The following is a 55472-nucleotide window of genomic DNA, read 5'->3' on the forward strand; positions in this document are numbered from 1 at the left end:
TGCTTTCCACGATGCGAACAAACTTAAACGGCGCGTTTAACCTGTTCATCCAGCAGTTGTGGAAAGGTATCGGCAGAATCTGCAGAAAGTTTACGTCTTTTTACGGCACGTGATGGCGGCTGGCACAGGCTGCAAACAAAGCTGCCCGGCGGCTGATGCGCGTGGTTGATGAAGCTTCCGCCACAGCATTTACAGTCAGACAATTCCAGCATGCCACTTTCAACAAATCGCACCAGGGTCCAGGCGCGGGTCAGCGCCAACAGCGGGCCCTCGTCCGATTGCGGACACTGCTCAAGATACAGGCGATACGCTTTGATAACCGCCTCTACGCCACTGCTCAGCCGGGTTTTCAGCAGAAACTGCCAGGCGTTGCAGAACATCGACGCATGAATATTTTGTTCCCAGGTCATGAACCAGTCGGTAGAGAATGGCAGCATGCCTTTCGGTGGGGGTGCACCACGCAGCTCTTTGTACAGTTTAATCAGGCGACCGCGGCTCAGCTGGGTTTCACTTTCCAGCATCTGCAGTCGTGCGCCCAATGTAATCAGCTCCATTGCCAGCTGAATATCACGCGCTTCCTGAACAATACTTTTTTCGGTCATTATACCGCCCTCTTTTTAGCAGAGGCATCATCTTTCGATGCGCTGCGCAATAAACGGCTGGATAATAAAATACCGGTGTGGATTTGCTGCAAATCATCCACACGTGATTCCTGCGTTAAACGGTTAATAAGATTGTGATCGGTAAAGCGGAACTGGCAAACCAGTTGATTGGTTTCCGCTAATTTTACCATCTCAGGTAAAGTCAATTGCTGCAATGCATCCGCCATTGGCTCATCGATACCTAAACGAAACATTGCTGAAGCTTTTTCCTGGTTTATCAAACGCTGTGCAAGCAATAAATATGACAGATTGATGTCATATATGTGTTTTAGTAATTCTGATGTACCCATTTTTTTCCATCCTGATAGACGCGACATATATACGGCCACAGAATTAAGTGTTCTATGGTTCGGGTTGCTGGTTGGTAAATCTAAAGATGGCAAAAAATAATCAGGCATAAGCCAACGCGTACTGAACTGTTTCACTTCCCACCGGGATATTGATCAGTAGTAGTCAAAACTCCAGGCCAATCTTTTCTTGAGTTGTAACCATCTTCCGTGACGTCTGCTTACAGTTTTTTAAGACTAATCCGAAAACAAGGCAAATCTATATCGTCTGATTTCGACATACAACGTGATTGGTATGAAATTTTAGATAAAGTGTGATCTGTGTCACACTTTTAAGGCAAATTTTTCAAGTGAAGCTTCAGTAATGCTTTTCTGTTGTTCTTTTTTTGAGCGATTTTGAAACGTTTCGCTAATATTTCACAGGAAAAGTCTGAATTTTGAAGTGTGTCGCAGATCGCCGCCATGGGACGATCTTTTATCTGCTACGTTGGCTTTAGGCAAAGACAAGGCCCCAAAATAAACCAAAAAGGCAGCATAAAACACCAAAAATAGCTGTAATTATTCGCTTTTAAATTAATAACTTACAGGGAATATTGCCACGCAGGACTAATGGCGCAGTGCTAGCGAAGCGTGAAGAGTGGATGCAGCCCGCTTGTGGTGTGTAAAGAGTTTGTAGGGAGGGTTTAGCGAGTCACAAGGGATGTAACAGCACGTTACATTAGCGATATGAATGAATTGACTAACTAACACACTGATGTATTAGAACTATCGGCCTGGCCAGCCAAATCTTTAGGGTCGGAAGGAAAAATTCAGCGTTTCGGTGCGTAACTGGCTTAATTTTAACCAATTCGTGCGTTTTTTGGTGCCGGGTCAGCGGGTTAGCGCTTAACAAAATGAAATCGATTTCATTCGGTGAGGATATCGCGTGAAAACGCTACGCAGCACGGTCCTGCCTGCGTCGTCTGACGGATACCTCTCCCGCGTACGGGAGAGGCATTGCCTGAGGGGAAAATCGCGCCTTGCGGGGCTAATTACGCCAGCTTCTGAAACGTCGCGACCTTGTTATCGCTACCGTGGCTGGCGCTGCGCGCCGGCAGCGTGCTCAGATCGTTCAGGAAGCTTTCGCGCCAGTGCGAAATGTCCTGCTTACGCAGTACGGCCATCATGTCGTTATAGCGCGAAATACGCTCGGTGCGCGGCATGGTCAGTGCGCGGTCCAGCGCCGCCGCCACATCATCACGATCGTACGGGTTGACGATCAGCGCAGAAGTCAGCTCGTTAGCCGCTCCGGCAAAGCGCGACAGCACCAGCACGCCCGGATCGTCCGGATCCTGCGCCGCGACATACTCTTTCGCCACCAGGTTCATGCCGTCACGCAGCGGCGTAATCAGCCCCACGTCGGTCAGGCGGAAAATCTTCATCAGCAGACGGCGGTCAAAATGCTGGTTGAGATAATAGAGCGGCGTCCAGCCCAACGTGCCGTATTTACCGTTAATGCGCCCCGCTTCCGTCTCCAGCTGGTGACGAATATCCTGATAGGCCTGCACGTCGCCGCGCGAGGTCGGCGCAATTTGTGAGTAGCGGATTTTGCCGCGGTGCTGCGGGAAGTTTTCCAGCAGCGCTTCATAGGCAAGGAAACGCTCCGGCAAGCCTTTGGAATAGTCGAGACGCTCACAGGCGATAATATTCTGCAAATCGCCCAGCTCACGCTTCATCGCGGCCATCTTCGGTGGCAGCGGCCCTTCCGCCATCTCTTTAATGCTGTCCGGCTCGATACCGATAGGGTAAACCTCGGTCATAAAGGTATTGCCAAAGGCGCGATGCTTCTTCTCGCCTTTATTCTGCAGCTGCGTCAGCTGGCTCAGGCTGTCGAGAAACGCCACGCGATCGGATTCTGTCTGGAAACCCAGCAGATCGTATTCACACAGCATTTCCAGCAGTTCCTGATGCGGCGGCAGCGCATTGAAAATTTCCGGCGTCGGGAACGGGATATGCAGAAAGAATCCGATTCGGTTATTGATGCCCTGTTTACGCAGTTCAGCGGCAAACGGCAGCAGGTGGTAATCGTGGATCCACAGGATATCGTCCGGCTTGATCAGCGGTTTCAGCCGCTGCGCCAGCAGGGTATTCACGCGGCAGTAGCCTTCCCAGGCTTCACGCTGGTACTGCACCAGATCGAGGCGATAGTGGAACGCGGGCCAGATCACCGTATTAGAAAACTGGCAGTAGTACTGATCGTAATCGTTTTGATTGAGGGGGAATGAGGCATAGGTAATGCCGTCTTGTTCGATCTGGGTAAGTTCCTCATCTTCTTCACCGGAAAACTCACTGATCTCTCCGTTCCAGCCAAACCACAATCCTCCGGTGGTCTGCAGCGCATCCAGAATGCCGACGGCGAGACCGCCTGCGTTGGTTTTGCTTCCATCAGGAATAGCGATACGGTTAGATACGACGACTAAACGACTCATAACCTAAACTCCTTACCGACGTTGTCATGTTCTAGTTGTAATAATAGTTGTTCCAGCCAGTGCCAGACCGCTGCCACATCGGGCAGACGATAGCGCGCCTGGCTTGGACCTTCACCGACCTTGACCGAGATGCCGTGCATGGCATTGACTGCAAGAAAGCCTTTCTCATCGGTCAGATCGTCGCCCACAAATACCGGAATGCGACCGGTAAATGGCGCTTCCTGCATAAATTCGCGTACCGCAGCACCTTTATCGATGCCCTGCGGTTTCAGTTCCACCACACATTTACCTGGCTGCAGCGCCAGCGCCGGAAAGCGGGTTACCGCCTCTTCGGCCAGCTGCATGATGGCGTTTTCATACTCTGGCGCGTTGCGGTAGTGCAGCGCAAAGGCCATGCCTTTTACTTCCAGCAGCGTACCGGGCCACTGGTCAAGGGTCTGCTGCAGTTCAACCTGCAGCGTTTGCGCCACCTCATCGGGCAGCGACTGACGGTGCAGATGTCCGCTGGCATCGCGGCGCTCAGCGCCGTGCACGCCCGCTGCCGGGGCTTCCAGCGGCGCGACCAGCTCATCCAGCTGGCTGATCGGACGGCCGGAAACCAGCGCCAGCGCGCCGTGACTTAAATTAGAAATTTGTTGCAGATGCTGGCGCACCGATGCGGGGATGGAAACCGACTCGGGCTGCGACTGAAGCGCGGCCAGCGTGCCGTCAACATCAAAAAAGAAGGCGTAAAGTCCGCCACTTAGCGACGGCAGGGTGCTGTTCTCATTAACCGCAGGGGTCACGTCTCCTCCTGTATCTGAACGTAAACGGGCAGTCTGTTCGCAGGCAGGCAGGAAGTGAGGAGGTTTTTCCGTAAACACGGGAATCGAAAGGGTAACGCTCCAGAACTAAACGAAATTTTCATCAACACTGCAACCGCACTACGAACATCGGCAACATTAAGTGTAGACAACAATTGAAGTTTCGCCAGACGGGCGCACAGAGTGCTTAGCGAAGAGTGCACTTTTCAGCGGTTTGCGCGGCAAAAAACTGAATTCTGCTGTTTTTCATACGCTTCGCTTTTTTTACCGCGGGCAGACTTGATCATAGCAAAAATCGCCTGATACTGTATATAAAAACAGTATCTATGGAATGTTCGCTATGACGCGTTTCTTTTTGCCACAGCTTTCACCGCCTTCGCGCTCCCGTCCGCTATTCCTTGACGCGGTGCACGGCGGTTTCCCCTCGCCCGCTCAGGACTACATCGAACGCCAGATTGATCTCAATGAGCTGCTGGTGACCCGCCCGAGCGCCACCTATTTTGTGCGCGTCGAAGGCGACTCGATGCGCGATGCCAATATCCGCGAAGGCGATCTGCTGGTGGTCGACAGCTCACTCAATGCCCGGCACGACGACATCGTGATCGCCGCCATCAACGGCGAGTTCACCGTCAAGCGGCTGCAGACGCATCCCTGCGTACAGCTGATGCCGATGAATCCGCGCTATCAGCCCATCCGGCTGCGTGAAGAGGAGGAGTTAGAAATTTTTGGCGTAGTGACGTTTATTATTTACGCCGCACGCGTCCAGCGTTAGCGCATTGTTTCGGCGCGGATCATCTCAATCAGCCGGCGTAAACCTGGGTGCAGCTGGCGACGGTCGGGGTAATACATCACCAGCGGTTCGTCTTCGCTGCACCAGTCCGTCAGCACGCGCACCAGCTGCCCGCTCGCCAGCTGCGCCTGTACGTAGCGCTCCGGGCAGTAGCCGAGACCGTAACCGCCGGCGACCGCATCAATAATCATGTCGCTCTCATTGAGCGTCAGCGTGCCCGGCACATCGACCTCATACGTCACCTTGCCCTGCGCCAGCGGCCACTTATACAGCGTGCCATTGCCAAGGCGCATGCGAATACAGCGATGGTTGCGCAGATCGTCCGGATGCTGCAGCGGCGGCGCGTCGCGCAGGTAATCGGGTGACGCCACCACGATCCAGCGCAGTTTGGGCGTCAGCGGCATGGCGATCATATCTTTCGGTACGCTGGCGCCGTAGCGGATCCCGGCGTCATAGCCGCTGCCGATGATATCCACCAGATTGTTATCCACCGTAATTTCCAGACTGAGCTCCGGATAGGTCGCCATAAAGCGCGCCAGGATCGGCCGAAACAGCAGCTGCCCGGCATCACGCGGGATGTTCAGCCGCAGGCGGCCGCTGGGTGATTCGCGGTACAGGTGCAGATCGTTCAGCGCCAGCTCAATCTGCGCAAAGCCGGTTTCCAGATGGCGCAAAAAAGCGGCACCGGCGTCCGTCGGCACCACCGCCCGGCTGGTGCGGTTGAGCAGGCGCACGCCAAGACGCGCTTCAAGACTGCGCAACGTGTGGCTGATGGCCGACGTGGTGACCCCCAGTTCCAGCGCGGCGAGGCGGAAACTCTTGCGCCGGCAAATCAGCAGAAAAACATTCAGATCGGCCAGTTCATTACGTTGCAGGGCGGGCATTTTCGTATCTCCTGACTCATTGCCTCGTTGAATCTGATTCAACTTCAGATGAGCTATGATAGCGAAGCTGCCGTACCGGACGCTATGCGCGCGTGGCATGGCAGGCAAAACGTCACTTTTAACCCTGAGCTCATGATGCTGCCCGAAGACCGAAAAGACGCTATTTATCGCTACCTGTTTGCGAAACGATCGGCCACCATTCACGAACTGGCCACGCTGATGGCGGTGTCGGCGATGACCATCCGCCGCGATATTAAATTCCTGCAGGATGCCGGTTTGGTGGTCGGCATACACGGCGGCGCCAGGCTGCCTGCCGTGGTTCATCAGGCATTGCCGTATGTGGATAAGGCACAGCTGAACGTGCACGCCAAACAAAGCCTTGGCCGTTATGCCGCATCGCTGGTACAGGATGGCCAGGTGGTCTACCTCGATGCCGGTACCACCAGCTATGAAATTGCGCGTGCGTTAGGCGATCAGGCAAGTCTCACCGTGCTGACTAACGACTTTACGATTGCCGCCTGGCTGATGCGTCACAGCCACATCACGCTATTTCATACGGGTGGCAAAGTCGATAAACGGCATATTGCCAGCGTGGGTGCCATGGCGGCGACCGCCCTTGCCGCGTTCAATATTGATCTGGCCTTCCTCAGCGCCAGCGCGTGGGATGTCACGCACGGCCTCTCGACACCCGACGAAGACACCTTGCTGGTGAATCAGGCGGTGCTGGCCGCCTCAGCGCAGCGTTATCTGGTGGCTGACAGCAGCAAATATGGTCGTTACAGCGTGTATTCCGTGTGTAAGCTGCAGCAGCTGGACGGCGTGATCACCGATGACGATTGCCTCTGTGCTGCCGTTGAGGAGATGAAACAGCGTGGTATTCGTCTGCACCGGGTAAATCGCCGCGGCTGAGCGGCTCTCTGCGCATCCCGGTAAAGGCCATTAATTAAAAAGGAGGCGCGAACGCCTCCGGTGGCTACAGGGAAATCACATCGACTATCTCTCGCAGGGCACGGTTTACGGCGTAGGGGCGACTTTAGGATTGGAGCTGAACCAGCCGCGGCGATCCTGCCAGTTGCCATATTCATCCACAATCGCCCCTTTACTGTTGGCCATCAGGAAATGATAGCTCTCCAGTTTTTTCAGCGACAGCGTTTCGCCCTGATGCTGAATGACGACATTGTGGCTTTGCACCGGACCAAAACTTTTCGGCGTCGGCGGAATATCCGCTGATGCGGCGCCAATTTCTGAGAAGTTATATACCCAGCCATCGAGAACGCGCCATGATTCATGTTTTGCCGGACGTGCCGGCGGCGCGCTAATCGGCATGTGTCGATGCTCCGGAATCATCTGGTTCGGCAGCAGATACATGGTCATAGCGTAATAACCGTAATCCAGATTATTGACCCAGGTGATGCTGGCCAGGCCAACATGCTGATAATCGCCCAGCCCGAAATCATTGACCCACAGCTGCTGGCGCATGGCCGGCGTCAGCGTATGACCATATGAGGCGAGCAGTTGCGCTATTGCATCTTTCGCCACCTCTTTCTGGAAGACGCCATTTTTATAGAAATCTTTATTGGTATAAACGTGATGCGGCTGAGCCGCAACGGATGCGGTGGCATTGAGCGCCAGTAAGGCCGCAGCGAACGCCAGAGCAGGTTTTGTCATAATTCACCTCCTGTTTATGACAGCCATGTTGATGCAAATAAAAATTTCACCGGCCGGTAAAACGCAAGGGTGGCCAGCGCGGAGAACAGAGTTGCAGATGGCGATGCGGAGGGGAAATTCATTTAGAGAATCGGATCTATCTAATTATCAGATACGGCTGTGCTTTTTTGTGATTATTAACAAATAATCACAGGCTATTCTGCCCGGTAAAGCATCCAGCTGCTGACGGGCGCAATTTATCAGCTGCTAAAGAAATTCTTAAAATGTTGGTTGCGCTCGCAATTGTGACAGGCGCGCGGCCAATTGTGTTTGACCTGCTTTTCACATCAATGCACACTGGCGGGCGTGAAAAACGGCAGATGAAGAGCCAAGAGATGTTGCAGAATTATAGTCAGCGCGTCCATTTCTATTACTGCATTCTGGTTGCGTTAAAACTCTATGTGAACAGCAAAAAGTCCGGCGGCGTACGCGGGAAAAATAACTTTTTGCTGAAGTGGTTACGCAACGCGCAAAACAACACCATCTTTCATCCTGATATCACCAGTGAAATTGAATGGCTGCGCGGCAAAATTATCAGCGCCGGACCGGATGCCGATTTAGAACCGATGCTGCAATACGTTTACGAGACAGCAAAACGCGCCGAAACGCTGCGTCTCGGGCCGTAATCACACGGGCTGCGCATTGCATTACCCCTGTCTGCAGGCAAAAAAAAGGGGGCAACGCGCCCCCAACCACTACAAAAATTTCATCCCTGACGCCCTGGTGCGGACTCCCTTCCGGCTGACGCTAATTCTCTTCGCACTGGCTACGCGTTACAGGGTTAGCACCAGCACGCTGATCAATAACCAGCAGCCCGCGCAAAATGCGCCCGCCGCCACCCAGGTTAACGCCCGGGTATTTAAATTGCAGACATCGCGTTGCCAACGTTTAACCGGCTGCATAACCACTCCTGAAAATACATTCTCATCATGCCTGGCAGAAGATTGCCGTGAACTGCGGATAAGCTTGTCACGTATTAATATCTCTGACCATCGGATGTGCTTACCGGTTATGTAGGCGCAGGACTACAATCCATTAATTACCGCTTATATCACCGTCGAGACGAAAAATGCCGCAGGTGTGCAGATCGCAATAGCGTCGTTTTCACGCCGTTTGTCATCCGGAAATACGGTTTCATATCGTTTAGTTTTCCTAAAAAACAGGCGCAGATTAAATCGTTTTTATTTACCCCCGCTCAGGGTTATTAATAAGCCCACCGGACGCGATAATTTGCAGATGATAAAGGGATGTGGCATGACCAGTCTCTTGATGCACAGCCTGACCGCGTTCAGTGCCCTTTCTCATGTTGTAAATTACGTTAGCATTTAACTTTGGATTCAATCATCAACGAAAACCCGTCTGGCCGTTATGGCCTCTGTTGCTGCGATATTATTTTCACAGCAGGCATTCGCCAAAAACCTGTGCACCCTGATTGTTGACGCTGAATCAGGCAAAGTCCTGCTGGAGAGTGGCAACGACTGCAGTAGAGAAGTCACACCCGCATCCACCTTTAAAATAGCCATTAGCCTGATGGGATTTGATGCCGGCGTGCTGAAAAATGAAAAGGAACCCGCCTGGGATTACCAACAAGGATACCCGGACTGGGGCGGTAAAAACTGGATGAATAAAATCGATCCTACGGCGTGGCTAAAATATTCGGTCTTCTGGTATTCGCAGCAGGTTGTTAAAAAGATTGGGCAACATCGCTTTGAAGGCTATGTAAAGGCGTTTGCTTATGGAAACGAAGATGTTTCCGCCGTTGACGTCAGCGCCCCCGGTCAGAATGGGGTGTGGGTTATGTCATCCCTGCAGATTTCACCGGTTCAGCAGATTGGCTTTTTAAGGAAAGTCGTTAACCGTGAGCTGCACGTAAACAAGCATGCCTATGACATGACAGATAATATTACCCGCTACGACGTCAGCGTTAAGGGCTGGACGGTGCACGGCAAAACAGGAACCGGCTCGCCGGGGAAAAATAATCAATACGATCCGCACCATGCCTATGGCTGGTATGTCGGCTGGGTGACCAAAGGCAGGAAAAAAATTGTTTTTGCCAAACTGATTCAGGATGAACAGGTGTTAACGCCGAATGCTGGCCTGAGATCACGTGACGAAGTGTTGAAGCAGATGTCGGCGGTCATTGCGCCCTGATGGCATAACACATGGATACCACGGATTTTTATTAACCTCCCGGTTTTCATGCGGCTGACAGATTGCGGCGAGGCCCTTCATTATGAAACTGACGGTTAGCCAGCAAATAAAATGACCTCCAGAGCGCCGCTTATCTTTCTTTACGCAGCGTCGTCAGCAGTGACTGCGCGGCAACAGAAGACTGACCGGATGGCGAACACACCAGTCCAAACTGACGGTGAATCGCTGGCCTGCGCTACTGGCGTATATGGCACGGATCAATGCGCGCCCAGCTGTGCAGGCGGCGTTGCTGGCAGAGGCGTCTGAGTGAGACTGGCAGACAGAGTTTTGTGCCGGCGATCAGGCTCTGTCTGTAAGGTTAGATGTCAGTGTTATTGTGACAACGGCGCGCAGAAAGTTATGCTGTGCGCGCCAGGCTACGAAGCCCGCTATTGGGCCCGCGTGGCAACATCAACATCGAACCTGTGCTGTTTTGAGGACACTGACATGACCCCTTTTTATCAGTTTTCGGCCACCAGCCTGACCGGTCAACCTATCTCTATGGCCGATTACGAAGGCAAGGTGGTTCTGGTGGTGAATACCGCCAGTCATTGCGGCTTCACGCCCCAGTACGCCGGCCTTGAAGCGCTCTATCAGAAATATGCCGCGCAGGGTCTGGTGGTGCTTGGCTATCCCTGCAATCAATTCGGTAAGCAGGAACCGGGAAACGCTGATGACATCTCACAAACCTGTCATGTTAATTACGGGGTGAGCTTCCCGATGTTCGGCAAAGTCGAGGTTAACGGCAGCGCAGCGCACCCGATATTTCGCTATCTGAAAGCGGAACTACCCGGCGTGCCGGGCGGACGGATTAAGTGGAATTTCACCAAGTTTCTCATCGGACGCGACGGCCAGCCGCTGAAACGCTTTGCACCGATCACGCCCCCGGAGAAAATAGAAGCCGCGATAATCGCTGCACTTTAAGGTGGAGCGTTACCGGATTCGCAGCATTAATTTTAGAGCACGGCGGAAATTGATGGCATCCGGCGGGAGGCTGGTTAAGTCGGGCGCCTTTCCGCCCATTTCAGCATGGCATCAAGAGCAGGACAAAGTGCCTGTCCCCATTCAGTGAGTCGATATTCCACTTTCGGTGGCACCTGAGGATACACCATCCGCGACACTATACCGTCGGCTTCCAGCTGTCTCAGTTGTTGCGCCAGCATCTTCTGCGAAATACCGGGAATTAATTTTTCAAAATCTGAATAGCGCTGTACTTTGCCGTCGAACAGATGAAAAAGGATGATTAATTTCCAGCGTCCTTCCAGCAGTTGAATAACCTGCTCCACTCCGCTTGCGGCTGATTCCGGACTGTATAACTTACTCATCATTCAGTAACTCACTTTTTTGTGCGTACTTGTCAATTTAACAATCTATGTGGAATATGACCGTACTGTAAACAAAGGGAGTACAGGTCTATGCCATTCACATTACCGCTCGCTATTTATGATGACTTCGCGCTCAGCAAGGGTGGCGATATTGCCAGCATTACTGATTATTGTACTGCCACATCAACAGACCGGAGATTCTTCAATGCCATGTGATCTCGATTTCCACGGTAAACGCATATTGGTCACTGCGGGTACCAAAGGTGTGGGTAAAGCGGTAGTTGGGCTATTCAAACAGCTGGGTGCAACAGTATTAACAACCGCACGCCACGCATCCGCAGAATGTAGGGCAGACGCCTTCGTAACGGCAGACCTGACCACGGTTACAGGGTGTACCTCAGTCGCGGAAGCCGTTCAGACACATCTGGGAGGCGTCGACATCATTGTTCATGTGGCCGGCGGTTCTACCGCACCCGGTGGTGGCTTTGCAGCATTGGGTGAAGAGGAGTGGCAACAGGAGCTCAATCTTAATCTGTTGCCCGCGGTACGTTTAGATCGTGCGTTGTTGCCTGGCATGCTGCAGCAGGGGGGCGGAGTGATCATCCATGTCACTTCTATCCAGCGAGAACTGCCCTTACCAGAATCAACCACGGGTTATGCAGCAGCGAAAGCGGCGCTGTCAGCCTACAGTAAAAGCCTGTCGAAAGAGGTTGCGTCGCAGGGGGTTCGGGTGGTTCGCGTGGCACCCGGCTGGATCGAAACCGAAGCTTCAGTGGCCATGGCGGAACGGCTGGCGCAGCAGGCAGGAACAGATTACGAAGGTGGTAAGCAGATCATCATGAAGGCACTTGGCGGTATTCCGCTGGGACGCCCTTCTCAACCCATTGAGGTAGCTAATCTCATTGTCTTCCTCGCATCTTCTTATGCTGCCGCGATCACCGGTACTGAATTTGTCATCGATGGCGGCACTATTCCAACGGTGTAGTCAGATATCCTCATCGACCCATTCGGGTAGCGATCCGGATATTTTATATACCTTAATAAGGCGCCAGCGGCTATTAGATCAAGCCATGTGCGATATGACCTGGCCGCTGAGTGATATTCCCCGGCTCTTTGTCGCTAATATCCGCTTCTCGCTCATGGCGAATACGCAGTCCGCGTGGTGGCAGAAACGGACATGAATAGCGAAAACCAAGGATGATTATTTGCGCAAAAATCAGGGCTTCTTTGGCCGTCCATTGAAAAACGTTTATGACGCTTTTTCATTTACCGTCATGATAAAGTTCAGCGTGTTTTCTCCCTGGTTTGCGTAGAAGTGTGGAACATCAGTTTTGGCTGTAACGGAGAATCCCGCCGTTACCTGAAATACGCTCTCTTTCACGCCAAGCGTGAGGGTTCCGGATTTTACGTGCAGTAGCTCCAGCGTGCCTGAGGTATGCCCGGGTGATTCAAACTTTTCGCCTGGCCGCATTTCCCACAGCCACAGCTCAAGCATATCGGGTCCACCTGAGCCGGCCAGCAGCCTGGCGCTTCCCCCTTTGTCTCCTGTCCAGAGTTCGGGGATGTCCGTATCAGCGATGATGTGCACATCAGGCCTGGCGCTGACATCAACAAAATCCGCCACGGACACGCCCATGGCAGCAGCAAGCCGACATAGCAGCGCAATGCTGGGGTTAGCCTTACACCCTTCTATTTCTACCAGCATCCCCTTACTGACACTGGCTTTACGGGATAACTCATCGAGAGAAATTTTTCTTTGTTTACGAAACTGCTTAATCCGCAGGGATACGGCTTCATTAACCGTGTTGACATCTGCGCCGGCAAAGGTCACTAAATTGACTTTTTTGGTCATTGGTCGCTATTATGAAATAAAATGGTCATTACAGGATTATCGCGTGTTAATCGTTTCCCCGTCAATTTCCCCTGAAATCTACCAAATTGCCCCCGGTTTTCGGGCGCTCAGCATCAGTGTACAGGCAGCGCCTGTCGTGAAGCCGCACGTCGGGGTAACGGCACTGAAGGCGGCCTGTGAGGCGGTGCTGTCAGATTCCCCCAACTGGGCTGAATCCCATCTGGCCGCATGGGCCGATGTGTTTCAGAAATTTGGTGCCAAACCCAAACGCACGCCCTGTTCTGCTGAGGCGCTACGCAAACGCGTGCTTCGCGATGGCACCCTGCCCGCACTCGATCCGGTCGTTGATCTTTATAACGCTGTCAGTCTGCGTTATGCCGTGCCCGTAGGGGGAGAAAATATTGCCGCGTACAAGGGCGCACCTCGCCTAACGGTGGCAACAGGCACGGAACCCTTTGATACCATGAAAGAAGGGGTTATGGCGGTGGAATATCCTGCGCCTGGCGAAGTCGTCTGGTGTGATGATGCCGGCGTAACCTGCCGTCGCTGGAACTGGCGGCAGGGAATCAGGACCCGCTTAAGCGTTGAAGCGCAACACATGTGGTTTATTCTGGAAAGTTTGCCGCAGATGCCGCCCGATCAGCTGCATGAAGCTGGAAAGATGCTGACCGACGGCCTTGAAGAAATGATGCCCGGACGGCAGTGTAACGTCACCCTCATCGGCGAGTAACGCCTATAACTCAGTTCTGGAGACTCTGCATGTTCACCGGCTTGTCTGCTTTCCCGTTAACGCCTGTCACCGCGCGTGGTGTCGATGAACAGGGATTCACGAAGATCCTGGCTCGCCTGACGGCAGCCCGTGTCGATTCTTTGGGTGTTCTGGGTTCAACCGGCAGCTATGCTTACCTGAGCAGGGAACAGCGCAAACGCAGCGCAACGCTGGCGTGTCAGGTTGCCGGGGAGATTCCCGTGATGGTTTGCGTGGGTGCTATCAGTACCGATGCCGTACTGCATCTGGCTGAAGATGCGCAGTCCGCAGGCGCTGCTGCGCTGCTGCTGCCGGCGATGAGTTACCAGCCGCTGCGTGATGAAGAAGTGTATGCCCTCTTTGAGACGATTACCCGCCATGCTTCAGTACCGGTTTGTGTTTATGACAACCCCGGCACCACGCATTTCCGCTTTACCGACGAACTGCTCGGGCAGCTGTCGTCACTGAAAGGGATTCGCTCAATTAAAATTCCGGGAGTACCGGATACCCCCATCGCTGCGGTTGAACGCGTCGCAGCATTACGAAAACATCTTCGTCCTGGCGTGACCCTGGGTATTAGTGGTGACGCCAGTGCCGGGCTGGGGCTGAATGCCGGTTGCGAAGTCTGGTATTCCGTTTGTGGCGGTATCTTCCCGGAAACCGCTAAACAAATTACGCAGGCCGCAGCCATTAACGACGCTGAACGCGTTACTGCCCTAACTCACCGCCTGCAACCTTTATGGGATCTGTTCCGTAAGCATGGCGGAAGTCTCCGCGTGATCGCAGCGGCAGCAGGCATACTGGGGCTGACCGATGCCGACTGTCTGCCTCGTCCCCTGTTACCCTTATCGGCCGCAGAGGTGGCAGAAGTAGCAGCAGTGATGGCCGCTCTGGACCTTAAGTAACGCGCCGGCGGAATCGGTCCTGTGCCGAGCAGTTGATAGAAAGTAGGGTTTGAAGGGTGCACAAAAGGTCATGGTGCCTGCATGTATCAGCTTCTGATAAAGAATGCCCGGAGATAAACATCACCGGGCATAAAGCGGTGTTTAAGCTGATTTGTAGCGCGCTTCGAGCTTATCCATGAAGCCAAAAAGTACCTGATTCATTTCGCTGTAGTCGTGCGCACGAAGTTCTTCTGGCGTATGAACAAAGCGATACTCTGCGGCTCGGCTCAGGTCTTGCTGCGAATGAGCGATGAGCCGTTCTACAACATCCAGCGTCAGTTCCATGTGGCACTGAAAACCAAAGACGCGATCTGAATAGGAAACGATCTGGCGGGGACAGCCTTCGCTGTAGGCGATGATTTTTGCATCCGCGGTCAGGCCCGGCATGTCGTTATGCCAGTGACCGACCTCAAGCGACTTCGCAAAGTGAGAAAACAACGCATCCTCGCGAGCCTCTTCAGTTAGCGTGATCGGGAACTTACCAATCTCTTTTTCAGGGCTGTGAGCAAACGGCGCGCCCAGCGCCTCACCGATCAGCTGTGAGCCAAGGCAGATACCGATAACGGCTTTACCGGTTTTAACAGCAGCAGCAATCAGCGCCTGCTCGCCTTTCGCATCGAAGTGCGGACACTCTCTCTGGGTCGTGGACGGGTCCTGCGGACCGCCCATCACGATCAGGAAATCAATACCTTCGGCGTCCACGGGTAGCTCATCGCCTGCATATACACACGAGTAAGTCACATTATGACCTTGATTTCTGGCCCATGTTTCATAAGCCCCTGGCGCTTCAAAACTTTCATGTACGATAAAGTGTACCCGCATGAGGATAGGCTCCTGTTATACCTGTGATAATCTGACTGATAAACGACACACTCATCCAGTGAGTTGGTACACCGGATGGTTTCGAGGCAGCATCATAGTTGCAGGACCCTAATCTGAAATGCCAGGTAGTATAGATAAAGCGCCAAGACATGAAGCATCCACTGGCTGGTCCGGCACAGCGATTAGCTATCAGCGAGGAGAAACCGATCCTCCTCATCATCACCTTGAAGGGCAACTCCTCTATGCAACCAGAGGCGTGATGCTGGTCGAAACGGAAAACAACCGCTGGGTTATCCCCCCTCAGCGTGCATTGTGGCTACCGCCTCTGCAGATACATAGTTACAATCTGCTGTCTCACACAGATCTCAGGGCCGTCTATTTCAGTGGCAGCCTTATCGCGGAATGTACAAATTTTGCGAAGAGTGACCAGGTGCATGTCATTACGGCTACGCCACTGGTGAAAGAACTGATAACCGGTCTGTTCAGTGATAACTACAACAGACCGAGCCAGCGGAAAATGGCTCTGTTGCTTCTGGAAATACTCAGCGAAGCGCCTTCTCTGACTGCGGAACTTCCAATGCCACGTGATGAGCGATTATTCTCTGCGGCCAGAGAACTTGTGGTAAATCATCGCTGGGAAATACCACTGAGCGATCTGGCTTTTATCGCGTCAATGTCTGAACGTACCTTTTCGCGATTGTTTATTAAGGATACGGGTTTTAGTTTCAGAACCTGGAAGCAAAGAGCAAGAATTTATGCTTCGTTAGATCTCCTTGCTAATAACATCCCTATCAAACAGGTCGCTTATAAGCTCGGTTTTTCATGTCCTGCTGCCTATACCGCTGCTTTTCGCTCCATCCTGAATGCAACGCCGCGCGATTATTTGCCTTAATCTATGAATCAATGCCTGCTTCTCACTCCAGGCAAAAATTTTTCCTGAGAGTCAGTCTGCCTTATCCCAGGAACTGACGCTGCCGTTTCAGGCCATTTAATGGCTGTGCGCTGTGTCAGGGTAAATTTATCAGGCGATGTCTCTTAATCACCTGAGCAATAGCCACCCTGAGTTTCCACATCCTGTTAAACACGAGGCCGCGATGACCTCCCCGATGACACAACGGGGAGTCATTCAGCCTTAAGCGTTTTCGTGCTGGCACCGGTGTTCAGCGCCAGCACGGCAGCCTCTAGGGTTTCAGCGGTTCCGCCAGCGTTATGATAAACAACTCACTGTCCGAGCTGGCTTTATCCAGCGGCTTCACGCTGATGGTGGTGGCAACCGGCTTATCATCTACCGTCAGCCCGCCCTGGTCGTTGACCCGATAATCCTTGCGCTTCTTACCTTCCACCGGATTTTGTAGCACCATTTTCACGCCGAAGTCATTGTCATTGATGACCGCCAGCGTGTTGCTGTCGATCAGCGCCAGCCCTTCGGCCTTCTCCTGCTGCCAGCCGAGTTGACGCAGATCCACCACCCGCGTTTTCGTTGCCAGCACGATGCCGCGCTGCGCCAGCGTTTTTGCGTCGTCAAACTCCGGGTAGTCACCGGCCTTATCGAATGCGGCCAGATCGCTAGCCTGACTGAGATCCACCTTATAGATAAGGTTACGCATCGCGTCGTCTTTGTCGCTGCCCTGCTCAATCAGCAGAATGTGCTGATTATCGATCGCCACGATATCGCCAATTTTCGCGTCGCTGTTTTTACTGTACGCCTCGCTGTCGATAGGGTAACCATACATCGCGGTTTTCCCGGTGGCCGGATCGAAGCTAACCAGGCGGGTAAAGCGTGCCTGCTTTTTACTTTTCCCGTTGATATCGAGCGTGCTCTGCACCGCGGCGATGATGCGTCCATCCGGCATGCGCGTGATCCCTTCAAAGCCACGATTTGGCTGGCGCCATTTAAGAACGTTCGGCAGACCACCCGCGATCGATTTTTCCCCTTCCATGGCCTGCGGCCCGTGAATCGCCAGAATCCTGCCCTGCTTATCAACGTTAATCAGGAACGGACCATACTCATCGCACAGCCAGTATCCGCCCTTCCCGTCCAGCGTAATGCCTTCCGTATCCAGACCCCGGTTATCGCCCTGCAGTACTTTCAACTTATCGCTTAGCGCGATCTCATTGGTTGACCCGATGACGCCATTCTGCAGCGGCAAGCCGTTAATATTGCCCTTTGCGTCGTGCAGCGGTCGGGCGTCCGTCGCCTGCGCTTTGCCGTTCTTCACCTGGATATTCATCAGCAGTGGCGCGAAGTCCGGCGTGACGAAAATTTTCGACTCCTGTTTACCCATGTCAGGCGAGTCGGCGTTCGGTCCGCGGTCGGTGACGGTCACAAAGTTGAGCGTGTCTCCCTGCCTGCCGGTAAACAGCAAACCGGAACCGATGCCCACCGGCAAACCCTCCGGAAACGCGCTGGCGAACGCACCGCTGTAGCTGACGCGCGTCCCCTGAGGAAAAGTGACGCTATAGCGTTCGGTTTGCGGCTGCGCCGCTAGCGTGGATAACGAGAGGGTACAACCGAGAACCAGGGGAAGCGTTTTTCTTTTCATATTATTCATGTCCATACAGAGGAGCTGACACCCTAAAGACTAAAAATGACAGGAAAATGAAATTGCAGAGCAACAGTGGCAGCTGACATCCTCCCGGGCGATCTCCCCGGTTCGCCACCGTACCGGTTTTGCTTCATTCATCAAAAACCGGCTTTCCTGTTGTCCCCGTGCCGCTCAGCACTGCCAGACATTTCTCAGCCTTTTCCTACAACCTGACGCAGGCCGTCTGATATCGGCTCCGCGCGGTTTCCGTTCAAATGGGTTAACCGCGAGCACAGGAGGAAACAATGCTGAACATCTTCACTATGGATAGCGACCGCTGGATTACGGAAGGTCTGCGCCTCTACTTTTCCGGGCAGATGATAAGCTGCCTGACGCTCACCTCGCCGGATGACCCGATCCCTACCGGACGCGGGCGTAACGTGGTGATCAGCGAACTGCATTTTGCCAGTAAAAACCTGGAAGAGACGCTGCGCAGCCTGCTGCTGATGCAGCTCAAAACACCGGGCGTCGAGCTGGTGATTCTCACCGACATCAGCGATGAAGCCGTGCTGAATTACGTCGCCCGCGACCTGAAGAAAGCGCTGATCCTGAGTAAAAAATGCCCGCTGGCGACGCTGGTCAGTGCGGTGCTGACGCCGGAAAACGTTGCCGCCGTCGCCGTACCGCACGGCAACGCCGATGTGCTGACCGAGCGCGAGTTCACGCTGCTGCGCTGGCTGGCGGGTCCGCGCCGCATGACGGAGATCGGGCATGCGCTGCACCTCAGCAATAAGACCATCAGCCACTACAAGAACACCATCTCACGCAAGCTGGGCTGTAAAAACCACATGGATTTTTACCATCGCCTCACCAGCTACGGCTTTTGATTCGCGCCTCCCGCCTCAATTCAGGATGTTCAGCTCGCTGGACATCCTGCGCCTGCCTCCTTTCCTGTTAAAAAATCAAGACATTCAGCCATCATCCTTACCGTAAAAGGGATGACACCCGGTTTGATTCGCGCATAATGACGGGTCACCTGTACGGGCAGGATGCCCGCTGACACCCCCCACTCTGCCGTAACGCAGGATAAAACATAAAAACTGAAGGAAGACTGGCATGGAATTCACCATACGCAACGCGCAGCCTGATGATGCCGAACTGCTGCATCAGCTGGGGCGCATGACCTACAGCGCCCACTTCAAACATATGTGGGTCTCCGAAGCCGAGCTGGATGAATTCATCGACAAAGAGTACGGCCTGGCCGAACTGCGCAGCAGCCTGGTAGCCCCCAACGAAAGCTGGCTGATTGCCGAAACCAACAAACCCATCGGCTTTGCCAAAGTGACCTGGAATACGCCGGTACCGGACTCCGGCATGAGCGGTGCCCAGCTGAATAAGCTCTATCTCAATCCGCAGGAAACCGGTAAAAACTATGGCCGGCGCATGTTCGAAAGCATTATCCACGCCGCGCGCGATAAGCAGGAAGGCTATCTGTGGCTGGAAGTGATGGGCGAGAACGTGCGCGCACGCAAATTTTATGAAGCCTTTGGCATGCAGCACATCAAAGACATTCCTTTTATTACTGCTTCGCAGCAGAGCATCCTGCAGATTTTAGGCATGGTTATTTAGCGTGGCTCACGGCGCCGGGTCAGCTGTCTGGCCCGGCCGGTTGGGTGCACTGGAGTGTTTCATTTTATTACTTCACCGCCGCAAAAGTTTTAAATAAGCGCAGCGACAGCGCAGAACTATTGTTATTTCAACAAACTAAGATAAAAAATAAAAACGCCCTTTTTTATGCGCCGTCACGCTTGCAGAAATAGCACCAGCGATTAGTATTAAATACGCAACACGCACATGACAGCGCAACAACGTCATGTTATTTATTACTCATGAAGAGGATATATTATGACTCAGCATCGAGGCGGTTCAGGTAATTTCGCAGAAGATAAACAGAAAGCATCAGAAGCCGGTAAAAAAGGCGGACAGCACAGCGGCGGCAACTTTAAAAACGACCGCGAAAAAGCGTCCGAAGCCGGTAAAAAAGGCGGTCAGAGCAGCAATCGCGGCTCGTGATTAGCCGGCCAGCACAGGATGAGGCGGCCATGGCGCAGGGAGCGCGCCGTTACCCCCGGATTATTATCTTACCCTGCGCTGACTTTCCTCACGTTTAACAGATAACTCTGAAACCGCCTGAATCTGGCAGAAAACGTTATATGATCAATTAACTATTTATTGCCTTACAGGAACAGCCTGACGTGATATTGCGCTATTTTACCTCTCTTTTTTCCAGTCCGGAATCATTACTGCAGGTGATGAGCCGCCAGGATATTCGTGAATCCATTCAGGAAGGTGACCGGATTATTATTGACGAAGACGGTAACGCTTCGGTTAATCCCCTCAGCCCGCAGGTACAGCAGGACTTCGCCGATCATATTAAGCGCTTAAAGGATATCTGATGGGAACCGCGATATTTATGGTGCTGATGGTCTGCGGCTACTGGTACACCAGTCGCGATATGTCCAGCCGCCTGAAAATAAAACGCTCCTTTGGCTGGGACGTCTATTTTCTCATTGCGCTGTACGGCTGCATTTTTGTCGTTCAGGGCGTGGTCGCCACCGGCCTGGTCTGGCTGCTACTGCTGGCGGCATCGGCCATCAATAACAGCCTGGCGCTGTCTGCCGATCTCCATGCGCGCTGGCACGTCGATTTCATGACCTGGAGTTTTCTCGGCATTCAGGCACCGGTGGTGATCATGCTGGCGTTTGCCGTGCTGTTTTGTGTGTATCGTTCCAATTCCGGCAGCGCGCGGCTGACCGCCGGCAGTCGCAAAGAGCTATATCAGCGCCTGTCCCGCTCTAACGGTATTGAACAACTGCTGCTGCACTGCATGGAAGAAGGCGAACTGGCATGGGTCACGCTGAAATCGCGCCGTATCTACATCGGCATGATTCACGCTGCCACCTTTGAATATCCCAGCACCGCCAATATCGTGCTGATTCCGATGCTCAGCGGCTACCGCGATTCGCGCACGCTGAATCTGGCGATTGAGCATAACTACAGTCGCTGGTATCACCAGCACGAGATTAGCTTTGTCTCCAAACCCAAAAGCGCGCTGGAGTTCCGTAAGGTGCTGATGGTCGACCAGATTGAAAGCCTGTCGCTGTTCGATCCGGCCAGCGCCAGCGCACTGGCTATGGGGAAACATCAGCACACAGAGAAGCGGCAGAATGTTCCGGGCTGAGCCGCGCAGCCGCCCTTTACATCCGCGCAGCTGGCAACGGTGGCGCGGGTTCACATGGTAACCGTTAAGGAGTATACAATGACCGATCGTCCCGTTCACGGCGACCAGCCGGATTACGATCCGCGTAAAAACAGCCCCGACCAGAAGCCGAAAGATGACGAAACCAGCGCGCCTGAATCCGGGGATAAACAGGCCGAATAAACCATAAACCGCCTTTTCAGGCGGTTTTTTTTCGCGCCCGGGTCGGGTTAGCCCGGCCACAGCCAGTTACGTACTTCCGGCACGTCTTCACCGTATTCGCGCACATAGCGATGGTGCTCCGCGATGCGCTGCTGCAGGTCGTCGAGCAATTCAGGATGGCGATCGGCCAGGCCCGGCACATGCAAAATCGCCGCCTGCGCCAGATGATAGCGGTCCAGCTCGTTGAGCACCGTCATATCAAACGGCGTGGTGGTGGTGCCCTCTTCGTTGAAGCCGTGCACGTGGAAATTGGCGTGATTGCTGCGCTGATAGGTCAGACGATGAATCAGGCTGGGATAGCCATGAAAGGCGAAAATTACCGGTTTGTCGCGGGTAAACAGCGCATCGAAATCCTCTTCCGACTTGCCGTGCGGGTGCTGCTGCTGCGTCTGCAGCGCCAGCAGATCCACCACGTTGACTACGCGAATGCGCAGCGTGGGCAGATAGTTTCGCAGCAGATCCACCGCCGCCAGCGTCTCCATGGTGGGCACATCGCCGGCGCAGGCCATCACCACGTCCGGCTCGCCGTCATCGCTCGCCCAGCGCCATTCGCCCATACCCGCCTCACAGTGGGCAATGGCGCTGTCGATGTCCAGCCACTGCGGTGACGGCTGCTTGCCGGCGACAATCACGTTGATGCGATCCCAGGTGCGCAGACAGTGATCGCCCACCCACAGCAGGGTGTTCGCGTCCGGTGGCAGATAGATGCGCACGATATCCGCCTTTTTGTTCGCCACGTGATCGATAAAACCGGGATCCTGATGGCTGTAACCGTTGTGATCCTGGCGCCAGACATGTGAAGACAACAGATAGTTGAGCGAGGAGATCGGCTGGCGCCAGCCCAGTTTGCGCGTCACCTTCAGCCATTTGGCGTGCTGGTTAAACATCGAGTCGACAATATGGATAAAGGCTTCATAACAGTTAAACAGCCCGTGTCGTCCGGTGAGCAGATAGCCCTCCAGCCAGCCCTGACACTGATGCTCGCTGAGAATTTCCATCACCCGACCGTCACGCGCCAGCTGCTCATCATACGGTTCGATGTCTGCCATCCAGCTGCGGCTGGTGACGTCAAAAACCGGCGTCAGGCGATTCGAGGCGGTCTCATCTGGCCCGAACAGACGGAAGTTATCGGCGTTGCGCTGAAAAATCGCGCTAAGATAGTGGCCGAACTGCTTAGTGGCTTCGCCGCGCTGGCTGCCCGGCGCGCCGGTGTCGAGCGCAAACTCGCGGATGTCCGGCGTGTTGAGCGTGCGGCGCAGCCGTCCGCCGTTGGCATAGGGTGAGGCGCTCATGCGTTTATCCCCCTGCGGCGCCAGCGCACGCAGTTCCGGCCTGAGTTTACCCGCCTCGTCAAACAGATCTTCCGGCTGATAGCTGCGCAGCCACTGCTCTAACACCTGCCGATGCGACGCGTCTTCGCGACATGCCGCCACCGGCACCTGATGCGCACGCCAGAAATCTTCCACCTTTTTACCGTCCACCTCTTTCGGGCCGGTCCAGCCCTTCGGACTGCGCAGCACAATCATCGGCCAGCGCGGGATCGCCTGCTCTGTCTGGCCGCTGCGCGCCTGCTGCTGATAAGCGGCAATTTTATCAAACGCGTTATCCAGCGCTGCCGCCATCTGCTGATGCATGTCGGCCGGCTCGTGCCCGCAGACAAACAGCGGCTCATAACCGTAACCGCTGAACAGCTGCTGCAGATCGTCATCACTGCTGCGCCCCAGCAGCGTCGGGTTGGCAATTTTGTAGCCGTTCAGATGCAGAATGGGTAGCACTGCACCATCGCGCTGCGGATTGAGGAATTTGATGCCGTGCCAGCTGGCGGCAAGCGGCCCGGTTTCGGCTTCGCCGTCACCAATCACGCAGGGTACGATCAGCTGCGGATGATCGAAAACCGCGCCAAACGCATGCGACAGCGAATAGCCCAGCTCGCCGCCTTCATTAATCGAGCCCGGCGTTTCTGGTGCCGCATGGCTGGGAATGCCGCCGGGAAACGAAAACTGCTTAAACAGGCGCTGCATGCCTGCAGCATCTTCACTGACGTGCGGATAGATTTCGCTGTAGCTGCCTTCAAGCCAGCTGTTCGCCACCATCCCCGGACCGCCGTGCCCCGGACCACAGACGTACAGCAGATCCACCTCGCGCTGGCGGATGATGCGGTTGAGGTGCGCATAGATAAAGTTAAGGCCGGGCGTCGTGCCCCAGTGGCCAAGCAGTCGCGGCTTGATATGCCCGGGCTGCAATGGTTCGCGTAACAGCGGGTTGGCCATCAGGTAGATTTGCCCGACGGACAGATAATTGGCGGCGCGCCAGTAGCGATCGATCAGCGCCAGTTCATCGGCGGCACTCGGATTGGTCATGCCCTCTTCTCCTTTGGTTAGCCATCAGTTAACCCTAATAGAGGATAGGCGATGCTGCGAGCCAGACGGTATTTCTGCACTGTTGCTATTAGCCGCTGCGCTTATTCAATCTTTCACGAAAATATAAGCGCAGCGGTAAAAGCTGTACACGTTAATATTTTTTTCATTTTGTGCACTATTTAATGGGTCGTGACCCGCAAAACTGGCGCTTTTTCACTTTTGGTCTATTGTGCCTTTTACAGGTAATACCAGTAGAAAATAGAAAAATAAAAGGATCCTAAAATGGACTATAAAATGTTCGCTAACCGACTGCAGCAGTGGCCGCAGTTACATTTTACGGCGATTGAACTGCAGCAACGCGAGATGGCCTGCGAGATCTACGCCACGGCGGCTGAGCACCAGACCATGAGCCAGCTGTTTATTTGTCGCGCCAGTGACGAAAAAAATGCACAGGAATTAATCAGACAGTACCGCAGCTGGCTGCATAAATTTAACCTCGGTCGCAGCAGGCGCGATAATTCCCGCTCGCCGCGCAGCGTGTCGGTGAATGTACCGGGCGCAATAAGCGCAGCGCTAAAATAGAGTTATCGGCACGCTCAACCATTTTTTAGTTGCATGAATCTGCTTCAGCAGCGTATTACTATTCGCGCAGCGTGATAACACCTGGCAATCTGTCTGACGAATAACCTGTGCCATTTTCACTGACAGCAGAAAAAGGTGTTGAGTTGTTATGACCTGTGCAACACTGTACGGATATACAAGTCCCGGAGGTGACGTGAAACAAGTTAACCGTCCTGCACCGGATCTGTATGCGCTGATAGGCATCGCGGTGACGGAATTTATCAGGGAAGGTAGCGTATTCAGGATACATGACGTGACGCAGGTGCTGCATACGATGAAAGCAGACGCGCGTGATGAGGATTTCCGGCATCGCTGCGATGCCGCAATAAGGCTACTGGCAGATCTTATGCACTGAACCGATCCCCGCCTGCGCGGGGACCACTACCTCAGGCGTCGTCTGGCGTATAACCCACCACAATTTCCAGCGTTCTGCGCAGCACACTTGCCTGCGCTTCGTCCTGTGTCGCTTCCAGCGCCATAATCAGACATAGAATGATGGATTTGTTACTGACGCGGCCTTCGCTGGCCAGCACGCTACGAATGACATCATTCAGTACCGCGGCCTCTTCACTCAATGCCACTCCGGCATCGCGAAAATGCGCCGCCAGTTCCGTGTCCGGCAGCGCAGAATAGAGAGAGTGATTCTCCGACATCGTTCTTTTCCCGTACTGTGAGCAATACAGTCAGATTATAATTTAACTGTCAGTCAGTGCTTGCGGCTGCCGCCACCCTGACCGTTGTGGCCAAACAGCGGATGCACATTATCGCGATCCGATTGTTCGCCACGCCGCTTTTGTCCAGCCGTCATGCTCGACCGGACTTCATCGATTGCAGTGCGAATCGCAGCCGCCTGAGCATCATCGCTGGCCTGCTGCTGCATAATGTGGAGCTCATCAAGCAACGCCTGGGTGGTGACCGGCCCGGAGCGCTGCAGCAGCGTTAACGCCGCTTCGCCGATGATCTCATCAATAAGAGTCTGGTGTTCGCTTCTGTTCATATCATAATAAATCTCTGCATGCTGCCTGCCCCGACCGGGAACGCGACAGAAAAACAGCGCCGCTATCCTGCGGCGCGATACAGCCCGTCACAAGTCATACATGCAGTGATACGTTATCAGAATGGCGTTTTCGTGTGTACAACCTGGACGCTTTCGCTTCGCTCTCAGCTCTCGCGTTCAAATAGCAGGCCAATCAGCTGGTGATAATGGTGCTCTTCTTCCGTGGTAGAAGCGAGCTCCAGACGACGCAGCAGCTTAGTACACAGCGATTTACGGTTCAGATTACGGCCTTCACGCAGGATTTCGACCACGACCTGGCCCAGCGTCTCCTGCTGCGAAGGCAGCGTGGCTTTGCTAAAATAGTTGGCAATCGCCTCGACTGAGTTCGGAGTGTATCCGTTCTGGCGCATAAGTGACTCCCGTTAACATTAAATTGTCAGAAAAATGTTCTGGCTAAGTTGTACAAGTTTTTCAAAATCTGTACAAGAGGATAAACAAGAGAATGGGGTTTTTTTGTTGCAAAAAGTGCTACCGAAAAGTTATTAACCCATGCATAAATTGAAATTTTTTAACATCGTCAACGCCCGATCAGGTCCACATTAATAATGAGTCGACAACGTATCGCTTCGTTATCAGTGCCACCTAATCTGCCTGTTACTTATTTCCTCTCGCGCTAACAATCGTTATTGGTGGTTGCAGCCGCTGCGCTTATCAGATATTACCGCGCGTCATTTTTTCGTTCCCTGCAGCACGGCAGCTGGTGATATAAAATGCGTGCGGCGCAATGGACCACTCCCTGAATTGCGCCGCTGCGTTACCGATTAAGCCGCCTCAGGGTAGCTTAACTGATTACGCTGACTGCATTTATATTAAAGAAGGCGGTTTAAGCTTCCGCCGCTGCGGTTTTGCCGCGACGACTTACTTTTCCACCGCGTCTGCCCGCTTCTACTGCCCTTTCAGGACAGTTTTTAAAATTCCCGCTGCTGACGCTGCCGCCTTTTTTACCCGCTTCGCGAGCACGCTCGGTATTTTCTGCAAAATTACCTGCACCACCACGTCGTTGTGTCATATGTCACCCCATTGATAAAAATAATTAAGTAGTTAAACGACAGAATATCTCCACACAGGAACAATATGGATGGGATTGGAGATAAAACAACATTTAATATGCATATTTGCGCTGACAAAAAGCCATGCGCAAATGGTTATTTTCACCGCTGCGCTTATAGCGGGTTGCTTGTAAAGATTTTTTTCTCAAACTTGTACAAAATAATTTTAGTGGTATAAAATCAATTAATTAACAAAAGTGTGATCTACATCACAAACAAGTATTGAGAGATTGTTGCTATTTTTCAGTTTTATCTGAATTTTCCGGGATGATGGAAATATGACCGCTCACTTCCAGCACCGCGTATTTAATTTGATCGATGCGTTCCAGTCCCTGACCTGAACGCGCGGCCTCGAGGATATCTTCCCGACTGATGCCCGACATTTTTAGCCGCTGCGTTAATATCCGGCCATGCTCCACCAGAATCAGCGGTCCTCCCTCCGCCATTTGTTCGAATAGCGGAAAGCGCGCTTTGAGTTTGCCCAGCACAATATCAATAGTGATTAAGGTAATGATGGTGAGGCTGGCACCGGTAACGGAAAAGTCATCACCCAGCAATGCCTGCTGTGTGGCTTCGCTAATAATCAGCAGCAGAATCAAATCGAATGAGGTCATTTGCAGCAGTGTGCGTCGACCGGCAATTTTAAATACCACCATTAACAACAGATAAATGGCGGCTGCGCGTAATACCGTTTCCATAACGCTCTCCTTTTATGGGTAAATCCACTGCGATACCTTTACCGGTACCTGATGATTGACGTGCACGCTCAGCGCAACCCGTCCCGCCGCCTGCGGCTGAATCCCCAGCCAGATCACATGACCTTCTGCCGCCTCGCTGGCGTAAGTAAGCTGCAGCGTGTTATCCCGCGTGATGGCCTGCTGTGGCTGTGGCTGTAGCGTCTGGATCTGCAAATCGTCTAACGCGCCGCTGCCTAGCGTGACGGTGAAATGCTCTCCGCTCTGCGGTGCCACGCGAATCCGCAGGTTCATATTGCTGTCGATGCGACCAAAACGTTCATAGCGAATGCTGACGGAACCATCAGCCGACTGCGCCTGCCCGTCGCTTAATATGCCTTTGGAAAACAACCCGCAGGCACCCAGGATCACAATCACCATTAGCACGTATTCACCGATACGCTGTATAACGCTCTCCCTGCGTTGCCAGCGCATATCCTCCTGCACCGGATAATCACGGCTGGCTAACTCATCTTTCTTCATGGTGTTATTCCTCTTGCAGTTAATTAGCTGACATCATGTCGCTCCGGTTATTCCCTCTTCGTTCTGAATTTTAAGCTTAGCGGTAAACGCCGGGAGCTTCGGTAACAGTTTAATTCGGCTGAGCAGCGGTGCAGAAATTACTCCTATAATTCGGATGCACGCCGCTGGCAATGCATATGAGCAGCGGCAGAGACGGCGTTTATTAATTTCACTCTGACAAGGGATACAGAATATGGATGAAGAACTGGTTAATTTAGCGACCGAAGTGGGTAATAAATTACTGGCCGCCGGCCTGAGCGTCACCACCGCCGAATCCTGCACCTCTGGCTGGGTCGGTTCCGCGCTGGCGGCCGCCAGCGACAGTAGCCGCTTTTACAGCAGCGGCTTTATTACTTACACCAATCAGGCGAAGCAGCGCGTGCTGGGCGTCAGCGCAGAGACGCTGGCGCGTGATACCGCCGTCAGTGAAGCCGCGGTACGGGAGATGGCCTGCGGCGCGAAAAAGCTCTCCGGGGATACGCTGGCTATTGCCGTCAGTGGCTATGCCGGCCCGGACGGCGGTGAGGACGGCACGCCAGCCGGCACCGTGTGGTTTGCATGGTGTCTGGCAGATGGCAGCGTGCACACCAGCCGGCAGTGGTTTTCAGGTGAAGGTGAAGAAGTGGTGCGCAAAGCAACCCTTTTTAGTCTGGCGGAATTGAACCGTCTGCTCGACGCTATTTAGCGCCGCTTCGCCGTTCAATGATTAAACGTCAATAAAATAAGCCAGGCGGATGAAATTTCCACCTAAGGAAAATGTGTAGAGAATAAATAATCATCAGGCAGATTAAAAGCGAGACCGTAATATGGACCGGCTCGCTAAAAATTGCGTGGTTATTTTACACCACAATCTCCAGCCTTCTCATTAATATAGCGTTAGCGAGGCGTGAAAAATATAACCGTCGCGCTTGTCAGTGAAGCAGCCTGCATTAGTATTAAGTGTGCAAAACATGCATGGCGGCAGATGCGTCATGTTATTTATTACTCATCACGAGGTAATAGTATGACAGAGCATAGAGGCGGTTCAGGTAATTTCGCAGAAGACAAAGTGAAAGCATCTGAAGCGGGTAAAAAAGGCGGACAAAACAGCGGCGGTAATTTCAAAAACGACCGTGAGAAAGCGTCCGAAGCCGGCAAAAAAGGCGGACAGAATAGCCATCGCGATTCCTGATGCGCTGTAACGCAGAGTAAGGAATGTCTCGGAGCAGGGAATGCTCCGTCATCAACAGGATGACAGGGATTTATTGCTTCGTTTCATTCCCTCTCTTTAATCGCGTTATCACTTAATGGCTTCAGCCTCCCGTTAATCACCGATTCGGAGAATATTTCATGAAAGTTAAATCGCTACTCGATCTTTTTATTCACGATCTTTCGGACGTTTACAGCGCGGAGAAACAGATCACCCGTGCGTTACCCAAACTGGTCCGGGCAGCCTCCGATGAAAGTTTAAAAAACGCTTTTCAGCAACATCTGGAAGAGACCCAGGGACAAATTGAGCGCCTCGATCAGGTCGTAGAGAGCCACGATGAGCTGCGCATCATGCGTATGAAGTGCCACGCGCTGGAAGGCCTGGTCGAAGAAGCGCAGGAGCTGATTGAATCCACCGAAGCCGGCCCGGTGCGCGATGCTGGCCTGATCGGCGCAGCGCAGAAGGTTGAGCACTACGAAATTGCCACTTACGGCACGCTGGTGGCCATGGCGAAAAAGCTGGAGCTGAACCAGGCCGCAGAGTTGCTGGCTGCCACGCTGGCAGAAGAAAAATCCACCGATGAAAAACTCACGGATATCGCGGAAAAACAGTAACGCGACTGCCGTACAACGGAGGTAGATATGACGACCACATCCGCACTCTCGCATTATCACGACTGGCTGCGCGACGCTCACGCCATGGAAAAACAGGCCGAAACCATGCTCGAGCAGATGGCAAAACGCCTGGAAAACTACCCGCAACTGCGGGCCCGCATTGAGCAGCATATCGAAGAAACCCGTCAGCAGCAGTCTCTGCTGGAATCCATTCTCGACCGCCACGGTATTTCCCACTCCAGCGTGAAAGACGTGATGGGGAAAATGGCCGCCATGGGCCAGGCGTTTGGCGGTAACTTCGCGGAAGACGAAGTGGTGAAAGGCGCTATCAGCGGCTACGTGTTCGAGAATGCCGAGATTGGCAGTTACACCAGCCTGATCAGCGCCGCCACGCGTGCCGGGGATGAGGAGAGCGTGGCCATTCTCAAACAGATCTGTGAGCAGGAGATCGCGATGGCGGACTGGATGTTAACGCACATGCCTGAACTGACCGATCAGTTCCTGCTGCGCAGCGAAGACCCGGACGCGAAAGCGAAACGCTGATTTTCTCTTTTCGTAAGAGACTTTTTGAGGTGAGCTATGTTTCGACACGTTAAGAAATTGCAGTACACGGTGCGCGTCAGTGCGCCGAACCCGGGCCTGGCCAATCTGCTGTTAGAGCAGTTTGGCGGTCCGCAGGGCGAACTGGCTGCGGCCATGCGCTATTTTACCCAGGGCCTCGGCGATGAGGATTTAGGACGCCGCGACCTGCTGATGGATATCGCTACCGAGGAGCTCAGCCATCTTGAGATTATCGGCTCGCTGGTTGGCATGCTCAATAAAGGCGCCAAAGGCAAGCTGGCCGAAGGCACTGAAGAGGAAGGCGAACTGTATCGCTCAATCACGGGTGCCGGTAACGATAGCCATCTGACTTCGATTCTTTATGGCGGTGGTCCGCCGCTGACCAACTCCGGCGGCGTGCCATGGACCGCGGCTTACGTGGATACTATCGGGGAAGTGACGGCCGATCTGCGTTCAAATATCGCCGCCGAAGCGCGCGCCAAAATCATCTATGAACGCCTGATCAACGTCACTGACGATGTCGGCGTTAAGGATGCGTTAGGCTTCCTGATGACGCGTGAAGCCGCGCACCAGCTTTCGTTTGAGAAAGCGCTGTACTCCATTCGCGACAACTTCCCACCGGGCAAGCTGCCGCCAATTGAGCAGTATGCGCACAACTACTACAACATGTCAGAAGGTGATGACGTGCGTGGTAGCTGGAACTCCGATGACAACTTCGATTATGTGGCCGATCCGCAACCGGCGGTGGATGGCGGCGATGGTCTGCCTTCTGTGACGCTGTCGCCGGATGAGCAGCGCGACATTGACGCGCTGGCCGCACGCACCGCGTCCGATCCGCTGATCGATCCGATCACCGGGGCGGAAGCAGGCAGCAAGAAGGCGCCCTGACGTTCAGTCAGACCAGGCAGTGACACGTTTTTTTCTCGCGCAGTAACTGGCCCCTGGCCCACGGCGTTTCCCTGACGGGAACGCCGTTTTTTTCGTCCTGCTGCCATAAATTCTTCCGAACAGCTTTCCACCGGGATGCGTTTATACCTGTGTCCGGCCTGCTAAAAACTCAGGCATGTAAAGCAAAAAAGCTCCCGGGACAGGAGCTTTGATTCTGCTAACGATGCGATTGCATATTGTTAACTGGCGATTCGAGCCTTCGCTGACGGCTTCTCCGGACCAATAACGTCCGCGTCTTTTTCGGCAAAACCTACTCCGGCAAGCTTCGCACCATCAATGGAAGACCAGAAAGCGACTGAACGTTTGGCAGCAGTCATCGCCCTGGATGAATCAATTTTTTTACTTTGCTTAATCATGATGCCTCCTGAAGTTCCTGCTGTGATCATAATTTACCCTACCCTTGTTTATTTATCAAACAGGATGCTGAATCCCTGCATTCATTCACTCTTCCTCAAAAAAACCGCCTCACTTTCTCGCGTATTTTATCTTGTATTTCTTCTACCGATGAGGACATTTTATCAGGAGCATCAAATACGAAAGCAAACCCATACGATCGGTATCGGGTCTGAGCCTCGGGAACAGGGTCGCAGATATGCACGTCATCCAAACCCACCATTGCGCAAAAAGTCGTGGCATATACCAGCGCTATAATAAAGACTTTACCTGATAATGATGTCTCTTTATCAGCAATAAAATTTTCCAGCATACAAATAGCAAACTCGTCACGCAGCATGTCATATTTACAAATAATAACAGCATGCAGTGCTTCGGGGTCTGCATAGTCAACGACCTTGAGGCTTATATCTAATATCCCTTTGTCATTTGCTGTCCCCTGATAGCGCTTCATTCCCCACGCCCAGTTGAGCTTACTCCCCGTAATGCCTGCGGCAAGGGATTGCTTATCCGCTTCGCTCAATACGCCAGTGGTGATATTTTCCCAGTTAAAGCTTTTAATAATACGTTGCGTTAAGTTGAGACAGTAATCGTGAACTTCCTGTATTGATAAATCGCTCACACCTATAGCCTTGCAACCGAATAAATATAGAACTATTTTAAGATAAACACATCCCGATTTAGATGATCAGAATCAAATGAGAACTTGAAATTAAATTCAGTGAGAGGTAAGCAAAAACCTTATTTATTTATATTACTTATACTGCCAAAAACGTTGAGCAAAATAGCGTTACTTTACTTTTTAATCTCACGGTTAAGCGGGTTTATGGTTTACTACTGATTATCCTTCAGACTGTTAATTTTTTCACAGGAATGCATGCGACCAGGCAGGCTTGCTGGCGTTTCGACGCATTAGACTGGGATACGGAAATGTCATAAAAATTTTGTCTCTCAGAGACCGTTCAGTTAGTAACTTGCTCCAGCTCGCACATTCGGCAATGCACAATCCTGCCGCTTGATCTTTACTACACTTCCGGCACATACTGTTTTTATATACAGTATTTTCAGGGTACCGATGATGTATGCATTGGTCGACGTAAACTCTTTCTACGCCAGCTGCGAAACCGTGTTTCGCCCGGATCTGCGCGGCAGGCCGATCGTGGTGCTGTCAAACAATGATGGCTGCATTATCTCGCTGAGCCGCGAAGCGAAGGCGCTCGGCATCAAAATGGGTGCGCCCTGGTTTAAACATCGCGACGAGCTGATGCGTCATCAGGTGGTGGTGTTTTCATCTAACTATGCGCTGTACGGCAACATGTCGGCGCGCGTGATGGAGACGCTCGACCGGCTGGCGCCGCGCGTAGACGTCTATTCGATTGATGAGGCCTTTCTTGATGTCAGCGGAATTGAAGGCTACACCTCGCTGACGCGCTTTGGACAGCAGGTACGTGACTGCCTGTGGAAAGAGACGCACCTGAAAGTGGGCGTCGGCATCGCGCCAACGAAAACCCTCGCCAAGCTGGCTAACTGGGCGGCCAAACGCTGGACCAAAGCCGAAAACGTCATGGACCTCTCTGATCCGGCGCGCCAGCGCGGCCTGATGCAGCGGGTGGGCGTAGAGGAAGTGTGGGGCGTCGGCCGCCGTTTATCGAACAAGCTGAACCTGATGGGCATTCAAACCGCTCTGCAGCTGGCGGAGACCCCCACAGCGCTGATCCGCAAGCATTTCGGCGTGGTGCTGGAGCGCACCGTGCGCGAGCTGCGCGGCGAACCCTGCCTGGCGTTTGAAGAGGTGATTCCGCACCGGCAAAATATCCTCTGCTCGCGCTCGTTTGGCGATCGCATTACCGACTATCAGGATATGCGCGAAGCCATCGCCAGCTATGCGGCACGCGCAGCGGAGAAACTGCGCAGCGAGCGCCAGTATTGCCGCTACATCGGCACCTTTATCCGCACCAGCCCGCACGATCCGCATCAGCCCTACTATGCCAATGCCGCCAGCCAGACGCTGATTACCCCTACCGCCGACAGCCGCGACATCATTCAGGCCACGCTCAACTGCCTGGATCGCATCTGGATCCCCGGCAAGCGCTACCTGAAAGGCGGCGTAATGCTGGGCGACTTTTTCAGCGACGGGGTGGCGCAGCTTGATCTGTTTGCTGACTATCAGCCGCGCCGTAACAGCGATCAGCTGATGGCGCTGATGGATAAGATCAACGCCCACCAGCGCGGTGCCTTGTGGTTTGCCGGTCAGGGCATTCAGAAACCCTGGGCGATGAAACGCGACATGCTGTCTCCGGCTTACACCACGCGTATTAGTGACGTGCCGCGCGTGAAGGCAAAGTGATGCTGCACGCCACCAGCCCAGGCCGTTTACGCGTGATGAGCGAGCAGCGGCGGGCTAAGCCGCGCCGGGTTGCGCCAGAAATGTTAACAGAAAGCGGCTTGAATTCAGCGTGCTGAACCCCCACTCTAACGCTTTCGCCCTGACAGGAGTAAAACAATGGCAACCGAATATGCGATTATCGCGGGTGGCTGTTTCTGGTGCACCGAAGCAGTATTTAAAGATGTGATTGGCGTCGAGTCAGTCGAAAGTGGTTACACCGGCGGTGAACGTCCTAATCCCACCTACGAGCAGGTGTGCAGCGGCGCGACCGGCCACGCCGAAGCGATTCGCGTAGGCTTCGATCCGGAGAAAGTGAGCTACGGCGATCTGCTGGACATCAGCTTTGCCACCCACGATCCCACTCAGCTGAACCGTCAGGGTAATGATGTCGGCACCCAGTACCGTTCGGCGATTTTCCCGGCTAACGCGGAACAGGAAGCCGAAGCGATTGCGGCAATTGCCCGCGCGCAGGAAGATCACAGCGTGCCGGTGGTGACCACCATCGAGCCGCTGAAAGCCTGGTACCCGGCAGAAGATTATCATCAGGATTACTGGGATGGTGCCGGCCAGCGCAACGGTTACTGCCTGGCGGTGATCCCGCCGAAGCTGCAGAAACTGCGTAAAAGCTTCGCTAACCGGGTGAAACAGGGTTAACCCGCCCGCTCTCCCCCACGGAAGGTCGTCATCGCTGACGGCCTTCCTGCATTTAGCGCGACCCGCTGCGGATTATCCGTCATAATAGCCCCCCGTTTTCCGCAGAGCACGATCATGACCTCTCCACAGCAAGCCACGCCGGCGCGCAGGCGACCGATGAAGCTCAACACCCTGGTGACGCTAATGCTCAGCGCGGTGATTGTGCTGGTGCTGCTGAGCGTACACATGTTTTATTTCTTCCAGATTGGGGCCGCGACGCGCAGCCAGCTGGAGGATAAAGCCATGGCGGTAGCGCGCACGCTGGCGAAATCCCCCGAAATTCAGCAGGCGCTGCGCCTGCCGCCCGATCGGGCCGCTATCCAGCCCATCGCCAAAGCGGTGGAAGAGAGCAACCATCTGCTGTTTATCAGCATCACCAACATGGATGGCATCCGCTACTCGCACCGTAATCCGGAGCTGGTGGGCAAACACTTTATCGGCCCGGACATCGAACCGGCGCTGCGCGGCAACGAGAATGTCTCCGTGAATCAGGGCTCGCTGGCCAAATCGCTGCGCGTGTTTACCCCGGTGTATGACGCCCAGCAGCGGCAGATTGGCGTGGTGGCTATCGGCATCTCGCTGGAGGCGGTCACCGACCAGATCAACCAGAGTCGCTGGAGCATTCTGTGGACCATTCTGATCGGCACTTTTGCCGGCGCGGTTGGCACCTTCATTCTGGTGCGCGTGCTGAAGCGTATCCTGTTCGGCCTCGAGCCATACGAAATTTCCACCCTGTTTGAGCAGCGCCAGGCGATCCTTAACTCCGTCAAGGAAGGCGTGGTGGCGATGGACGATCAGGGCGAGGTGACGCTGGTCAATCAGGCGGCGCGCCAGTTGCTGAGCGATAAAATGGGCAGCAGCGTAGTGAGTACCGCGCGCATTTATGATGCCTCGGTGATCGACCAGCATCTGCAGGAAGTGCTGCACAGCGGTCGCGCACGGCGCGATGAGGAGCTCAACGTCAATGGCCGTCTGCTGCTGAGCAACACCGTGCCGGTGCGCAGTCAGGGACGCATTATCGGCGCGGTCTGCACCTTCAGGGACAAGACCGAAATCAGCCAGCTGATGCAGCGTCTGACCGGCATGGTAAACTATGTTGATGCCCTGCGTGAGCGCTCGCACGAGTTCATGAATAAGCTGCATGTGATCCTCGGCCTGCTGCACATGAAAAATTATGCGCAGGTAGAAGCCTATATTCTGAAGACCGCTAATAACTATCAGACGGAAATCGGCTTCCTGCTGGAGAAGATCAAATCACCGGTGATTGCCGGTTTTCTGCTCAGCAAAATTAACCGCGCCTCTGATTGCGGCCATCGTCTGACCATCAGCGATGCCAGTTACCTGCCGGACAGCGGCAACGAGCAGCAGATGGCGGCGCTGATCACCGTGGTCGGCAACCTGGTGGAGAATGCGCTGGATGCGATGAGTGAGCAGACCGAGGGCGAAATCCACGTCATGCTGCACTATCAGAACGGCTGGCTGACCTGTGAAGTGAGCGATGACGGACCGGGTATTGCGCCGCAGCATCTGGCAACCGTGTTTGACAAGGGCTTCTCTACCAAAGGCGAGGATCGCGGGGTCGGCCTGTTCCTGCTGAAACAGCAGACGGAGCACCTCGGCGGCAGCGTCAGCGTGGAGTCCGAGCCCGGCGTGTTCACCCAATTTTTAGTCCAACTTCCGTGGGATGGAGGAACCAAACCGCATGATTAACGTGTTAGTGGTCGACGATGACGCCATGGTGGCCGAGCTGAACCGCAGCTTTATCGGCCAGGTACCGGGCTTTCACTGCGTGGGTACCGCCGCGACGCTGCAGCAGGCGCGCGAGTTCCTGTTTAATAGCGAAACGCCGATCGACCTGGTGCTGCTGGATATCTATATGCAGCAGGAGAACGGGCTCGATCTGCTGCCGGAGCTGCGCCAGGCGCAGAGTTCAGTAGAAGTGATCATCATTTCGTCAGCGGCCGACGCGGAGAACATCAAAACCTCGCTGCACTACGGCGTAGTCGACTACCTGATCAAACCGTTCCAGTTCCCGCGTTTTGAAGAGGCGCTGACCGGCTGGCGGCAGAAAAAATCGCTGATGGACAATCAGCACTACTATCAGCAGTCGGACCTCGATCTGCTGATGCACGGCAGCCCGGCCACCCAGCACGACAACAAACGGCTGCCGAAAGGCTTAACGCCGCAGACGCTGCGCACGCTGTGTCAGTGGATTGACGCCCATCCCGGCCATGAGTTTTCCACCGACGAGCTGGCGGCAGAGGTGAACATTTCGCGCGTTTCGTGTCGCAAATACCTGATCTGGCTGGCGCAGATTAATATCCTGTTCACCAGCATTCACTACGGTGCCACCGGCCGCCCGGTGTATCGCTATCGCCTGCAGCCGGAGTACCATTCGCTGCTGCAGCAGTACTGTCAGTGACGCAGCTGCCAGCTGAAATCCAGCTGGCTGAAGCGGAAATGGCGCGCCGGTGAGCAGATAATCTGCCGATCGCGGGTGACAAACACCGCGTCGATGTCAGGCTGGCCGGCGAGATACGCCAGCCCCTGCTCTACGCCCATGCCGTACAGCAGCGTGGTATAGATATCGCCATCCAGCGAGCGATCGGCAATCACCGTCACGCTCAATAACTCATTGTCCAGCGGATAGCCGGTGCGCGGATCAAAGATGTGATGCCAGCAGCGGCCGTCGCGTTCAAAGTAGCGCTCATAAATCCCGGACGTCACCACCGATTTGCCCTGCACCTGCAGCGTACCCAGCAGTTCATCGTCCCGGCCAAACGGTTTTTTGAGCCCGATACCCCAGCCCTGCGGCTGATGCGGCGGGCTGCCCAGCGTCTGCACATTGCCACCGAGATTAATCAGCGCCTGCGCAACACCCTGCTGACGCAGAAATGCCTGCACCACATCGGCGATGTAGCCTTTCGCAATGGCGCCCAGATCGATCTCCATGCCCGGCAGCGGCAGAAACACCGAGTGCTGTTCGGCATCCAGTACCACCTGATGCGGATCGGTCAGGCGCAGCAGCGTCTCAATCTCCGCTGCGGGCGGCACTTCACGCCCCTGAAAACCAATCTTCCAGCGTTTCACCACCGGACCGATGGTGAAGTTAAACGCGCTGTCCGGCAGGATGCTCACCGCGTGCGCCACGCTAATCAGCGCAAAAACCGGCGCGCTCACCACCACCGGATGGCGTCCGGCTGCCTGATTAATGGCCATCACTTCAGATTCGGCGCGGTTGACGGTAAACAGGTTTTCCTGCTGTTTGATCAGGCGAAAGACCTGGCTGGCCAGCGTGGGATTGTCTTCGAACAGTTTAAGCAGAATGGGCGAACCCATGAGGACGGCAGAATAGGAATGGACGCCAGCGTCGCTTGTCATTGTGGCCCCGCAAGAGAACGATGCCCGCAGGGCGCGGGCATCGTGATAGCTTAGTTACCTAACGCCAGTTTAGCGGCATTACGGCCCGCTTTGATACCAAAGATAATGATATCGGCGACGGCGTTACCGCCGATGCGGTTCGCACCGTGGATGCCGCCGACCACTTCACCCGCCGCCCAGGCACCAGGAATCACCTGTTTCTGTGCGTCAAGCACCGCGGTCTCAGTGTTGATGGTCACGCCGCCCATGGTGTGGTGCACGCCCGGTGCGATACGAATCGCGAAGAACGGCCCCTGATTGAGCGGATGACGCAGCGCGGTGGCACGGCCAAAGTCTTCGTCTTTCTGGTTAATCACAAACTCATTGTAACGGCCCAGCGTGCTTTGCAGCGTTTCCTGATCCATGTTGAGTTTCACCGCCAGCTCGTGGGGCGTCGGCGCGCTAATCACAAAGCCTTTGGCGATGTATTCGTCCGCCGCTTTGTTGTTGGCACGTACCTGCTCATCGAACACGATCCACGCGCTTTTTTCCGGCAGCGCGATAATCTCGGCAGAAACTTTGTCACGGGTTTCCATTTCATTGTAGAAACGCTTACCGGCCTGGCTGACCAGAATCGCCCCGCCGCCGCGCATCGCTTCGGAAATCAGGTACGAGGTGGTCTGCTCAACGGTTGGGTGGATTTGGATTTCGCCCATGTCGACAGTCTCGGCGCCAATTTTCTGCAGCATGGCGATACCGCTGCCGGTGGCGCCTTTGTGGTTGGTGGTGACGAAACCATCCAGCTCCGGACGGTATTTCACCACCATCTCGCGGTTAGCACTGAAGCCACCGGTGGCCACAATCACGCTTTTCGCATTCAGGATGCGGCTGTCGTTGTACTCATCGACCACTTTCACGCCGGTCACCGCACCGTTTTCAAACAGGATCTCGGCCACTGAGGTTTCCAGCAGCACTTCGATGTTGCGCTGGTTAACGTTTTTCACCAGGCCGCTAATCAGGAAGCCGCCCACCGCCGAGCGATCTTCCGGACGGTGCGTACGGTCAATGCTCATGCCGCCGGTGATGGTGATATCACTCAGCTCAATGTCTTTCGCCGCCAGCCACTCAATGGCTTCTGGCGCACGCTCAACGAACTCACGCAGCAGCACCGGATTGTTTTTGAATTTGCCGCCTTTCAGCGTTTCCTCGTAGAACAGCTCTTTGCTGTCTTCGATGCCTTTCAGTTTCTGATAACGGGTTTCCGCGGCATTCATCCCCACCGACGCTTTGATGGTGTTACCGCCAATGGTGGGCATCTTCTCAATGATCACCACGCGCGCGCCGTCATCGTGTGCCTGAATCGCCGCCGCCAGACCGGCACCGCCGGTACCGACCACCACCACATCGTAGTTGACCGGCGCATTCGGGTTACCGCCCTCTTCAATCACATACTCTTTGCTGGAGGTGGTCAGCGCGCGCGATACCGCTTTCTTCAGCGCCTCACTCTGCGTGGTAGCGCCGGTGATGGCATCGACGTGCGGGCTGTTCGCCACCAGAATACGTTCACGCAGGCTTTCAAAGGTGCTGGTGAAATCGACGTCGAGGTTAGGATCCGGCACCAGCGAGATGTCGGTGATACGGTCGGTGTCAAGCGTTACGTTGATTTTCAGCTTCAGCGCTTCGGCTTCCACTTTCGCCTGGTAAACGCCGGCTTTGTACTTACGATGGCCATCGCTGACGTCACGGATCATCGCATCCACCAGCGAGAAGCGCCACAGCGGTTCCGGAATGGTCAGCGCTTCGCGTTTGGTGCTATCGATGTACAGATCCATGTGCTCGTTTTTGATGATGCGATCGGCCCAGTCCGGATAGGCAATACAGGCTTTACCAATCGCCACCAGATCGAAGCCCGAGGCCAGCGCCAGTTCGGCATCCTCTTTGTTCACCACGCCGCCAACGCCAATCACCGGCACTTTCGCCAGCGTCGCCGAGCGCTGTTCAATGTATTTGCTGATTAACGGCGTCGGATCCTGGGTGTCGACAATCGACGGACGCAGCAGCTGGCCGACGGAGAAGTGCACGTAATCCAGCCCGCGCGCCGCCAGTTTTTCCAGCAGGTACAGCGTGTCGTCCCAGCGGATACCGGGCACTTCCAGCTCTTCCGGTGAGAAGCGATAGCCGATGATGAAATCCGCTGCGGCGAAGCGCTCCGCCATTTTGTGGGTGATTTCCAGCACTTCCAGCGGGAAGCGCGCGCGGTTATCGCGGCTGCCGCCCCATTTGTCGTCACGCTGGTTAGAGTTAGGCGAGTAGAACTGCTGAATCAGGTAGGTGTTAGCGCCGTGGATCTCCACGCCGTCGAAGCCGGCTTTGATGGCGCGGTTCACCGCATCACCAAACTTGGTGATCATCACCTCCACTTCTTCCGCCGTCAGCGCCTGCGGGGTGCTGGCACCTTCACGTGGCGCGGCGATAGCGCTGGGCGCGACCGGGGTTTTCCCGCCGATCAGCGCGGGCTCAACCATGCGGCCGCCGTGGTAAATCTGCAGAATGGCTTTGGAACCTTGGGACTTGATGGCGTGCGCGATTCTGGCCAGACCAGGGATTTTGTTGTCGCTGTCGATGCCGATAGCGCCCGGGAACGCCGGACCGCGGTTATCGATAAAGGCGCACTCGACGATCACGGTGCCGATGCTGCCGGCACGCACGCGATAATATTCAACGAGATCGCTGGTCACGCCGCCGTCGTAATAGCCGGTACAGGTGGTCATCGGGGCCATCACCAGGCGGTTTTTCAGCACCGCCCCTTTCGGTAATGTCAGCGGATTAAGAATCGGGGTGAGCGTATTCATGATGAGCAACTCCAGAATTAAGAAATCGTGTATTCAATTCTTTGGCAGTTCGGAGGTCTTTATAATTAATTTAAGTGGTCCGACTTCATGGTATAAATATACCATTTTATTTAGTTACATAACCCAGAATGTTAGTTATATAAGTTTTACGCGTGAAAATACTTTTTATTGCTCATTGCTGAAATCCGCGCTCCGCTAAGTTTTAACCAATACTTGACAAAAATCAACTTTTTCCTTACATTTAAAACAAATGACGTAATATCAAAGAGATAAAAAGCACCTTTCGACCGATTCTGGCGGTATTTTTGCCGTTCCGTTCACTTTTAACACATATTTTACACCTGTTGGTTCATTTATTACGGCGCAAAACGTTAAAACAAAAAACCCGCTAATAATTTTATTGATCCAGATCAAAATAGATATTTTAATTAATCGCATCATAGCGTCATTCAATTGATAATTCGCGAAGCAAAATTGCAATAACGAAGATTCATGTAAAAGACACTTTAAAACGTCCCGGTTGATCTGCTACAAGCGTTTCGTAACTAAAAAAATCAACCCGACCGGGCCGTCAATCGCATTCCCATAACTTGCAGACCAAAACTATGAATACACAAACAACCCAGAGTGAACCCCTAAAGGCGCCACCTGCCGCACCGGGGAAAAAGAACCGGCTAGTCATGTTGTGCCTGCCGATCGTGGTTGCCGTGCTGTTGCTGCTGGTGCCCACCCCTGCCGGGCTGGAGCCGTACGCGTGGCACTTCTTCGCCATCTTCGTCGGGGTGATTGTCGGCCTGATCTTCGAACCGCTGCCGGGCGCGGTCATCGGCCTGACCGGTGTGGTGATCATCGCGCTGTTCAGCCAGTACGTGCTGTTCAGCCCGGCAGAACTGGCCGATCCGAAGTTCAAAACGGCCGGACAGGCGTTTAAATGGGCGGTGAGCGGCTTCGGCAACTCCACCGTGTGGCTGATTTTCGGCGCCTTCATGTTTGCCGCCGGCTACGATAAAACCCAGTTCGGTCGCCGCCTGGCGCTGATTCTGGTGAAATATCTCGGCCGTCGCAGCCTGACGCTCGGCTATGCCATCACCTTTGCCGACCTGCTGCTGGCACCGTTTACGCCGTCCAACACCGCGCGCAGCGGCGGGACTATCTACCCCATCATTGCCAACCTGCCGCCGCTGTACGGTTCTAAACCTAACGACCCAAGCGCACGCAAAATTGGTTCTTACCTGATGTGGGTTGCTATCACCGCCGCCTGTATCACCAGCTCAATGTTCCTCTCCGCGCTGGCCCCTAACCTGCTGGCGCTGGCGCTGGTAAAAAGCGTGGTTGGCTTTGATATCTCGTGGGGCATGTGGTTCCTCGCCTTCCTGCCGCTGGGTATCCTGCTGATTCTCACCATGCCGCTGCTGGCTTACTGGCTCTATCCACCAGAAGTAAAAGTGAATGACGAAGTGCCACGCTGGGCCAAAGCCGAGCTGGAGAAACTGGGTCCGCTGTCGCGCAATGAAATTCTGCTGCTGGTGTTCGTGGTCGCTGCGCTGATGATGTGGATCTTCGCCACTGCGTGGATTGAACCGGCGATGGCCGCCCTGCTGGTTATCGTGCTGATGCTGTGGACCGGCGTGCTGAACTGGAACGACATCACCAGCAACAAAGCCGCCTGGAACACCTTTGCCTGGTTTGCCACGCTGGTCGCGCTGGCTGATGGTCTGGCGCGCGTAGGCTTCATCGCCTGGCTGGGTAAAGAGGGTGCGCTGCTGCTGCACGGCTACGACCCGCAGGTGTCTGCGGTGGTACTGCTGGTGGCCTTCTACCTGCTGCACTATCTGTTCGCCAGCACCACGGCGCACACCACCGCCCTGCTGCCTGCCATGCTGACCATTGCCGCCTCGATTCCGGGCATCAACATGCCGGTGTTCTGTCTGATGATGTGTACCTCACTGGGTGTGATGGGCATTATCACCCCGTACGGCACGGGCCCAAGCCCGATTTACTACGGTAGCGGCTACCTGCCAACCAAAGACTACTGGCGTCTCGGTACCATCTTTGGTGCCCTGTTCCTGGTGGCGCTGATGGTCATTGCCTATCCGTGGATGGTGATGATGTTCTGATGATGTTGCTTTGATGTTAAAAACGCAGCCGCGTAACAACGTTAAAGTGGTATGATACTCGCCAGTCAGCTCTTGCCGCGGACTGGCGAGAGAAAATCGAATAACAGATCGCCTAATTTGTCGCCCGTCATGCTGGCGGGCAACACGAAGCTAAGTGAGCCAACATGTCGAACAAACCCTTCTACTACCAGAATCCCTTTCCTCTCGCCAAAGATGATACCGAGTACTATCTGCTGAGCCGCGACCATGTTTCGGTGGCCAACTTTGACGGCGAAGAAGTCCTGAAAGTCGACCCGAAAGCGCTGACGCTGCTGGCGCAGCAGGCGTTCCACGATGCCTCTTTTATGCTGCGCGCGTCACATCAGCAGCAGGTGGCGTCGATTCTGGCGGACGATGAAGCCAGCCAGAACGACAAATACGTGGCGCTGCAGTTCCTGCGCAACTCGGAAATCGCCGCTAAGGGCGTGCTGCCGACCTGCCAGGACACCGGTACCGCCATCATCATGGGTAAAAAAGGCCAGCGCGTCTGGACCGGTGGCGGCGATGAAGCCGCGCTGTCTCAGGGCGTTTACAACACCTTTATCGAAGATAACCTGCGCTACTCGCAGAATGCGCCGCTCGATATGTACAAAGAGGTCAACACCGGCACCAACCTGCCGGCGCAGATCGATCTCTACAGCGTTGACGGCGACGAATACAAATTCCTGTGCATCGCCAAAGGTGGCGGTTCTGCTAACAAAACCTATCTGTATCAGGAAACCAAAGCGCTGATCACACCAGCGAAGCTGAAAAACTACCTGATTGATAAAATGATGTCGCTCGGCACGGCGGCCTGTCCGCCGTACCACATTGCATTTGTCATCGGCGGCACTTCCGCTGAGAGCACGCTGAAAACCGTGAAACTGGCGTCAACCCACTATTACGATTCGCTGCCGACCGAAGGCAACGAACACGGTCAGGCGTTCCGCGACGTGCAGCTGGAACAGGAACTGCTGGAAGCCTCGCAGAAACTCGGCCTCGGCGCGCAGTTTGGCGGTAAGTATTTTGCTCACGATATCCGCGTGGTGCGTCTGCCGCGTCACGGCGCATCCTGCCCGGTGGGCATGGGCGTTTCCTGCTCGGCTGACCGCAACATCAAAGCCAAAATTAACCGCGAAGGCATCTGGATCGAGAAGCTGGAAGACAACCCAGGCCGCTATATCCCGGAAGCGCTGCGTCAGCAGGGCGAAGGCGAAGTGGTCAGCGTCGATCTCAATCGCCCAATGAGCGAGATCCTCGCCCAGCTCTCCGCTTACCCGGTGGCAACGCGTCTGTCGCTGAACGGCACCATCATCGTGGCGCGTGATATTGCGCACGCCAAACTGAAAGAGCGCATCGACAACGGCGAAGGTCTGCCGCAGTACATCAAAGATCATCCGGTGTACTATGCGGGCCCGGCGAAAACGCCGGAAGGTTACGCGTCCGGTTCACTCGGTCCGACCACTGCTGGCCGCATGGACTCCTACGTCGATCTGCTGCAGGCTAACGGCGGCAGCATGGTGATGCTGGCCAAAGGTAACCGCAGCCAGCAGGTCACGGATGCCTGCCATAAACACGGCGGCTTCTATCTGGGCAGTATTGGCGGCCCGGCGGCGGTGCTGGCGCAGCAGAGCATTAAGAGTCTGGAGTGCGTGGAGTATGCCGAACTGGGCATGGAAGCGATCTGGAAAATTGAAGTGGAGAACTTCCCGGCGTTCATCCTGGTGGATGACAAAGGCAACGACTTCTTCCAGCAGATCCACAACCAGTGTGCTGCCTGCGTGAAATAAGCCGGCCTGCAATAAAAAAATCCGCGGCGTAAAAGCTGCGGATTTTTTTTGTCTGCCAGCCCCTGCGGCGCTCACACACCGCGCAGCTGCACGTCCAGCAACAGATCGGCATCGTCGTCGTTCTGGCCAATCACGTAGATTGCCTGGCGGCCCGGCAGATTTACGGTAATGATATTCTCTTCGACCGCATCCAGCACTTCGTCGTGCTGCTCCTGAAAGTGGTACAGGGTGTTCATCTTCTCTCCTTAAAAACGGTGCGTTACTGTATAAACTCACGTCTCTTAATATCGACAAGACGCGTCTTAATAACAGGGGGAATAATCTGTTTTTTCTGTCAGCACTGTGACAGGGCTGTGTGACGTTGCCATGAAGGCGGCAGCGGCGCGCACCGCTGCCGGTTAAATCAGAAAAAGCCGAGAGGCTGCGTACTGTAGCTGACCAGCAGATTTTTAGTCTGCTGGTAGTGATCGAGCATCATTTTGTGGGTTTCACGGCCAATCCCGGATTTTTTATAGCCGCCAAACGCGGCGTGCGCCGGATAGAGGTGATAGCAGTTGGTCCAGACGCGACCGGCTTTGATCGCGCGACCTACGCGGTAAGCACGGTTAATATCGCGCGTCCACACGCCCGCACCGAGGCCGTAAATCGAATCGTTGGCGATGGCAATCGCTTCCGCTTCGTCTTTAAAGGTCAGCACGCCGACCACCGGTCCGAAAATCTCCTCCTGGAAGACGCGCATGCTGTTATCACCTTTCAGCAGCGTCGGCTGAATGTAGTAACCGCTGGCAAACGCCTCACCGATTTTCTCCACCCCGCCGCCGTGCAGCACCTGCGCGCCCTCCTGCTGAGCAATCTCCAGGTAAGAGAGAATTTTGTCGAACTGCTGCTGCGACGCCTGCGCGCCGATCATGGTCTCAGTGTCGAGCGGATCGCCACGTTTAATGGTCTGGATGCGCTTCATCACCGCCGCCATAAACGGCTCAAAAATCGACTCCTGCACCAGCGCGCGTGACGGACAGGTACAGACTTCGCCCTGATTGAGGAAGCCCAGCACCACCCCTTCGGCCGCTTTTTCGATGAAGCTCTCCTCCGCCCGCATGATGTCTTCGAAGAAAATGTTGGGCGACTTGCCGCCCAACTCGACGGTGGACGGGATCAGGCTTTTTGCCGCCAGCTCAAGAATGTGGCCGCCGGTGGCGGTCGATCCGGTAAAAGCGATTTTGGCGATACCCGGATGCGAAGCCAGCGCCTCGCCGGCCTCTTTGCCGTAGCCGTGCACCACGTTAATCACGCCCGGCGGCACCAGGTCTTTAATCAGCTCCATCAACAGGGTAATGGAGAGCGGCGTCTGTTCGGCGGGCTTCAGCACCACGCAGTTACCGGCACCCAGCGCCGGCGCCAGTTTCCACGCCGCCATCAGCAGCGGGAAGTTCCACGGAATAATTTGTCCGACGACCCCAAGCGGCTCATGAAAGTGGTAGGCGGCGGTGAATTCGTCGATCTCTGCCGCGGTGCCTTCCTGGGCGCGCACGCAGCCGGCAAAGTAGCGGAAGTGGTCAACCGCCAGCGGCAAATCAGCCGCCAGGGTTTCACGCACCGGCTTACCGTTATCCCAGGTTTCATTGACCGCGATGGCTTCCAGATTGGCTTCCAGCCGGTCGGCAATTTTCAGCAGCAGCAGCGAACGCGACTGCGGCGAGGTTTTGCCCCATGCGTCCGCAGCGGCCTGCGCGGCGGCCACGGCGTTGTCGATATCCTGTTTATCCGAGCGCGGGAATTCGCCGATAGTCGAGCCGTTGATCGGCGTGGTGTTAACAAAATAGTTACCGTTTACCGGCGGAACAAATTCGCCGTTGATGAAGTTGCCATAACGCGATTGCAGATGGATGAGAGAACCGGTTTCTCCCGGAGCAGCGTAACGCATGGTGTTTCTCCTTGCGGGACAGAGTGGCGATTAACAACATTTAAACTTGTTATTAACATTGAGCGAACAATGCCAGCCTGTCAGATCGCTCAGCGGGAAACTGTGACCGCATCGAAGGAAAAGAGGGCATTAAGAAACGGCCCTGCCGTCACGTCATAACCTGCGCCTGTCACAGACAGATAATTCCGAGTTTGGCCATAAGCGTGAGGAAAAGCGGAACATGTGCGATTTGTGCGGTCAATATGAAGCAGACCCGTGAACAGGAGAACAAGATGCTGGCTTCAGCCCTGATGGTAATGCGCGCCAAAGCGAACTTCGTTCAGCAATTTATCCGCAATCCGCGCAAAATGGGCAGCATCACGCCCTCTTCAGCTGCCCTGTGTCGCGCCATGTGTGAAACGGTCAACTGGGAGCACAGCCTGCGCATTGCCGAGCTGGGCGCCGGCGACGGCGTGCTGACCCGTCATCTGCTGGCACATATGGCACCGCAGGCGCAGCTGGATGTGTTTGAAATCAGTCCCGAACTGGTAAAAGGGTTACGCCGCTGGAACGATGCGCGCATGCAGGTGCGCGCCTGCTCCGCAGAGTATCTGTCCGGGGAGTACGACGTGATTTTTTCCGGCCTGCCGCTGCTGTCGCTGCCGCCCGCAACACGCGACGCCATTCTCAGCGCGGTACATGAAGGACTGGGACCGCGCGGCGTGTTTGTCCAGTTTCAGTACACCTCGCTGACCCAGCCCAGCCTGTCACGCTACTTCACCTGGCAGCGCCAGCGGGTGCTGAAAAATATGCCACCCGCCTGGGTTTATCGCTGCACGCGGCATTACGCGCCCTGAGCCTGCGCCTGCGGGCGCGTTTGCTGCCAGAAACGCTGCAGCAGCTCGCGCGCCCAGTCTTCGCCTGACAGCTGCGCGCCATCATCGCTGACGCCGGAAGGCAGACAGGCGGTCATGATGTTATGGTCGAACTCCGGATGGAACTGCACTGACAGCGCCTGCGGCGAATAGCGCAGAATCTGGCAACCATCCAGCGCTGAACGCGCCAGCACCTGTGCCTGCGGCGGCGGTACCAGCACCGACTGCCGGTGCGACAACCACGCCGGGAAAGCCTCTGGCAACTGTGCCAGCCACGGATCGCGGTGCGGGGTGCGCGTCAGGGTTTTCAGCCCGCGCTCCCAGCCGTTCGGGTTATCGCCCACTTTACCGCCCAGCGCATAGGCCATCAGCTGATGACCATAGCAAACGCCGAGCAGCGGCAGTTGCGCGTCAATGGCCGCACGAATCCAGGCGGCGGTGCGCTCGCTCCAGTCGGCGTGATCGGTCACCATCGCCCACGAACCGCTAAGAACCGCGCCGCTGATGCCAGAGAAAGCCGGCAGCTCTTCCCCGAGATGCGGCCGCACAATGACATAATCATCCGGCTGTAGCGCCAGGGCTTCAATAAACCACTGCGGTTGTTCACCAATTTTTGCCACCACCTGCGGCGGCGGCGTTTCGAGTTGAATTAAAGCAAGGGGTAAGGTGCGGGTCTGTGTCATGCCGAATACGGTCCTCAAATGATCGTGTTTCGGACATCCACTCTGACAGTAATTTTGCGCCTTGTCCTGTATTTTTCTGGCATAAGCTCATGCCAGCGCGAAAAAAAGCACCGCCCGCCTGCGCTAACCGATCGCCTTCGTGCCATCATTAGACGGTGACAACCTTTCTCAAACCAAGGACAGCAGCGTGGCGGTGCGGCATTTTTTTCTGGTTCTGATGGTAGTTTGCATCTGGGCCTTCAATAACGTGGCGGTGAAATGGGGATTGCTGGAGCTTCCGCCGCTGTTTCTCACCTGGATGCGCTTTGTCGTGGTGGCCATCGTGCTGGTGCCGTTTTGCCGCATCACGCGCGCCCAGCTGCCGTGGCTGCTGACGCTGGCGTTTACCTTTGGCTTCATGCACTTTTCGCTGCTGTTTGTCGGCATGCGCTATACCGATGCCGGCACCGGCGCCATTGTGGTCCAGCTGGGTACGCCGATTGCCATGTTGCTGGCGATGGTGGTGCTGAAGGAGAAACTGCGGCTGGTGCAGCTGTGCGGTATCGCCATCTCGCTGGCCGGGGTGGTGGTGCTCTCCGGCAGCCCGACAATTCCGGCGTGGTGGGTGCTGTGTATTCTGCTGTGCAGCGCCACCGGCTGGGCGGTGAGCAACATGATTGTGAAAAAGTCGCCGCCGATTAAACCGCTGACGCTGACCGGCTGGATCTCCTTCCTTGCGGTGCCGATTGTCGGCGCGGCCTCGTGGCTGACTGAATCGCAGCAGTTTACCGCGCTGAGCCACGCCGGCTGGCGCGGCTGGTTTGGCATCCTGTACAGCGCCCTCGCCTCGTCGATTGTCGCCTACACGCTGTGGTATGCACTGCTGAAAAAATATAACGTCAACCTGATCATGCCCTACTCGCTGCTGACGCCGGTGCTGGCGGTACTGATGGGCGTGCTGGTGCTGGGCGACAGCATGAACAGCTTCAAAATTCTGGGTGCGTCGCTGGTGGTGCTGGGGACGACGATTGCGGTGATTAACCTGCGTAACCTGCGCATGCATGCCCGCTTTCCGCGTCTGCGCCGCCGCTAATCCACTCTGCTATGCTTGAAGCTCGCGTGTTTTCCGGAGGTTTAGCATGGATTCTCAACGCGCTGCCGCATTGTGGCAGCAACTGTGGCAGGGATTGCGGGGTGCGGAACACGCGCCGACGATCCACTTTCTTCAGACCGACAGCTTCCCCTCGGCTTTTGCCGTTAGCGAACTCGCCGCCACCAGCATCGGCCTCGCCAGCCAGGCGCTGAGCGATCTGCTGGAGCGTCCGGCCCCGGTCAGCGTCAACGTCCGGCTGGCCTCGCGCTGGTTTCAGCACAGCCTGACGCCGCTAAACCGTCCGCCAGCCGACAAGTGGGACGCGCTGGCCGGTGACTATCCGTGCGAGGATGGCTGGATCCGCCTGCACACCAACGCACCGCATCATCGCGCCGCCATGGCAAGCGTGCTGGGCGAGCACGCCGATCGGTCATCGCTGGCGGCGGTGGTGGCACGCTGGCAGGGACACGCGCTGGAGCAGGCCGTGGTCGACGCCGGCGGCTGTGCCGCCTGGATGCGCAGCGCACAGCAGTGGCAGCAGCACGCGCAGGGGCTGGCGGCAAGCGAAGAAGCGCTGATTGCCCAACGGGCAACCGGCGAAGCGCCCACGCCGGGCTGGGCGCTGCTGCCGGCGCGACCGCTGCTGGGCGTGCGGGTGCTGGATCTGACGCGCATCATTGCCGGACCGGTAGCGACCCGCTTTCTGGCCAGCCTCGGCGCGCAGGTGCTGCGCATCGATCCGCCCGGCTGGCGTGAACCGACGCTGGAAGAGGAGATCAACTGCGGCAAACGCTGCGCGCAGCTGGATATCAAAACCCGCGCCGGGCGCGATCGGCTGATTACGCTGCTACAGCATGCGGATGTGCTGGTGCACGGCTACCGCGCGGACGCACTGGAAAAGCTGGGGCTGGATGCGGAGAGCCGTCAGCGGCTGGCGCCGGGGCTGGTGGATGTCAGCCTCAACGCGTGGGGCTGGCACGGGCCGTGGCGCAACCGGCGCGGTTTTGACAGCCTGGTGCAGATGGCCTGCGGCATCGCCGAACAGGGCATGCGCTGGCAGGCAGGCGTTAAACCGACGCCGCTGCCGGTGCAGGCGCTGGATCACGCCACCGGCTATATGATGGCGGCCGCAGTGCTGGAAGGATTACGCCAGCGCCGCGTTAACGGCACCGGCTGGCAGGCGCGTTTGTCGCTGGCGCGAACCGCGCTGCTGCTTCAGCAGCACGGCGCGGCACCCCAAGGCGAACAGCGCGGCATTACGCCGCAGCCGCACGATGCGCTGAGCGCGCTGGAGATCAATCACTGGGGGATTGGCGAGCGCCTGCGCGCCGCGGCTTACCTGCCCGGTACGCCGATGCTGTGCGCGGCACCGGCGCAGCTGCCCGGCAGCAGCCATCCCTGCTGGTGACGACTCAGGCGTCGTCGCCCTCTTCACGCAGTTCGTCATACATCGCCTGAATCGCCTCACGGCTCAGCGCCGCCAGCGTGCGATAAAACGCGGTGGTGGCGTGGGCTTCCACTTTACCGAGGAAGGCGCCGCACCACGGCAGCAGATAGTCATCGAACAGCGCCAGCTGGGCCGCCGCCTCATCTTCCGCAGACTGATCTTCCAGCCAAGAGGCCGCCAGCAGCAGCACGCCAAAGTGATCGGCCGGCGACTCGCTCAGTGGCATACCGCGTGAGGTTAAAAACGCCCGCACCTCGGCTTCCTGCGGTCCGTTCGGCCACTGTGAGGCGTACGGCGGTACGCTGCAGTCGCTGCCGACGAACAGCGCGTTGTAATCCGCCGCCAGCGCCTGCGGATCGCTATTCTGCTGCAGCCGGGTCAGCAGTTCATCCTGCTCCAGCGGCCACTGATCTTTCAGTTTGCCTTCACGCAGCAGGGTGAACAGCGGCACCAGCAGCGGGTCCTGCGGCTGGCGATTAAACAGCGAGCCGATGACGCGGCAGAGAATGGAAAACTCATTCATGCAACAGAATTCCTTGAGGCAAAAAAGTTAAAAGTCGGCAAATTCCGCAATGTGTTTGCCGGTGCGCTGTTCGAGGAAGTCGAGCAGGCGACGCGGCGTGACATTTAACACGCGATCCTGCGGAAAATCCACTTCGCGCGTGATACGCAGGCAGTGTTCGAAATGGCCAAGCGTAAAGGCAGTGTGCGAATCGGAGCCGAACGCCAGCCGGCCACCGGCGTCACGCACCGCTTCCGCAATCGCGCGGCAGTTAGGTTCACTGCCAGGACGCGAATGGGTAAACGACGAGTTGTTGATCTCCAGCGCCACATCGTAGTGCGCGGCGGCTTCCGCGATGGCGCGAATATCCACCGGGAATTTCGGGTTGCCGAAAGTAATTTGTGAACACATCATACTTACCTGTTAAACCCTATGTCAATCAAGTAATTAAAGTACCTACTGGTTAGTAATCAACCATAAGACATAATGCAGTTCTTTACCAACCTTTCTGTATGTACACCTTTAAATCGCGTAAGAAAATTACATTAGATGATTAGATAAAATGATCTTGCAATGATTAGATATTGATCATACTATCTAATCATCCCAAGCGGGATATGTTCTTTAAAAATGAGGTGCGTAGTGGTTAAAGTGATCTGGTCTAAGCGTGCTTCTAAGCAGCTTCTCAAGATCGACAGACGCTACCAGAACACTATTTATCAGAAAGTTGGCGAGTTAGTTGCTTTCCCCTTAGTGACCTTAGACATTAAGAAACTTCAGGCAAGCGACAACCAGTACAGGTTACGTGTTGGAGACTACAGAGTACTTTTTGAATTAATATACGGTGAACCGGTAGTACTTAAAATCAAGGAAGTGGCACGAAGAACATCGAGTACTTACTAACTAAGCGGGGGTTTCCCCCGCTTCATTACGCACCTATGACATTTGCCGCGACTCATAGATACCCGGATAAATTATGTCAAAACAGTACATATACGATGAAGCAGGAAAACCACAGTTTGTGGTACTTCCTGTAGCAGAATACGAAAAGCTTCTCTCAAATGCTGATGGCGAATGGGAGAGTATACCTATTGAAGCTTCTGAAGATGATGACGAAACCGTACCCCATGAAGTGGTAGGAATCATGATTGATCAGGAAGTGAGCCTTCAGGCCGCCTGGCGTATCCATCGTGGTTTGAGTCAGTACGATGTAGCGGAAAAATTAGGTACTACTCAGAGTGCTATCTCTCAATTGGAACGTATAGAGAGTAAGCCGCAGAAGAAGACACGTGAACGGCTTGCAAAGCTTTATGATTGCCGTCCAGAACAGTTAGTACTCTAAAACATAAAAGCCACTGATTAGGTGGCCTTTTACTTGGGCAGAGTTTTATTGATTGTTCGCCGCAAAAGTCCGAACTAATTTTGCGGCTTCATCTTCTGACATGAAATGAGAGTAAAAATCTCTATATTTTTCAGCCTCTTCATCTTCCTCGTCACCAACCAAGGCCCAATTCATCGATTCTTTTTCACTCAGACCTTCGAAGTTACTAATAAGCATTATATCACGAAGAAAACCATAGATGTTATTCTCTGGAGAGTATTCCTTACACACCTCGACATAATTATCAGGAATAGCTTCGGCTAACAATTTGAAATCATTAAGACCTGAGAACTTTAACTCATCAATGACTTCTTTAGTTGTTGAGCCTCCCCAATCCCTTACTGGCTTTAACTCTAAACCTATTTTTTCTGCGATATCTTGAACAAATTTTAGGAGATTTATTGAGTTTATTTCTTGAGAGAATAGTTGATTTAAATCATTGCTTTTAATTGATTCCTTATATTCTTCAATAGCACTTACTATCTCAGAAAAGCCCTCATCCGCTATTTCAAGCATACCAGAAAACAAGTTTATTTTACGTTGTATTTGTAATGGCAAATTTGCCCCAAGCTTATAATTTCGATCATGAGTTAATTCTGCCCAAGCGTGTTGCAACATGGTTCTAACTTGAATTTCGCAGCTTAACCCCGAAATATACTCATACTCCCTCAAAGTATTTCTTTTTTCTCCAATATCACACACATAATGAACTGACCTATACCCTACTTTATCAGATGAAAGTCTACCTTCATTATCCATGCTATTATTAGAATCAATATTAAAAGTTGATCTTATAATGTCACTGACTTTTGCAATATCAGATTCAAGATATAAGATAACACGTACACCTGAAATATCAGTTAACTCTTCAATAGGATTTTTGTAGTTTTTTCTGCTTACCTTTTCAAGAATACCTTCTTTGCTTTTAGTTCTATAACTTATGGACAAGTATTCTATTTTATTTTGCTGTAGTAGATTTTCTATAATAAAAGCTATGTGTTTACCCAAAAGTTCAAACTTTGATAAGTTATCATCAATCCATGTATTAAAATTGAGTTCTTTCATTTTCTTCAACTCCACTCTAAGGTTTTATATAAAATTTTAGTGGGTAAGCTTACTATGACAAACCAGTTACTTTTACGAAATCAACGCTATCATCCATTTATTTAAAAAGATTTCAACTACCTCTTATAGTAGTTAAAGTAAAGATGCAACTTTTGATAATGGCATTGAGCGATACAGATAACCTTGAACTCCCCATACATCAGCCTCTTTCAAAATCACTAACTCACCCTTCTGTTCTACACCTTCGATGATGATGCGATCACAGTAACACTTGATGTTCTTGATCAGAGTAATGAATGTTGGCTTCTGTACTTCATGGCGATAGAAGGCTTTATCAAGTTTGATTGTGTGATAGCAGCCTGTCGTGAGTGCTGCCAGGTTAGCCCGCCCTGCACCTAAATCATCAAGAAATAGATCATTACCGTTGGCGATAAGCTTTTTCAGTAGAGGTTCATTGATACCGTACTCTAAGCCTTCAAAATCTTCAGAAATCTCGATACGCACAAAATCATTCAAGCCTGCCAGCCATTCGACTAACTCACGGTCATACGCACATAACCGTGCTTGATGCCGATCAACGTTGAGAGAGCAAAACAAACCATAGTCCCTGAACCAAGACGCGGCGATCTGAATCTCTGTAAGTTGCTGAATCAGTAGTTGCCGCTTCTGCTCTATCGGCATTGCCAGTATGTAGTACTTACTATCAAGTACTGGCATATCTGCATGATGGAACTTAGTCAGTAGTTCTACCCCTAAAAGCTTTCCGTCAGTACTCATTACTGGTTCTGCAAAGAAGGTTTTATTGATCATTCTTGTTATCTCTTTTTTTGGTAAGAGATCAATTATTGATCATTTTTAGTTGTTACCCTTGATCATTAAGTGCTTGATATTGATCATTTTTATCGGTTTTTAGCAGTTTTGCTTGTTGAAGCAGATATACTTAGCAATACTGTACGAATGAACAGTACTTTGTTGGGGGGAAAGTAAAATGGCTATCATTGAGATGAGTGGTAAAACTATTGTGTATTGTCAGAAAGGAGATGTTTTCATCGGCTACAAAACTGAGCTACACGGCTGTTACGGGGTTTTCGAAAGCTACACAACCCCATGTTTTTACTGGATTGTCTTCGTTTTCTCACATCACGTAGAATTTATAATAAACACGCCAATGTACATAGATGATGCGTTCAGAATCGTTCAGGAACATGGTACGAGTACATATGCAGTACGCGAAACACATAGTATGATGTTTGAGGATATGGATAACTTCGATTATTAGCATTAGATAATAAACTAAATCAAAAATCATAATAACTTGGATGTAATTAAAATGATTAAATTTTATCAGTATAGATCAGCAGCAATTACCGAATTAACAATACGAGAAAGTACATTAAAATTTACGAACCCAATGGATTTTAATGATCCGCTGGATTTTCACCCTACCGTACCGATTGAAGGATTTAATAAGTTTGTAAAAAGAATCAACGGACTGTATGGTGAGGGTCGCAAAAAACACAAAGTAGGACATAAGCAAAGGACAACTCACCTATCAAACTTACGTTCTGATGAATTTAGACGTACTTATACTAAGAATTTTTCAGTGGCTTGTTTTAGCAAATCACCTTTTATATTACCTATGTGGGCACATTATGCTGATGACCATAAAGGTTGTGTTATTGAATTTACATTCGAAGAGAGTGAAGAACTTTTCAATGAGTACTTTAATCTTCAACCTGGTGAAGACTTTGCAACGTTAGTACCATTGGATGTAATTTACTCGAATGATAGA

At 54.0% G+C, this 55472-nt stretch carries 61 protein-coding genes and 2 pseudogenes (1 of these 63 running past the window's edge); 35 read left to right on the forward strand and 28 right to left on the reverse strand.

The window, feature by feature from the left end; genetic code table 11:
• Positions 1–23: 23 nt before the first annotated feature.
• The 4 genes from flhC to otsB form a co-directional block, all read right to left on the reverse strand.
• Positions 24–602 (reverse strand): flagellar transcriptional regulator FlhC, encoded by a 579-nt coding sequence (gene flhC / locus C1N60_RS11545; protein ID WP_021506282.1) that lies wholly within the window; start codon positions 600–602, stop codon positions 24–26.
• A complete protein-coding gene (gene flhD, locus C1N60_RS11550) occupies positions 602–952 on the reverse strand; it encodes a flagellar transcriptional regulator FlhD (protein WP_058769677.1) in 351 nt (116 codons plus the stop codon). The genes flhC and flhD overlap by 1 nt, the downstream gene beginning before the upstream one ends.
• A 1028-nt stretch (positions 953–1980) precedes the next feature.
• The gene (otsA, locus tag C1N60_RS11555) at positions 1981–3417 is read right to left on the reverse strand and encodes an alpha,alpha-trehalose-phosphate synthase (RefSeq protein WP_394520867.1); all 1437 of its coding nucleotides are present in this window, start codon (positions 3415–3417) and stop codon (positions 1981–1983) included.
• Positions 3414–4202, reverse strand: a complete 789-nt coding sequence (gene otsB, locus C1N60_RS11560) for a trehalose-phosphatase (protein WP_021506285.1) — start codon at positions 4200–4202, stop codon at positions 3414–3416. The genes otsA and otsB overlap by 4 nt, the downstream gene beginning before the upstream one ends.
• Positions 4203–4560: 358 nt before the next feature.
• Between otsB and umuD the strand changes: the two genes are divergently transcribed.
• A complete protein-coding gene (gene umuD / locus C1N60_RS11565) occupies positions 4561–4992 on the forward strand; it encodes a translesion error-prone DNA polymerase V autoproteolytic subunit (protein ID WP_021506286.1) in 432 nt (143 codons plus the stop codon).
• Here the strand turns inward: umuD and C1N60_RS11570 are convergent.
• Positions 4989–5894, reverse strand: a complete 906-nt coding sequence (locus C1N60_RS11570; protein WP_058785633.1) for a LysR family transcriptional regulator — start codon at positions 5892–5894, stop codon at positions 4989–4991. The two genes, umuD and C1N60_RS11570, sit on opposite strands and share 4 nt — an antisense overlap.
• A gap of 132 nt (positions 5895–6026) precedes the next feature.
• Between C1N60_RS11570 and C1N60_RS11575 the strand changes: the two genes are divergently transcribed.
• Positions 6027–6803 (forward strand): DeoR/GlpR family DNA-binding transcription regulator, encoded by a 777-nt coding sequence (locus C1N60_RS11575; RefSeq protein WP_394520868.1) that lies wholly within the window; start codon positions 6027–6029, stop codon positions 6801–6803.
• A gap of 105 nt (positions 6804–6908) precedes the next feature.
• Here C1N60_RS11575 and C1N60_RS11580 read toward each other — a convergent pair whose 3' ends face one another.
• On the reverse strand, positions 6909–7562 hold the full coding sequence (locus C1N60_RS11580; RefSeq protein WP_058769674.1) for a cupin domain-containing protein: 654 nt from the start codon (positions 7560–7562) through the stop codon (positions 6909–6911).
• 374 nt (positions 7563–7936) lie between these two features.
• On the opposite strand from C1N60_RS11580, the gene C1N60_RS11585 reads away from it, so the two are divergent.
• The 4 genes and pseudogenes from C1N60_RS11585 to C1N60_RS11600 all read left to right on the forward strand — a co-directional run bounded on the left by C1N60_RS11585 (position 7937) and on the right by C1N60_RS11600 (position 10715).
• Positions 7937–8227, forward strand: coding sequence for a hypothetical protein (locus tag C1N60_RS11585; protein ID WP_031279201.1), 291 nt, complete (start codon positions 7937–7939; stop codon positions 8225–8227).
• Between the two features lie 742 nt (positions 8228–8969).
• Positions 8970–9752 carry a class D beta-lactamase gene (gene blaOXA / locus C1N60_RS11590; RefSeq protein WP_394520869.1) on the forward strand — a complete coding sequence of 261 codons (783 nt, stop codon included), beginning with the start codon at positions 8970–8972 and terminating at the stop codon, positions 9750–9752.
• A gap of 214 nt (positions 9753–9966) precedes the next feature.
• A pseudogene (locus C1N60_RS11595) lies at positions 9967–10062 on the forward strand (glutathione transferase GstA); the annotation flags it as partial.
• Positions 10063–10238: 176 nt separating this feature from the next.
• Positions 10239–10715: a glutathione peroxidase gene (locus tag C1N60_RS11600; protein ID WP_394521750.1), complete on the forward strand. Its 477-nt coding sequence runs from the start codon at positions 10239–10241 to the stop codon at positions 10713–10715.
• A 74-nt stretch (positions 10716–10789) separates the two neighbouring features.
• Here C1N60_RS11600 and C1N60_RS11605 read toward each other — a convergent pair whose 3' ends face one another.
• On the reverse strand, positions 10790–11116 hold the full coding sequence (locus C1N60_RS11605) for a winged helix-turn-helix transcriptional regulator (protein ID WP_058769857.1): 327 nt from the start codon (positions 11114–11116) through the stop codon (positions 10790–10792).
• 205 nt (positions 11117–11321) lie between these two features.
• Between C1N60_RS11605 and C1N60_RS11610 the strand changes: the two genes are divergently transcribed.
• Positions 11322–12101, forward strand: a complete 780-nt coding sequence (locus tag C1N60_RS11610; RefSeq protein ID WP_059010378.1) for an SDR family oxidoreductase — start codon at positions 11322–11324, stop codon at positions 12099–12101.
• A gap of 264 nt (positions 12102–12365) precedes the next feature.
• On the opposite strand, the gene C1N60_RS11615 is transcribed toward C1N60_RS11610, so the two are convergent.
• Complete coding sequence (locus tag C1N60_RS11615) at positions 12366–12968, reverse strand: helix-turn-helix domain-containing protein (protein WP_059010376.1); 603 nt, start codon at positions 12966–12968, stop codon at positions 12366–12368.
• Positions 12969–13011: 43 nt separating this feature from the next.
• On the opposite strand from C1N60_RS11615, the gene C1N60_RS11620 reads away from it, so the two are divergent.
• Together C1N60_RS11620 and C1N60_RS11625 are read left to right on the forward strand one after the other, a co-directional pair.
• The gene (locus tag C1N60_RS11620; RefSeq protein WP_059010374.1) at positions 13012–13698 is read left to right on the forward strand and encodes a B3/B4 domain-containing protein; all 687 of its coding nucleotides are present in this window, start codon (positions 13012–13014) and stop codon (positions 13696–13698) included.
• Between the two features lie 29 nt (positions 13699–13727).
• Entirely contained in the window at positions 13728–14621 is an 894-nt protein-coding gene (locus tag C1N60_RS11625; RefSeq protein ID WP_394520870.1) for a dihydrodipicolinate synthase family protein, read from the forward strand.
• A 141-nt stretch (positions 14622–14762) separates the two neighbouring features.
• On the opposite strand, the gene C1N60_RS11630 is transcribed toward C1N60_RS11625, so the two are convergent.
• A complete protein-coding gene (locus C1N60_RS11630) occupies positions 14763–15482 on the reverse strand; it encodes a type 1 glutamine amidotransferase (RefSeq protein ID WP_058769668.1) in 720 nt (239 codons plus the stop codon).
• A gap of 118 nt (positions 15483–15600) precedes the next feature.
• Here C1N60_RS11630 and C1N60_RS11635 point away from each other — a divergent pair, with 118 nt between their 5' ends.
• Positions 15601–16374 carry an AraC family transcriptional regulator gene (locus C1N60_RS11635; protein WP_058769667.1) on the forward strand — a complete coding sequence of 258 codons (774 nt, stop codon included), beginning with the start codon at positions 15601–15603 and terminating at the stop codon, positions 16372–16374.
• Positions 16375–16663: 289 nt separating this feature from the next.
• Here C1N60_RS11635 and C1N60_RS11640 read toward each other — a convergent pair whose 3' ends face one another.
• Positions 16664–18025 carry an esterase-like activity of phytase family protein gene (locus tag C1N60_RS11640; RefSeq protein WP_394520871.1) on the reverse strand — a complete coding sequence of 454 codons (1362 nt, stop codon included), beginning with the start codon at positions 18023–18025 and terminating at the stop codon, positions 16664–16666.
• 287 nt (positions 18026–18312) lie between these two features.
• On the opposite strand from C1N60_RS11640, the gene C1N60_RS11645 reads away from it, so the two are divergent.
• From C1N60_RS11645 to C1N60_RS11670, 6 genes are all read left to right on the forward strand, one after another.
• A complete protein-coding gene (locus C1N60_RS11645; protein WP_058781982.1) occupies positions 18313–18894 on the forward strand; it encodes a response regulator transcription factor in 582 nt (193 codons plus the stop codon).
• Positions 18895–19123: 229 nt separating this feature from the next.
• A complete protein-coding gene (locus C1N60_RS11650) occupies positions 19124–19636 on the forward strand; it encodes a GNAT family N-acetyltransferase (RefSeq protein WP_021506315.1) in 513 nt (170 codons plus the stop codon).
• Between the two features lie 276 nt (positions 19637–19912).
• Positions 19913–20080, forward strand: a complete 168-nt coding sequence (locus tag C1N60_RS11655; protein ID WP_021506316.1) for a con-10 family general stress protein — start codon at positions 19913–19915, stop codon at positions 20078–20080.
• A 185-nt stretch (positions 20081–20265) separates the two neighbouring features.
• Entirely contained in the window at positions 20266–20463 is a 198-nt protein-coding gene (locus C1N60_RS11660; RefSeq protein ID WP_031279223.1) for a hypothetical protein, read from the forward strand.
• Positions 20463–21248 carry a hypothetical protein gene (locus C1N60_RS11665; RefSeq protein ID WP_058776510.1) on the forward strand — a complete coding sequence of 262 codons (786 nt, stop codon included), beginning with the start codon at positions 20463–20465 and terminating at the stop codon, positions 21246–21248. Before C1N60_RS11660 ends, C1N60_RS11665 begins: the two co-directional genes overlap by 1 nt.
• A gap of 78 nt (positions 21249–21326) precedes the next feature.
• Complete coding sequence (locus tag C1N60_RS11670; RefSeq protein WP_255412066.1) at positions 21327–21449, forward strand: hypothetical protein; 123 nt, start codon at positions 21327–21329, stop codon at positions 21447–21449.
• 47 nt (positions 21450–21496) lie between these two features.
• On the opposite strand, the gene C1N60_RS11675 is transcribed toward C1N60_RS11670, so the two are convergent.
• Entirely contained in the window at positions 21497–23848 is a 2352-nt protein-coding gene (locus tag C1N60_RS11675; protein ID WP_150058272.1) for a phosphoketolase family protein, read from the reverse strand.
• A gap of 282 nt (positions 23849–24130) precedes the next feature.
• Here C1N60_RS11675 and C1N60_RS11680 point away from each other — a divergent pair, with 282 nt between their 5' ends.
• Positions 24131–24430 (forward strand): hypothetical protein, encoded by a 300-nt coding sequence (locus tag C1N60_RS11680; protein ID WP_260641341.1) that lies wholly within the window; start codon positions 24131–24133, stop codon positions 24428–24430.
• A gap of 193 nt (positions 24431–24623) precedes the next feature.
• A complete protein-coding gene (locus C1N60_RS11685; protein ID WP_021506322.1) occupies positions 24624–24824 on the forward strand; it encodes a hypothetical protein in 201 nt (66 codons plus the stop codon).
• 31 nt (positions 24825–24855) lie between these two features.
• On the opposite strand, the gene C1N60_RS11690 is transcribed toward C1N60_RS11685, so the two are convergent.
• The 6 genes from C1N60_RS11690 to C1N60_RS11715 form a co-directional block, all read right to left on the reverse strand.
• Complete coding sequence (locus tag C1N60_RS11690; protein ID WP_021506323.1) at positions 24856–25122, reverse strand: biofilm development regulator YmgB/AriR family protein; 267 nt, start codon at positions 25120–25122, stop codon at positions 24856–24858.
• Positions 25123–25175: 53 nt separating this feature from the next.
• Complete coding sequence (locus tag C1N60_RS11695; RefSeq protein WP_058769661.1) at positions 25176–25466, reverse strand: hypothetical protein; 291 nt, start codon at positions 25464–25466, stop codon at positions 25176–25178.
• Between the two features lie 164 nt (positions 25467–25630).
• Positions 25631–25876, reverse strand: a complete 246-nt coding sequence (gene ycgZ, locus C1N60_RS11700) for a regulatory protein YcgZ (protein ID WP_021506325.1) — start codon at positions 25874–25876, stop codon at positions 25631–25633.
• A gap of 473 nt (positions 25877–26349) precedes the next feature.
• The gene (locus tag C1N60_RS11705) at positions 26350–26535 is read right to left on the reverse strand and encodes a con-10 family general stress protein (protein ID WP_071813571.1); all 186 of its coding nucleotides are present in this window, start codon (positions 26533–26535) and stop codon (positions 26350–26352) included.
• A gap of 276 nt (positions 26536–26811) precedes the next feature.
• Entirely contained in the window at positions 26812–27273 is a 462-nt protein-coding gene (locus C1N60_RS11710; protein ID WP_021506327.1) for a DUF421 domain-containing protein, read from the reverse strand.
• A 12-nt stretch (positions 27274–27285) separates the two neighbouring features.
• Positions 27286–27792, reverse strand: coding sequence for a hypothetical protein (locus C1N60_RS11715; protein ID WP_021506328.1), 507 nt, complete (start codon positions 27790–27792; stop codon positions 27286–27288).
• A gap of 232 nt (positions 27793–28024) precedes the next feature.
• Here C1N60_RS11715 and C1N60_RS11720 point away from each other — a divergent pair, with 232 nt between their 5' ends.
• From C1N60_RS11720 to C1N60_RS11740, 5 genes are all read left to right on the forward strand, one after another.
• Entirely contained in the window at positions 28025–28516 is a 492-nt protein-coding gene (locus C1N60_RS11720) for a nicotinamide-nucleotide amidohydrolase family protein (RefSeq protein WP_058769659.1), read from the forward strand.
• Positions 28517–28834: 318 nt separating this feature from the next.
• Positions 28835–29002 carry a con-10 family general stress protein gene (locus C1N60_RS11725; RefSeq protein ID WP_394521751.1) on the forward strand — a complete coding sequence of 56 codons (168 nt, stop codon included), beginning with the start codon at positions 28835–28837 and terminating at the stop codon, positions 29000–29002.
• Between the two features lie 158 nt (positions 29003–29160).
• A complete protein-coding gene (locus tag C1N60_RS11730) occupies positions 29161–29634 on the forward strand; it encodes a YciE/YciF ferroxidase family protein (protein ID WP_021506331.1) in 474 nt (157 codons plus the stop codon).
• Positions 29635–29661: 27 nt separating this feature from the next.
• Positions 29662–30177 (forward strand): ferritin-like domain-containing protein, encoded by a 516-nt coding sequence (locus C1N60_RS11735; RefSeq protein ID WP_394520872.1) that lies wholly within the window; start codon positions 29662–29664, stop codon positions 30175–30177.
• A 36-nt stretch (positions 30178–30213) separates the two neighbouring features.
• Positions 30214–31083 (forward strand): manganese catalase family protein, encoded by an 870-nt coding sequence (locus C1N60_RS11740; protein ID WP_058757631.1) that lies wholly within the window; start codon positions 30214–30216, stop codon positions 31081–31083.
• Between the two features lie 239 nt (positions 31084–31322).
• On the opposite strand, the gene C1N60_RS11745 is transcribed toward C1N60_RS11740, so the two are convergent.
• Complete coding sequence (locus C1N60_RS11745) at positions 31323–31499, reverse strand: hypothetical protein (protein ID WP_164861041.1); 177 nt, start codon at positions 31497–31499, stop codon at positions 31323–31325.
• A gap of 95 nt (positions 31500–31594) precedes the next feature.
• Positions 31595–32158 (reverse strand): hypothetical protein, encoded by a 564-nt coding sequence (locus C1N60_RS11750; protein ID WP_059010359.1) that lies wholly within the window; start codon positions 32156–32158, stop codon positions 31595–31597.
• Between the two features lie 456 nt (positions 32159–32614).
• On the opposite strand from C1N60_RS11750, the gene umuC reads away from it, so the two are divergent.
• From umuC to dcuR, 4 genes are all read left to right on the forward strand, one after another.
• Positions 32615–33883 carry a translesion error-prone DNA polymerase V subunit UmuC gene (gene umuC / locus C1N60_RS11755; protein WP_021506336.1) on the forward strand — a complete coding sequence of 423 codons (1269 nt, stop codon included), beginning with the start codon at positions 32615–32617 and terminating at the stop codon, positions 33881–33883.
• A gap of 156 nt (positions 33884–34039) precedes the next feature.
• Positions 34040–34576 carry a peptide-methionine (S)-S-oxide reductase MsrA gene (gene msrA, locus C1N60_RS11760; protein ID WP_021506337.1) on the forward strand — a complete coding sequence of 179 codons (537 nt, stop codon included), beginning with the start codon at positions 34040–34042 and terminating at the stop codon, positions 34574–34576.
• Between the two features lie 114 nt (positions 34577–34690).
• Positions 34691–36325, forward strand: coding sequence for a sensor histidine kinase (locus tag C1N60_RS11765; protein WP_348878802.1), 1635 nt, complete (start codon positions 34691–34693; stop codon positions 36323–36325).
• Positions 36318–37037 carry a two-component system response regulator DcuR gene (dcuR, locus tag C1N60_RS11770; RefSeq protein WP_021506339.1) on the forward strand — a complete coding sequence of 240 codons (720 nt, stop codon included), beginning with the start codon at positions 36318–36320 and terminating at the stop codon, positions 37035–37037. Before C1N60_RS11765 ends, dcuR begins: the two co-directional genes overlap by 8 nt.
• On the opposite strand, the gene C1N60_RS11775 is transcribed toward dcuR, so the two are convergent.
• Both C1N60_RS11775 and C1N60_RS11780 read right to left on the reverse strand, forming a co-directional pair.
• Entirely contained in the window at positions 37031–37996 is a 966-nt protein-coding gene (locus C1N60_RS11775; protein WP_152391094.1) for an FAD:protein FMN transferase, read from the reverse strand. The two genes, dcuR and C1N60_RS11775, sit on opposite strands and share 7 nt — an antisense overlap.
• Before the next feature lie 50 nt (positions 37997–38046).
• The gene (locus tag C1N60_RS11780) at positions 38047–40827 is read right to left on the reverse strand and encodes a flavocytochrome c (protein WP_021506341.1); all 2781 of its coding nucleotides are present in this window, start codon (positions 40825–40827) and stop codon (positions 38047–38049) included.
• 605 nt (positions 40828–41432) lie between these two features.
• On the opposite strand from C1N60_RS11780, the gene C1N60_RS11785 reads away from it, so the two are divergent.
• Positions 41433–42944 (forward strand): anion permease, encoded by a 1512-nt coding sequence (locus C1N60_RS11785; protein WP_058769656.1) that lies wholly within the window; start codon positions 41433–41435, stop codon positions 42942–42944.
• 164 nt (positions 42945–43108) lie between these two features.
• Positions 43109–44752 (forward strand): class I fumarate hydratase FumA, encoded by a 1644-nt coding sequence (gene fumA / locus C1N60_RS11790; protein ID WP_058769655.1) that lies wholly within the window; start codon positions 43109–43111, stop codon positions 44750–44752.
• Between the two features lie 71 nt (positions 44753–44823).
• Here the strand turns inward: fumA and C1N60_RS11795 are convergent, their stop codons facing one another.
• Entirely contained in the window at positions 44824–44988 is a 165-nt protein-coding gene (locus tag C1N60_RS11795) for a hypothetical protein (protein WP_021506344.1), read from the reverse strand.
• Positions 44989–45155: 167 nt separating this feature from the next.
• Positions 45156–46676 carry an acetaldehyde dehydrogenase ExaC gene (locus C1N60_RS11800; protein ID WP_394520873.1) on the reverse strand — a complete coding sequence of 507 codons (1521 nt, stop codon included), beginning with the start codon at positions 46674–46676 and terminating at the stop codon, positions 45156–45158.
• Positions 46677–46948: 272 nt separating this feature from the next.
• Between C1N60_RS11800 and C1N60_RS11805 the strand changes: the two genes are divergently transcribed.
• Entirely contained in the window at positions 46949–47512 is a 564-nt protein-coding gene (locus tag C1N60_RS11805; protein ID WP_021506346.1) for a class I SAM-dependent methyltransferase, read from the forward strand.
• Here C1N60_RS11805 and C1N60_RS11810 read toward each other — a convergent pair.
• The gene (locus C1N60_RS11810; protein ID WP_394520874.1) at positions 47500–48213 is read right to left on the reverse strand and encodes a glutamine amidotransferase; all 714 of its coding nucleotides are present in this window, start codon (positions 48211–48213) and stop codon (positions 47500–47502) included. The genes C1N60_RS11805 and C1N60_RS11810 overlap by 13 nt on opposite strands.
• A gap of 187 nt (positions 48214–48400) precedes the next feature.
• On the opposite strand from C1N60_RS11810, the gene C1N60_RS11815 reads away from it, so the two are divergent.
• Both C1N60_RS11815 and C1N60_RS11820 read left to right on the forward strand, forming a co-directional pair.
• Complete coding sequence (locus tag C1N60_RS11815) at positions 48401–49285, forward strand: DMT family transporter (RefSeq protein ID WP_136547911.1); 885 nt, start codon at positions 48401–48403, stop codon at positions 49283–49285.
• Between the two features lie 46 nt (positions 49286–49331).
• Positions 49332–50693 (forward strand): CoA transferase, encoded by a 1362-nt coding sequence (locus tag C1N60_RS11820; protein WP_394520875.1) that lies wholly within the window; start codon positions 49332–49334, stop codon positions 50691–50693.
• A 4-nt stretch (positions 50694–50697) separates the two neighbouring features.
• On the opposite strand, the gene C1N60_RS11825 is transcribed toward C1N60_RS11820, so the two are convergent.
• A complete protein-coding gene (locus tag C1N60_RS11825) occupies positions 50698–51255 on the reverse strand; it encodes a TorD/DmsD family molecular chaperone (RefSeq protein WP_021506350.1) in 558 nt (185 codons plus the stop codon).
• Between the two features lie 27 nt (positions 51256–51282).
• A pseudogene (locus C1N60_RS11830) lies at positions 51283–51624 on the reverse strand (phosphatase); the annotation flags it as partial.
• Between the two features lie 252 nt (positions 51625–51876).
• Between C1N60_RS11830 and C1N60_RS11835 the strand changes: the two are divergent.
• Positions 51877–52137, forward strand: a complete 261-nt coding sequence (locus tag C1N60_RS11835) for a type II toxin-antitoxin system RelE family toxin (protein WP_394520876.1) — start codon at positions 51877–51879, stop codon at positions 52135–52137.
• Positions 52138–52210: 73 nt separating this feature from the next.
• Positions 52211–52576 carry a helix-turn-helix domain-containing protein gene (locus C1N60_RS11840; RefSeq protein WP_394520877.1) on the forward strand — a complete coding sequence of 122 codons (366 nt, stop codon included), beginning with the start codon at positions 52211–52213 and terminating at the stop codon, positions 52574–52576.
• Positions 52577–52621: 45 nt separating this feature from the next.
• On the opposite strand, the gene C1N60_RS11845 is transcribed toward C1N60_RS11840, so the two are convergent.
• Both C1N60_RS11845 and C1N60_RS11850 read right to left on the reverse strand, forming a co-directional pair.
• Complete coding sequence (locus tag C1N60_RS11845) at positions 52622–53680, reverse strand: GTP pyrophosphokinase (RefSeq protein WP_394520878.1); 1059 nt, start codon at positions 53678–53680, stop codon at positions 52622–52624.
• 132 nt (positions 53681–53812) lie between these two features.
• Entirely contained in the window at positions 53813–54490 is a 678-nt protein-coding gene (locus C1N60_RS11850) for an EAL domain-containing protein (protein WP_394520879.1), read from the reverse strand.
• 520 nt (positions 54491–55010) lie between these two features.
• On the opposite strand from C1N60_RS11850, the gene C1N60_RS11855 reads away from it, so the two are divergent.
• Positions 55011–55472: the 5' portion of a DUF2971 domain-containing protein gene (locus tag C1N60_RS11855; RefSeq protein ID WP_394520880.1), read on the forward strand. 315 nt of this gene lie beyond the right edge of the window; 462 of the gene's 777 nt are visible here — the first part of the coding sequence; its start codon is at positions 55011–55013; its stop codon lies off the right edge, out of view.

The sequence above is a fragment of the Pantoea sp. SGAir0184 genome (assembly GCF_043544755.1).

Coding starts and splice junctions, on each gene's coding strand:
- C1N60_RS11635 (WP_058769667.1), top strand. CDS start 15,601: ATGCCAGGTAGTATAGATAAAGCGCCAAGACATGAAGCATCCACTGGC.
- C1N60_RS11615 (WP_059010376.1), bottom strand. CDS start 12,968: ATGACCAAAAAAGTCAATTTAGTGACCTTTGCCGGCGCAGATGTCAAC.
- C1N60_RS11745 (WP_164861041.1), bottom strand. CDS start 31,499: ATGATTAAGCAAAGTAAAAAAATTGATTCATCCAGGGCGATGACTGCT.
- C1N60_RS11705 (WP_071813571.1), bottom strand. CDS start 26,535: ATGACACAACGACGTGGTGGTGCAGGTAATTTTGCAGAAAATACCGAG.
- C1N60_RS11840 (WP_394520877.1), top strand. CDS start 52,211: ATGTCAAAACAGTACATATACGATGAAGCAGGAAAACCACAGTTTGTG.
- C1N60_RS11775 (WP_152391094.1), bottom strand. CDS start 37,996: ATGACAAGCGACGCTGGCGTCCATTCCTATTCTGCCGTCCTCATGGGT.
- C1N60_RS11740 (WP_058757631.1), top strand. CDS start 30,214: ATGTTTCGACACGTTAAGAAATTGCAGTACACGGTGCGCGTCAGTGCG.
- otsA (WP_394520867.1), bottom strand. CDS start 3,417: ATGAGTCGTTTAGTCGTCGTATCTAACCGTATCGCTATTCCTGATGGA.
- fumA (WP_058769655.1), top strand. CDS start 43,109: ATGTCGAACAAACCCTTCTACTACCAGAATCCCTTTCCTCTCGCCAAA.
- C1N60_RS11600 (WP_394521750.1), top strand. CDS start 10,239: ATGACCCCTTTTTATCAGTTTTCGGCCACCAGCCTGACCGGTCAACCT.
- C1N60_RS11610 (WP_059010378.1), top strand. CDS start 11,322: ATGCCATGTGATCTCGATTTCCACGGTAAACGCATATTGGTCACTGCG.
- umuD (WP_021506286.1), top strand. CDS start 4,561: ATGACGCGTTTCTTTTTGCCACAGCTTTCACCGCCTTCGCGCTCCCGT.
- C1N60_RS11570 (WP_058785633.1), bottom strand. CDS start 5,894: ATGCCCGCCCTGCAACGTAATGAACTGGCCGATCTGAATGTTTTTCTG.
- C1N60_RS11640 (WP_394520871.1), bottom strand. CDS start 18,025: ATGAAAAGAAAAACGCTTCCCCTGGTTCTCGGTTGTACCCTCTCGTTA.
- C1N60_RS11810 (WP_394520874.1), bottom strand. CDS start 48,213: ATGACACAGACCCGCACCTTACCCCTTGCTTTAATTCAACTCGAAACG.
- C1N60_RS11605 (WP_058769857.1), bottom strand. CDS start 11,116: ATGAGTAAGTTATACAGTCCGGAATCAGCCGCAAGCGGAGTGGAGCAG.
- C1N60_RS11820 (WP_394520875.1), top strand. CDS start 49,332: ATGGATTCTCAACGCGCTGCCGCATTGTGGCAGCAACTGTGGCAGGGA.
- C1N60_RS11655 (WP_021506316.1), top strand. CDS start 19,913: ATGACTCAGCATCGAGGCGGTTCAGGTAATTTCGCAGAAGATAAACAG.
- C1N60_RS11675 (WP_150058272.1), bottom strand. CDS start 23,848: ATGACCAATCCGAGTGCCGCCGATGAACTGGCGCTGATCGATCGCTAC.
- flhC (WP_021506282.1), bottom strand. CDS start 602: ATGACCGAAAAAAGTATTGTTCAGGAAGCGCGTGATATTCAGCTGGCA.
- C1N60_RS11780 (WP_021506341.1), bottom strand. CDS start 40,827: ATGAATACGCTCACCCCGATTCTTAATCCGCTGACATTACCGAAAGGG.
- umuC (WP_021506336.1), top strand. CDS start 32,615: ATGTATGCATTGGTCGACGTAAACTCTTTCTACGCCAGCTGCGAAACC.
- C1N60_RS11580 (WP_058769674.1), bottom strand. CDS start 7,562: ATGACAAAACCTGCTCTGGCGTTCGCTGCGGCCTTACTGGCGCTCAAT.
- C1N60_RS11630 (WP_058769668.1), bottom strand. CDS start 15,482: ATGCGGGTACACTTTATCGTACATGAAAGTTTTGAAGCGCCAGGGGCT.
- C1N60_RS11800 (WP_394520873.1), bottom strand. CDS start 46,676: ATGCGTTACGCTGCTCCGGGAGAAACCGGTTCTCTCATCCATCTGCAA.
- C1N60_RS11785 (WP_058769656.1), top strand. CDS start 41,433: ATGAATACACAAACAACCCAGAGTGAACCCCTAAAGGCGCCACCTGCC.
- C1N60_RS11850 (WP_394520879.1), bottom strand. CDS start 54,490: ATGATCAATAAAACCTTCTTTGCAGAACCAGTAATGAGTACTGACGGA.
- blaOXA (WP_394520869.1), top strand. CDS start 8,970: ATGGCCTCTGTTGCTGCGATATTATTTTCACAGCAGGCATTCGCCAAA.
- C1N60_RS11650 (WP_021506315.1), top strand. CDS start 19,124: ATGGAATTCACCATACGCAACGCGCAGCCTGATGATGCCGAACTGCTG.
- ycgZ (WP_021506325.1), bottom strand. CDS start 25,876: ATGCGCCAGAACGGATACACTCCGAACTCAGTCGAGGCGATTGCCAAC.
- dcuR (WP_021506339.1), top strand. CDS start 36,318: ATGATTAACGTGTTAGTGGTCGACGATGACGCCATGGTGGCCGAGCTG.
- C1N60_RS11845 (WP_394520878.1), bottom strand. CDS start 53,680: ATGAAAGAACTCAATTTTAATACATGGATTGATGATAACTTATCAAAG.
- msrA (WP_021506337.1), top strand. CDS start 34,040: ATGGCAACCGAATATGCGATTATCGCGGGTGGCTGTTTCTGGTGCACC.
- C1N60_RS11690 (WP_021506323.1), bottom strand. CDS start 25,122: ATGTCGGAGAATCACTCTCTCTATTCTGCGCTGCCGGACACGGAACTG.
- C1N60_RS11825 (WP_021506350.1), bottom strand. CDS start 51,255: ATGAATGAGTTTTCCATTCTCTGCCGCGTCATCGGCTCGCTGTTTAAT.
- C1N60_RS11765 (WP_348878802.1), top strand. CDS start 34,691: ATGACCTCTCCACAGCAAGCCACGCCGGCGCGCAGGCGACCGATGAAG.
- C1N60_RS11625 (WP_394520870.1), top strand. CDS start 13,728: ATGTTCACCGGCTTGTCTGCTTTCCCGTTAACGCCTGTCACCGCGCGT.
- C1N60_RS11805 (WP_021506346.1), top strand. CDS start 46,949: ATGCTGGCTTCAGCCCTGATGGTAATGCGCGCCAAAGCGAACTTCGTT.
- C1N60_RS11665 (WP_058776510.1), top strand. CDS start 20,463: ATGGGAACCGCGATATTTATGGTGCTGATGGTCTGCGGCTACTGGTAC.
- C1N60_RS11795 (WP_021506344.1), bottom strand. CDS start 44,988: ATGAACACCCTGTACCACTTTCAGGAGCAGCACGACGAAGTGCTGGAT.
- C1N60_RS11680 (WP_260641341.1), top strand. CDS start 24,131: ATGGACTATAAAATGTTCGCTAACCGACTGCAGCAGTGGCCGCAGTTA.
- flhD (WP_058769677.1), bottom strand. CDS start 952: ATGGGTACATCAGAATTACTAAAACACATATATGACATCAATCTGTCA.
- C1N60_RS11645 (WP_058781982.1), top strand. CDS start 18,313: ATGCTGAACATCTTCACTATGGATAGCGACCGCTGGATTACGGAAGGT.
- C1N60_RS11720 (WP_058769659.1), top strand. CDS start 28,025: ATGGATGAAGAACTGGTTAATTTAGCGACCGAAGTGGGTAATAAATTA.
- C1N60_RS11670 (WP_255412066.1), top strand. CDS start 21,327: ATGACCGATCGTCCCGTTCACGGCGACCAGCCGGATTACGATCCGCGT.
- C1N60_RS11715 (WP_021506328.1), bottom strand. CDS start 27,792: ATGAAGAAAGATGAGTTAGCCAGCCGTGATTATCCGGTGCAGGAGGAT.
- C1N60_RS11695 (WP_058769661.1), bottom strand. CDS start 25,466: ATGAACAGAAGCGAACACCAGACTCTTATTGATGAGATCATCGGCGAA.
- C1N60_RS11575 (WP_394520868.1), top strand. CDS start 6,027: ATGATGCTGCCCGAAGACCGAAAAGACGCTATTTATCGCTACCTGTTT.
- C1N60_RS11710 (WP_021506327.1), bottom strand. CDS start 27,273: ATGGAAACGGTATTACGCGCAGCCGCCATTTATCTGTTGTTAATGGTG.
- C1N60_RS11725 (WP_394521751.1), top strand. CDS start 28,835: ATGACAGAGCATAGAGGCGGTTCAGGTAATTTCGCAGAAGACAAAGTG.
- C1N60_RS11735 (WP_394520872.1), top strand. CDS start 29,662: ATGACGACCACATCCGCACTCTCGCATTATCACGACTGGCTGCGCGAC.
- C1N60_RS11585 (WP_031279201.1), top strand. CDS start 7,937: ATGTTGCAGAATTATAGTCAGCGCGTCCATTTCTATTACTGCATTCTG.
- C1N60_RS11730 (WP_021506331.1), top strand. CDS start 29,161: ATGAAAGTTAAATCGCTACTCGATCTTTTTATTCACGATCTTTCGGAC.